36 protein-coding genes are annotated in these 40,435 nt (G+C 67.5%); 17 read left to right on the top strand and 19 right to left on the bottom strand.

Annotated features, from left to right (window positions below; all coding sequences use genetic code 11):
• Nucleotides 1-381 precede the first annotated feature (381 nt).
• On the bottom strand, nucleotides 382-1,251 hold the full coding sequence (locus tag QRN53_RS18460; protein WP_285245263.1) for a DUF1295 domain-containing protein: 870 nt from the start codon (nucleotides 1,249-1,251) through the stop codon (nucleotides 382-384).
• A gap of 223 nt (nucleotides 1,252-1,474) precedes the next feature.
• Between QRN53_RS18460 and QRN53_RS18455 the strand changes: the two genes are divergently transcribed.
• Entirely contained in the window at nucleotides 1,475-1,906 is a 432-nt protein-coding gene (locus QRN53_RS18455; RefSeq protein WP_285245262.1) for a DUF2177 family protein, read from the top strand.
• Nucleotides 1,907-2,040: 134 nt separating this feature from the next.
• On the opposite strand, the gene QRN53_RS18450 is transcribed toward QRN53_RS18455, so the two are convergent.
• Both QRN53_RS18450 and QRN53_RS18445 read right to left on the bottom strand, forming a co-directional pair.
• Nucleotides 2,041-2,184 carry an MFS transporter small subunit gene (locus QRN53_RS18450; protein ID WP_285245261.1) on the bottom strand — a complete coding sequence of 48 codons (144 nt, stop codon included), beginning with the start codon at nucleotides 2,182-2,184 and terminating at the stop codon, nucleotides 2,041-2,043.
• Nucleotide 2,185: 1 nt separating this feature from the next.
• Complete coding sequence (locus QRN53_RS18445; RefSeq protein WP_285245260.1) at nucleotides 2,186-3,571, bottom strand: OFA family MFS transporter; 1,386 nt, start codon at nucleotides 3,569-3,571, stop codon at nucleotides 2,186-2,188.
• 336 nt (nucleotides 3,572-3,907) lie between these two features.
• On the opposite strand from QRN53_RS18445, the gene QRN53_RS18440 reads away from it, so the two are divergent.
• The 5 genes from QRN53_RS18440 (at nucleotide 3,908) to QRN53_RS18420 (ending at nucleotide 8,030) form a co-directional block, all read left to right on the top strand.
• A complete protein-coding gene (locus tag QRN53_RS18440) occupies nucleotides 3,908-5,173 on the top strand; it encodes an alkaline phosphatase family protein (RefSeq protein ID WP_285245259.1) in 1,266 nt (421 codons plus the stop codon).
• Between the two features lie 2 nt (nucleotides 5,174-5,175).
• Nucleotides 5,176-6,300, top strand: coding sequence for an alkaline phosphatase family protein (locus QRN53_RS18435; protein ID WP_285245264.1), 1,125 nt, complete (start codon nucleotides 5,176-5,178; stop codon nucleotides 6,298-6,300).
• 142 nt (nucleotides 6,301-6,442) lie between these two features.
• Nucleotides 6,443-7,042: a hypothetical protein gene (locus QRN53_RS18430; RefSeq protein ID WP_285245258.1), complete on the top strand. Its 600-nt coding sequence runs from the start codon at nucleotides 6,443-6,445 to the stop codon at nucleotides 7,040-7,042.
• A gap of 180 nt (nucleotides 7,043-7,222) precedes the next feature.
• Nucleotides 7,223-7,663, top strand: coding sequence for a hypothetical protein (locus QRN53_RS18425; protein ID WP_285245257.1), 441 nt, complete (start codon nucleotides 7,223-7,225; stop codon nucleotides 7,661-7,663).
• A 100-nt stretch (nucleotides 7,664-7,763) separates the two neighbouring features.
• Complete coding sequence (locus QRN53_RS18420) at nucleotides 7,764-8,030, top strand: hypothetical protein (protein ID WP_285245256.1); 267 nt, start codon at nucleotides 7,764-7,766, stop codon at nucleotides 8,028-8,030.
• Nucleotides 8,031-8,052: 22 nt separating this feature from the next.
• Here QRN53_RS18420 and QRN53_RS18415 read toward each other — a convergent pair whose 3' ends face one another.
• Entirely contained in the window at nucleotides 8,053-8,949 is an 897-nt protein-coding gene (locus QRN53_RS18415; protein WP_285245255.1) for a diacylglycerol/lipid kinase family protein, read from the bottom strand.
• Nucleotides 8,950-9,017: 68 nt separating this feature from the next.
• The gene (locus tag QRN53_RS18410; protein ID WP_285245254.1) at nucleotides 9,018-9,941 is read right to left on the bottom strand and encodes an AraC family transcriptional regulator; all 924 of its coding nucleotides are present in this window, start codon (nucleotides 9,939-9,941) and stop codon (nucleotides 9,018-9,020) included.
• 272 nt (nucleotides 9,942-10,213) lie between these two features.
• On the opposite strand from QRN53_RS18410, the gene QRN53_RS18405 reads away from it, so the two are divergent.
• The 6 genes from QRN53_RS18405 (at nucleotide 10,214) to QRN53_RS18380 (ending at nucleotide 17,078) form a co-directional block, all read left to right on the top strand.
• Nucleotides 10,214-11,566, top strand: coding sequence for an ABC transporter substrate-binding protein (locus tag QRN53_RS18405; RefSeq protein ID WP_285245253.1), 1,353 nt, complete (start codon nucleotides 10,214-10,216; stop codon nucleotides 11,564-11,566).
• Between the two features lie 20 nt (nucleotides 11,567-11,586).
• Nucleotides 11,587-12,555 (top strand): carbohydrate ABC transporter permease, encoded by a 969-nt coding sequence (locus tag QRN53_RS18400; protein WP_285245252.1) that lies wholly within the window; start codon nucleotides 11,587-11,589, stop codon nucleotides 12,553-12,555.
• A complete protein-coding gene (locus QRN53_RS18395) occupies nucleotides 12,552-13,463 on the top strand; it encodes a carbohydrate ABC transporter permease (protein WP_285245251.1) in 912 nt (303 codons plus the stop codon). Before QRN53_RS18400 ends, QRN53_RS18395 begins: the two co-directional genes overlap by 4 nt.
• A gap of 46 nt (nucleotides 13,464-13,509) precedes the next feature.
• Nucleotides 13,510-14,565: an NAD(P)-dependent alcohol dehydrogenase gene (locus tag QRN53_RS18390; RefSeq protein WP_285245250.1), complete on the top strand. Its 1,056-nt coding sequence runs from the start codon at nucleotides 13,510-13,512 to the stop codon at nucleotides 14,563-14,565.
• A 294-nt stretch (nucleotides 14,566-14,859) separates the two neighbouring features.
• On the top strand, nucleotides 14,860-16,536 hold the full coding sequence (locus tag QRN53_RS18385; RefSeq protein WP_285245249.1) for an FAD-binding dehydrogenase: 1,677 nt from the start codon (nucleotides 14,860-14,862) through the stop codon (nucleotides 16,534-16,536).
• A 35-nt stretch (nucleotides 16,537-16,571) separates the two neighbouring features.
• Nucleotides 16,572-17,078: a DinB family protein gene (locus QRN53_RS18380; protein ID WP_285245248.1), complete on the top strand. Its 507-nt coding sequence runs from the start codon at nucleotides 16,572-16,574 to the stop codon at nucleotides 17,076-17,078.
• Nucleotides 17,079-17,118: 40 nt separating this feature from the next.
• Here the strand turns inward: QRN53_RS18380 and ppsA are convergent, their stop codons facing one another.
• The 5 genes from ppsA to QRN53_RS18355 all read right to left on the bottom strand — a co-directional run bounded on the left by ppsA (nucleotide 17,119) and on the right by QRN53_RS18355 (nucleotide 23,502).
• Nucleotides 17,119-19,533, bottom strand: coding sequence for a phosphoenolpyruvate synthase (gene ppsA / locus QRN53_RS18375; RefSeq protein ID WP_285245247.1), 2,415 nt, complete (start codon nucleotides 19,531-19,533; stop codon nucleotides 17,119-17,121).
• Between the two features lie 146 nt (nucleotides 19,534-19,679).
• A complete protein-coding gene (locus QRN53_RS18370; RefSeq protein ID WP_285245246.1) occupies nucleotides 19,680-20,513 on the bottom strand; it encodes a pyruvate, water dikinase regulatory protein in 834 nt (277 codons plus the stop codon).
• A 9-nt stretch (nucleotides 20,514-20,522) separates the two neighbouring features.
• Nucleotides 20,523-21,155 (bottom strand): LutC/YkgG family protein, encoded by a 633-nt coding sequence (locus QRN53_RS18365; protein ID WP_285245245.1) that lies wholly within the window; start codon nucleotides 21,153-21,155, stop codon nucleotides 20,523-20,525.
• Nucleotides 21,152-22,702: a LutB/LldF family L-lactate oxidation iron-sulfur protein gene (locus QRN53_RS18360; RefSeq protein WP_285245244.1), complete on the bottom strand. Its 1,551-nt coding sequence runs from the start codon at nucleotides 22,700-22,702 to the stop codon at nucleotides 21,152-21,154. The genes QRN53_RS18365 and QRN53_RS18360 overlap by 4 nt, the downstream gene beginning before the upstream one ends.
• Nucleotides 22,699-23,502, bottom strand: coding sequence for a (Fe-S)-binding protein (locus QRN53_RS18355; RefSeq protein WP_285245243.1), 804 nt, complete (start codon nucleotides 23,500-23,502; stop codon nucleotides 22,699-22,701). Before QRN53_RS18355 ends, QRN53_RS18360 begins: the two co-directional genes overlap by 4 nt.
• A gap of 191 nt (nucleotides 23,503-23,693) precedes the next feature.
• Between QRN53_RS18355 and QRN53_RS18350 the strand changes: the two genes are divergently transcribed.
• The 5 genes from QRN53_RS18350 to QRN53_RS18330 all read left to right on the top strand — a co-directional run bounded on the left by QRN53_RS18350 (nucleotide 23,694) and on the right by QRN53_RS18330 (nucleotide 29,991).
• Nucleotides 23,694-25,439, top strand: coding sequence for an L-lactate permease (locus QRN53_RS18350; RefSeq protein ID WP_285245242.1), 1,746 nt, complete (start codon nucleotides 23,694-23,696; stop codon nucleotides 25,437-25,439).
• A 67-nt stretch (nucleotides 25,440-25,506) separates the two neighbouring features.
• Nucleotides 25,507-26,253, top strand: coding sequence for a FadR/GntR family transcriptional regulator (locus QRN53_RS18345; protein ID WP_285245241.1), 747 nt, complete (start codon nucleotides 25,507-25,509; stop codon nucleotides 26,251-26,253).
• A gap of 17 nt (nucleotides 26,254-26,270) precedes the next feature.
• A complete protein-coding gene (locus tag QRN53_RS18340; RefSeq protein ID WP_285245240.1) occupies nucleotides 26,271-29,099 on the top strand; it encodes an FAD-binding and (Fe-S)-binding domain-containing protein in 2,829 nt (942 codons plus the stop codon).
• 105 nt (nucleotides 29,100-29,204) lie between these two features.
• Nucleotides 29,205-29,846, top strand: coding sequence for a hypothetical protein (locus QRN53_RS18335; protein ID WP_285245239.1), 642 nt, complete (start codon nucleotides 29,205-29,207; stop codon nucleotides 29,844-29,846).
• Nucleotides 29,839-29,991: a hypothetical protein gene (locus QRN53_RS18330; RefSeq protein ID WP_285245238.1), complete on the top strand. Its 153-nt coding sequence runs from the start codon at nucleotides 29,839-29,841 to the stop codon at nucleotides 29,989-29,991. The genes QRN53_RS18335 and QRN53_RS18330 overlap by 8 nt, the downstream gene beginning before the upstream one ends.
• 22 nt (nucleotides 29,992-30,013) lie before the next feature.
• Here QRN53_RS18330 and QRN53_RS18325 read toward each other — a convergent pair whose 3' ends face one another.
• From QRN53_RS18325 to QRN53_RS18285, 9 genes are all read right to left on the bottom strand, one after another.
• Nucleotides 30,014-30,274 (bottom strand): hypothetical protein, encoded by a 261-nt coding sequence (locus QRN53_RS18325; RefSeq protein ID WP_285245237.1) that lies wholly within the window; start codon nucleotides 30,272-30,274, stop codon nucleotides 30,014-30,016.
• A 227-nt stretch (nucleotides 30,275-30,501) separates the two neighbouring features.
• Nucleotides 30,502-31,599, bottom strand: a complete 1,098-nt coding sequence (locus tag QRN53_RS18320) for a DUF2891 family protein (protein ID WP_285245236.1) — start codon at nucleotides 31,597-31,599, stop codon at nucleotides 30,502-30,504.
• Nucleotides 31,600-31,621: 22 nt separating this feature from the next.
• Nucleotides 31,622-32,593: a DUF979 domain-containing protein gene (locus QRN53_RS18315; RefSeq protein WP_285245235.1), complete on the bottom strand. Its 972-nt coding sequence runs from the start codon at nucleotides 32,591-32,593 to the stop codon at nucleotides 31,622-31,624.
• Entirely contained in the window at nucleotides 32,590-33,303 is a 714-nt protein-coding gene (locus QRN53_RS18310; protein WP_285245234.1) for a DUF969 domain-containing protein, read from the bottom strand. Before QRN53_RS18310 ends, QRN53_RS18315 begins: the two co-directional genes overlap by 4 nt.
• Before the next feature lie 211 nt (nucleotides 33,304-33,514).
• Nucleotides 33,515-34,192: a GntR family transcriptional regulator gene (locus QRN53_RS18305; protein WP_285245233.1), complete on the bottom strand. Its 678-nt coding sequence runs from the start codon at nucleotides 34,190-34,192 to the stop codon at nucleotides 33,515-33,517.
• 60 nt (nucleotides 34,193-34,252) lie between these two features.
• Nucleotides 34,253-36,001 carry an acetyl/propionyl/methylcrotonyl-CoA carboxylase subunit alpha gene (locus QRN53_RS18300; protein WP_285245232.1) on the bottom strand — a complete coding sequence of 583 codons (1,749 nt, stop codon included), beginning with the start codon at nucleotides 35,999-36,001 and terminating at the stop codon, nucleotides 34,253-34,255.
• A complete protein-coding gene (locus QRN53_RS18295; RefSeq protein WP_285245231.1) occupies nucleotides 35,994-37,664 on the bottom strand; it encodes a 5-oxoprolinase subunit B/C family protein in 1,671 nt (556 codons plus the stop codon). The genes QRN53_RS18300 and QRN53_RS18295 overlap by 8 nt, the downstream gene beginning before the upstream one ends.
• Nucleotides 37,665-37,666: 2 nt before the next feature.
• Complete coding sequence (locus QRN53_RS18290; protein ID WP_285245230.1) at nucleotides 37,667-38,425, bottom strand: LamB/YcsF family protein; 759 nt, start codon at nucleotides 38,423-38,425, stop codon at nucleotides 37,667-37,669.
• An 87-nt stretch (nucleotides 38,426-38,512) separates the two neighbouring features.
• Nucleotides 38,513-39,958, bottom strand: coding sequence for a hypothetical protein (locus QRN53_RS18285; RefSeq protein ID WP_285245229.1), 1,446 nt, complete (start codon nucleotides 39,956-39,958; stop codon nucleotides 38,513-38,515).
• Nucleotides 39,959-40,435 lie beyond the last annotated feature (477 nt).

The following is a 40,435-nucleotide window of genomic DNA, read 5'->3' as shown; positions in this document are numbered from 1 at the left end:
TTTACTTTAAAAGGCTTCTCACCCGTCCTACGCAATAGGACTTACTCATCTAGTGGTGTGTCTTTCCGGTGGCCCCCGGCCGGAACTCTTCCAGCCCTTGGTTACGCTGCCGTGTACACGGACTGAACATCGCGCGGCCTGGACACGTCCTGCGGGCCACGCCTGGCCGGATCCCGCACCGCCCTGGCCGGTCCCGCACCGCCGTCCGGCTGCACCCGGGAACCTGGCGGTGACCGCACACAACAAAGGGCCGGGACGCACTGTCTGCGCCCCGGCCCCTGCGGGCCGGCACCCGAGCCGGGTGCCGTCGTCGTCCGCCCCGCCCTGTGTTTAGTCCTGAACTGTGTTTAGTCCTGAACTGTGCCTGATCCGGTCCTGGGCCTACTTGAGCTTCGGTATCAACACCGGCGTGTTCTTCTTGTACGCCTCATAGTCCGGCTGGCCGCCCCACTTCTTGTCCGCCTTCTTCTCCAGGGGCGGGACGCCGCTGCCCTTGGTCAGCAACAGCACCACGAACACCGGGGAGATCAGTGCGGCCCACTGCCAGCCCTGCAGCACCGGAAGCGCAATGATGGCCACACCCACCCACAGGGTGATCTCGCCGAAGTAGTTCGGGTGGCGGGACTTGGACCAAAGGCCGGTGCTGATGAAGCGGCCCTGGTTGGCGGGATCGGCCTTGAAGCGGTTCTTCTCGATATCCGCCACGGTCTCCACGGTGATGCCCGCGGCCCAGACCAGCAGGCCCACCCAGAAGAACCCGTCCAGGCCCACCTTCTTGTCCGAGGTGATGGCCACCCACGCCAGCGCCGCGGTGAGCACCACCCACAGGCCCTGGATGGTCCAGGTGTTCAGGAAACGGAAGAAGTCCGGCTTGAGCTCATCGAACCGGTCGTCCTTCCCGTGCTTGCTGATGCGGAGGAACAGGAAACTGCCCAGGCGTGCGGCCCAGAGCACCACCATGGCCGCCAGCAGCATGCCGCGCGCGTCAACACCCGGGGAGGCCAGCACCAGGAACACGGTGATGGAAATATAGGTCAGGGCACCGGTGAGGTCGTAGAACTTCTCGGTCTGCGCCTTGAAGCTGGGAATGAACACCAGCCACTGGATCACGAACGCCGCGGCAACTCCCAGCGCAAACACCGGGAGGCCGCCAATCCGCGAGCCGCCTTGGCTGCCGGCGAGGGCGATGAGCACAGCCACCACCACGGCGATGAGCGTACTGATGAGCGCCTTGCGGCTGTCCTTATTCATCCAAACCGGTCCTTTCACGGCCTGCCCGGTCCAGCGGCAGGATCCCCCATGTGCACTTTCGGGCACAACTACATCTAACAACGCAGGTGCGCCATCCACTTAGTCTTCGGCGCGGAAGCCTGGATGTATGGGCCCAAGACTGAAATTCGGCGGCCGGGCCCGTCCGCGCCCTCCCCCGGGAACGAACCGCCTGTGCAGCCGTCCCCGATCCCAGGAGCCCAGCATGAGCCCCCGCACCAAGAACTGGCTGACCGCCTACGTTGTCAGTGCCGTAATTTTCGCCGCCCTGGACGTGGTGTGGATCCTGCTGGTGGCCAACCCGCAGTACCAAAGCCAGATCGGCCACCTGCTGGCACCCAAGGCCAACCTCGGCGGAGCCGTCCTGTTCTATGTCATCTTCGTGGCCGGAATGGTGCACTATGGCGTCCGTCCCAACAGCCCGGAGGCCACACTGCGGCAGCGCGTCACGGGAGCGGCCCTGTTCGGGTTCTTCACCTACGCCACCTGGGCGCTGACCGGGTTGTCCGTGTTGAAGGATTTCCCGGCCGTGGTGGCGCTGACGGACATTCTCTGGGGAGCCGCGGCCTGCAGCATCGTCACCTGGGCCACTGCCACCTTGCTGCGGCGCCGGCTCAGCCGCCCCGCCGTGGCTTGAATCTGCGTGGCGCCCGCGTCACGGACGGCACGCTTTACACCCGGGAACGACGGCGGAACCCCGGAAAGCCGGGACCCGCCGTCGTCCACTCCTGCTAAAGCCTGCCCTGCGTGACGCGAGACCGGGCGCAGGGCTCACCCGAACAGCGCCGCCACCTGGGTCAGCGTCTGGAAGACCCCGTAGGCCAGCGGGATTCCCACCAGGACCCAGCCCAGGACCAGCCTGCCGGTGGACCGTTGGACCGGTTCCTGCCCGCTGTGAGTATGTGCAGTGGTCATCTCAGGCCTCCATGGCTGGTTCGTGCCGCGCGGTGCGGGGTTCGTGGAATCGGGCATCAACGGGTGTGACCAGCAGGTTGGCCACGAATCCGACCACCAGCAGGGCCACCATGGTCAGCAGCGCCGGCTGGTAGGACGCGCCGGTCAGCTGGCCGGGTTTCCCCTGCGCGTCCAGGATGCCGTTGACGATCAGCGGACCGGCCACCCCGGCGGCTGACCAGGCCGTCAGCAACCGGCCGTGGATGGCGCCCACCTGGAACGTCCCGAACAGGTCCCGCAGGTACGCCGGGGCGGTGGCGAAACCGCCGCCGTAGAACGAGATGATCAGGAACGCGAGCACCACGTAGAGGAACGTGGCGCTGACACCGGCCAGCGCCAGCAGGGTGTACAGGACCGCGCCGACACCCAAATACACCATGTAGATCCGCTTGCGGCCGGTGATATCCGAGGTGGCGGACCAGGCGAACCGCCCCGCCATGTTGCCGATGGAGAGCAGCCCCACGAAGCCCGCGGCGACGCCGGCACTGACCAGTGACTTGCCGTCCGCCTGCCGGAAGAAGTCCTGGATCATGGGCGCCGCCTGCTCCAGGATGCCGATCCCGGCGGTGACGTTGCAGAACAGCGCCACCCACACCAGCCAGAACTGCCGGGTCTTGATGGCGTTCTTCGCGGAGACATTTTCGGTGGTGACCAACTTGGCGGCCTTGACGTTGGCGGGGTCGAACCCGGCCGGCCGCCAGCCGTCCGCAGGGACCTTGATGGTGAAAGCGCCAAACAGCATGTACGCGAGGTAGACGACGGCGAGCGTCAGGAAGAGCTTCCCTACGGCATCGCCGCTGGCCACCCAGCCCTGCGCGCCGGAGTTGGGATCGTACGCCTTGAGCAGGGCCTGGGACACGGGGCTGGCGATCAGCGCGCCGCCGCCGAAGCCCATGATCGCCATGCCGGTGGCCAGGCCCGGACGGTCCGGGAACCATTTGATCAGGGTGGACACCGGCGAGATGTAGCCGATGCCAAGCCCAATGCCGCCCACCACGCCGTAGCCCAGGTAGACCAGCCAGAGTTGGTGCGTGAAGATGCCCAGTGAGCCGATCAGGAAGCCGCCCACCCAGAACATGGCCGAGGTGAACATCGCCTTCCGCGGACCATTCCGGTCCACCCACGTGCCCATGACGGCGGCGGAGAGGCCCAGCATCACGATCGCGATGGAGAAGATCACCCCGATCTCGGTCAGGCTGGCGCCGAAATGCTTGACCAGGGCGGTCTTGTACACGCTGGTGGCATAGGCCTGGCCGATACAGAGGTGGACGGCGAGCGCGGCCGGCGGAACAAGCCAGCGGTTGAAGCCCGGCGGGGCGATGGTTCGGTCACGGTCCAGGAAGCCCATGATGATTCCCTTGCTTGGTGGAAGACGACGGTGTCCAGAGGCGAAGGGCCCGGCCCGTTGCCTCCGGCAATCATCCTTCAGATCATCAGTAAACGTACTGTTCGCGCGCCGGCCGGTAGTGAATTTACGGCGAGCGGCGCCTGGAGGCTCGCCGCAGGCCGCCGAACGTCCGGTGAACTCTGCATGAACGGACCCCGTTTTCGCCCGGGACCGTAACCTCACCGTGATCTACTGGTCAACGCGGAATATACCGACCAGTAACTTACGGTCCGGCGATGGGCCCATTGTGGGGGCGTGCCCGCTTCGCCGTCCTCCATGACGGACAAGGAATCTGACGTGAATCTTTCGAGACGCCACTTCATCGCAGCAGGCACCGCTGCCGCCACCACGCTGGCCGCCGGCAGCACGCTGCGGGCAGCCGCGGCGGCAGCTCCGGCGCTCCCGGCTCCCGCCGACTCGGGCATCGAGCACATCATTGTGGTGATGATGGAGAACCGCTCCTTCGACCACTTCCTCGGCTGGATGCCGGGGGCGGACGGGAAGCAGTCCGGGCTGGGCTACACCGACCGCTACGGCATCCCGCACTCCACCTACCACCTTGCCGATTTTCAGGGCTGCGGCCATCCGGACCCGGACCATTCCTACGAGGGCGGCCGGATCCAATACAACAACGGCAAGAACGACGGCTGGCTCCGGGCCGGCGAAAATGACGAGTTCGCCGTTGGGTACTACGGTGCCGAAGACCTGGACTTCTGGCGCCAGGCCGGCCCCGACTGGACGGTCTGCGACCGCTACTTCGCCGCGACCATGGCCGAAACCTACCCCAACCGGTTCTACCAGCACGCCGCCGCCACGGACCGGATCCACAACTCCACCGCCACCAGCACCCTGACCACCATTTGGGACCAGCTGGCCGCTGCGGGCGTTTCCGGCAAGTACTACTACGGCGACATCCCGTTCACCGCCCTCTGGGGAACCAAGTACCAGGGCATTTCCCACCCCTACACGGAGTTCCTCGCGGACTGCTCGGCCGGGGCCCTGCCGGCAGTGTCCTTCGTGGACCCGCGGTTCACCGACGAAAGCTCCGGGACCTCAGGCGATGACCACCCGCACGCGGACGTCCGCTCCGGCGAGACGTTCCTGGCCGAGGTCTACAACGCCGTCACGTCCGGGCCGGGCTGGGCCAACACGATGCTGGTGGTCAACTATGACGAGTGGGGCGGCTTCTACGACCATGTGCCCCCGGCCACCGCCCCGGACACCAGCCCGGACACCTCCCTGCGCGGTTTCCGGGTGCCGTCCCTGGTGGTCTCGCCCCGTGCGCGGCGCCGGTACGTCGCCCACGATGTCTACGACCACACCTCGGTCCTGAAGGCGATCGAGTGGCGCTGGAACCTGCCGCCCCTCACACCCCGGGACCAGGCCGCCCGCAATATTGCCGAGGTCCTGGACTTCGGCACCCCTGCCAACCTGGCCGCCCCCGAGTACCTCGTTCCGCCGTTCGTGGCCGGCCCCGCCTGCACCCCCGTGGGCCCGCCGCCGGCCGAAGAATGGTCAGGCCTCAAAGACAAAGCACTCGCCGACGGATGGAAACTCCCGTGACAATGAAACTCCGTGCCGCCGCAGCGGCCATCGCCGTACTCGCCGCCGCCATCGTCGGCGGGGCCGCAACCCCGTCCCAGCCGGCCGCCGCCGCCCCGGCCACCGCTCCGGCGGCCCAAAGCTACCTGCCCGGGGCCAACCACGTCTTCGTCATCAACCTCGAAAACAAGGGCTACGACGAAACCTGGGGCCCGGCGTCGGCCGCTCCCTATCTCTCCCAGACCCTGCGCAGCCAAGGGGTCCTGTTGAACCAGTACTTCGGCACAGCACACAACTCCCAGCCCAACTACGTGGCGCAGATTTCCGGCCAGGGACCCAACCCGCAGATGCAGGCCGACTGCCAGACCTACACCCCGTTCGTTGGCAGCGGCACCGCCAGCCCGGGCCAGGCAGTAGGCGACGGCTGCGTGTTTCCCGCCAGCGTGCCCACCGTCGCCGGGCAACTCAAAGACGCCGGAAAGTCCTGGAAGGGGTACATGGAGGACATGGGCACCCCCTGCCGGCACCCCGCGCTGGGCGCCGTCGATGACACCCAGAAAGCCAAGGTGGGCGACCAGTACGCGGCCCGCCACAACCCGTTCGTCTACTTCGCCGGAATCACCGGCTCACCGGACTGCGCCACGAACGACGTCGACCTGTCCGCCTTGAAGACGGACCTCGCCTCCACCGCCACCACGCCCAACCTGTCCATGATCACGCCCAACCTCTGCCACGACGGACACGACTCCCCCTGCGTGGACGGACAGCCCGGCGGCCTGGCCAGCGCTGACGCCTGGCTCAAGCAATGGGTTCCGGCCATCACCAACTCCCCGGCGTTCAAGCAGGACGGCGTGCTGGTGATTACCTTCGACGAATCCGACGGACCCCAGTCGGACGCCAGCGCCTGCTGCGGCGAAGGCCCCGGCCCGAACGCGGCGCTGCCCGGCATCACGGGCATGGGCGGCGGACGCGTCGGCGCACTGGTCCTCTCCCCCTTCACGAAGGGCGGAACCTGGTCCACCACGCCGTACAACCACTACAGCCTGCTCGCCAGCATTGAGGACACCTTCGGGCTTCCGTACCTTGGGTACGCCGGGACGCCCGGGCTTAACCGGTTCGGCCTGGACGTGTACAACGCGGGCGTCTGAGCCTGCCGGGGCTGCATGCCTCCGCTCGAGTGGACCCGGCAAACGGACTGACGTGCACCGTTTGCCGGGTCCATTGCTGTTCCGCGGCCGATGCGTTATGGCGACGTTAGGAAAGGGTGACGGCGAGGCGCATAGTTAGGAGATGACAAGCCCTTACACCCGCGGCGACTCCTTCAGCAGCGAGGCTTCCCGGAAGCACATCAGGCAGGCGCTCACGGACTACGGGGCAACGGACATCCTTTTCACCCAGCGAGGGGACCGGAGCGCGGTGGCTTTCAGGGGCGCCGGACGGCAATTCCGGATTGTCATGCCGTTGCTGCAGTCCGATGGCGCCTTGGCCATTCGCGGGGACATCGCGGACAGCCGGGTCCATGAAGCCAACGCAAAGATCCTCGAACGTGCCAACCGCAAATCCTGGCACGCCCTGGCCCTGGCCATTGACGCCAAACTCGGGGCCGCGGCCGCGGGGATCGCCACCCTCGAATCGGAGTTCCTGGCCCACGTGGTGCTCCCCGGAAACCACACCGTGCTGGACGAACTCGCATCCGTGATCGATTCCGCGTACCGGTCCGGCCGGAGGCCGTCCTTTGCCGATCCGCTTCCGCATCCGGGCCCTGAAGACGCGCTGATGAGCGTAGACTCAAAGTATCTCGGGACATCGCGACAGGACATCCGTTGGCCCGAACATGAGCCCGATTCCCGGCTGTCCTCCAAGGCGGCCGGCGTGCGCCGTACCGAGTAGCCTCGACACCGGCGCAGCAGGGAATCGGTACGACGAGGGGCCACACCGCAACACCGACCGGAACGGCATCCCACCGTTCACCTCCACTGCAGCCGATCCGGACCCGGATCCCCTGCCCCAGTCACTCCGCCCCGCGTCCTGGGCTCCGGCAGTGCACCCTTCAGAACGCTGGTAGACACCATGACCACCATCCAAGACTCTGTTGTACGCGCCGACTCGGCGCTATCGCTCAGCGGAGTCCTCGCATCCGGGTTGCCGCATGACCTGGGCACGGCCCAGGGCCCCACGCGGTACACCGTGCCGGCTGTCTTTTCGCGCCGGCCCGAGCCCCGGGAAGTCGAGCTGCTGCACGGGGAGGCTATGAAAAAGCGCCTGGCCGACGCCGGGTACAGCGATGTGGAACTCCAGATCTCAGACCGCCGCCTCCTGATCACCAACACCAACCTGGTGGACCTCAAAGCGGGCCTGGCCCACCTGGTGGGCGTGATCCTGCGCGACATTTCAGCCCAGGCGGCCCAGGAACGGACCCACCGCAACGACGAGCTCGAAGCGTTGGGCCTTGTGGAAGAAGAACGCCTCGAGTCCCTGCGCAAGGCCGCCGCAGACATCCACTTCGATTAATCTCCTTGCCTCATCGTGTGCCGGCTGCGTGGACCGCGGCCGGCACCGGCGCATCCCGGGCTTGGGGGCGTCCTTGCATCATTACCGAAAGGCACACCCCATGACTGACATCAGTATTCGAGACCAGTGGAACCGGCTCCCCGCCCCGGTCACCCAATGGCTGCTGGCAAACCCCGGCTGCATGATCCTGCCGCGGACCATCTCCGCAGAGATCAGCGCCGCCACCGGCCAAGGCACCAACGGCGATCCCCACGGCGAGACCACGCTTTCCCAAGAGGACGTGGATTTCATCCGGATGAAATCCCATGAGGCCGAGCCGGGCCAGGCGGACCCGGATTATAAATTCTTCGACTCAGTGCAGCCCTAGGCCTGCCCAGCTGCTCACCACGTCAGAGGGTGGCCAGGGCTCCCCTGGCACTCTCCACGAGGACATGGGTTCCGGCCTCGACGTAGACCACCTCACCGTCTATCTGGCAGGGAACGGCGTCGCGGGTGGAGAAGGCGTAGCTGCTGACGCTCGGTTGATGCCCCAGCCCCAGGGTGACCGCGCGGAGCGTCATCAGGGCCATCTTCATCAGGCCGGCGTGGGGCAGCGTCACCACTTCGAACCGCCCATCGTCCGGGTAATGCGACTCGCTCACGGTGCCGTACTTGGCCATGCGTGAGACGTTGGCCAGGATCAGGCTGTCGAACCGGGCGGTGGCCCCGTCATCCCGGACAAGCTCGAAGGGCTTCAGCCTTGAGAGCGTGCGGGCCACGGAGACGAGCTCCAGGACCTTACCCTTGCCGCCCTGTTCAATGCCGATGGCCATCAGCGAGGTCAGCCCGAACCCCACATAGGAATGCGCGTACAGGACCCGTTCCTGCGTTCCGGTCCGGAGCGTGATCCGCAGCAGGTCAATGCGCCGGCCCACACCGGCCGACACGGCCTCCGCGAAGGTCCGCACCAGCAGGCTCCGGTAGTGGTCGTTGGCATTGCCGGCAGGAATGACAGCGCAGACGGCCTTGCTGCCGGGCACGTCCATCACGCCGTTGACCACCTCGTTGTACCCGCCGTCCCCGCTGACGGAAAGGATGAGCGGCGCGCCCCGGCCCGCCTCTCCGCGGGCAAGTTCGCGGGCGTGGCCGGCAAATTCCGTGGGCAACAGGTCAACGGGCAGGCCCGGCAGGTCGGTGGCCAGGTCCCGCTGCAACGCCTCGATCCGCTGGCCCATCCCGGGCCGGCCCGGATTGAAGATCAGGACTGCACGGTCAAAAGGTGCTGCAGGTGCTCCGTCATCAGCCATGGCGTACGTGTTCTCCAGGTTCCTGGGGCGGGAGGCTCCAGCCTAACCCGCGGCGACGGCCCGCCCAGTTATCCCTGCAGCCGCTGCCGGTAATTCCGGGGCGTCTCACCCGCGTCGTTGAGGAAGTGCCGGTTGAAGTTGGACAGGTTGGAGAAGCCCACCTCGTAGCAGATCTCGGACACAGGCTTGTCGCTGCGCTCCAGCAGGCGCCGCGCGTGCGCCAGGCGCAGCTTGCGGACCAAGTCGCTGAAGTTCTGCCCCGTGGCCCGTTTGAAATACTTCGAAAAGGTGGGCTCCGGCATGCCCACCAGCGCTGCAGCCTCGGACATCCGCACACTGCCGGAGTGGTTGCTGAACACATACTCCAGGACAAGGTCGACGACGGCGGCACCCTGGCCGTCCAGTTGCGGCCTGAACCATGCCTCGGCCAGGTAGCGGCGGTCGCCTTCCGGCGCCCGGGCAAGGAGAGCGAACAACTCAAACAGGTGCTGCAGTCGCTCCAGGCCCGTTGTTTGGCCCATGCTTTCGATGGCCGCTGCCGCCGCCACGGCGGTGTGGCCAAGGAATTCGATGCCCCGCGCCGACTGTTCCAGGAGCGGACGGACCTCCGCGAGCTCGGGGACCAGGGCTGAGGCCTGCTCCACCCATTTTCCGTCGAACTGGATGACGGCGTCCCGGTCCTCCAGTACCTCCCCCGGTTCCAGGTCGCTCACCCAGTCGTGCGGCAGGCCCGAACCAACGATCGACACATGGCCGGCCTCGAAGGTGCCGATGTGGTCCCCCACGATGAACTTTCCGGTGCCTTTCCGAATGAGGTGGATCTCGTATTCCGGATGGTAGTTCCACCGTGCCACCGGACTGGGGTAGCTGTGCTGGTGCCACCGGACCGAGTGGTTGGGATCCGGCGGGATCACCTCCCGGTTGGCCCGCATGCCCAGCAGCCGCTCAGCCAGCCGAGCGGTGGCTTCCTCGGCACTGTCCACTGTGGGCATGACCTCCGCGCATCCGCTGGTTATGAATTCCGGACAGCCCCCTGGCCGCCTTGTCCAGAGTAGCGGGTGAACCGCCGTCGCGGTACGGAAAATAAGTATCAGAAATTCGCAACCAGGGCGCTAGTTGTGACCTGTGCCGCACCCCTAACCTTGAGGAACACCAGCACGGCGCACCGGGACTCCGGTGGCGGGCCGCGCCTCAACCGGGAACCCCGACGCAGCAGTCGACGGGCACCGGTCCTGCATCTTCCTGAAGAACAAAGGAGTCCTTAATGCGCCCGAAAACGCGCGCTGCCGTCCTGTCCGCCGGGGCACTCTGCATCGCACTGAGCGCCACGGCATGCGCGGGCGCCGGCGGGGGCAATTCCGCCGGCAACCCGAACAGCATCAACGTCCTGATGGTGAACAACCCCCAGATGGAGGACCTGCAAAAGCTCACCGCAGACAACTTCACCAAGGAAACCGGCATCAACGTGAACTTCACGATCCTGCCGGAGAACGATGTCCGGGCCAAGATCAGCCAGGAGTTTTCCAGCCAGGCCGGCCAGTACGACGTCGCCTCGCTGTCCAACTACGAGATCCCGTTCTATTCCGCCAACGGCTGGCTGGCTCCGCTGGACAGCGTGGCACAGGACCCCGGTTTTGACCAGTCGGACATCCTCCCCGCGTACACGGCATCCCTGACCGGTACCGACGGCAAGCTCTATGGCGAACCGTTCTACGGCGAATCGTCCTTTCTGATGTACCGCAAGGACATCCTGGCGGCCAAGGGCCTTACCATGCCGGACAAACCCACTTGGGATCAGGTGGCAGACATCGCGGCCAAGGTGGACGGCGCCAGCCCCGGCATGAAGGGCATCTGCCTGCGCGGCCAGCCAGGCTGGGGACAGGTCTTCGCCCCTTTGACCACGGTGGTGAACACGTTCGGCGGCACCTGGTTCGACAAGGACTGGAACGCCCAGGTCAACAGCCCCGAATTTACGGCCGCCACCGAGTTCTATACCACCCTGGTCCGCCAGCACGGTGAAGCAGGCGCTGCCCAGGCCGGCTTCACCGAGTGCCTGAACAACATGAGCCAAAGCAAGGTTGCCATGTGGTACGACGCAACCTCCGCCGCCGGTGCGCTCGAAGCCGACGCTTCCCCCGTCAAGGGCAAGATCGGCTACGCCCAGGCCCCGGTGAAGGAGACCAAGTCCTCCGGCTGGCTCTGGACGTGGTCCTGGGCCATGCAGGCGGCGTCCAGGAAGCAGGACGCTGCCGGGAAGTTCATCGCCTGGGCCAGCTCCAAGGACTACGAGCAACTCGTGGCCTCGAAGCTCGGCTGGGCCAAGGTCCCCTCGGGCAAACGCGTCTCCACGTACGAGAATGCCGAGTTCCAGAAGGCTGCCCCGTTCTTCACCGCGGAACGCTTTGCCATCGAGAACGCTGACCCCAAGAACCCCGGCACCCAGCCGCGCCCCGCCGTCGGCATCCAATTCGTGGGCATCCCCGAGTTCGCGGCGCTGGGCACCAATGTCTCGCAAGGCGTCAGCTCGGCGATCGCCGGCCAAGGCACCGTGGCCGACGCCCTGGCGAGGGGCCAGGAAGCCGCCCAAAAAATCGGCAACAAGTACAAGCAGCCCTAACCGAACCGCAGGAGAATCCCATGACTACCGCAACGGCGCGTATCTCCCGACCGGGACACACCGCAGCCAAACCTGCACGAACTGCCAAATCGCGTGAACGCGCCCTGGCCTGGGCCCGGCGTGCCCCGCTGCTCCCCGCCCTGCTCTTCCTCATCGTCGTCACCCAGCTTCCGTTCGTGGTAACGCTGATCATCTCGTTCCTGAACTGGAACAGCCTGAGCCCAACCAAGACAGCTTTCGCGGGCCTGGAGAACTACGTCACGGTCCTCACCGACCCAGACCTCCGCCAGGCCATCGTCACCACCATCGTCCTCACCGTCTCCGTGGTCCTGGCCAGCCTGCTCATCGGGTTGGGCCTTGCGCTGCTGCTGGACAAGAAGTTCATCGGCCGCGGACTGGCACGCACCCTGCTGATCGCGCCGTTCCTCGTGGTCCCCGTGGCCGCCGCCCTGATCTGGAAGCATGCCCTCCTGAACCCCGCCTACGGGCTGGTCAACGGGATCCTCACGTGGATCTGGTCCCTCTTCGGCAGCAGCACCCCGCCCCAACTGGATCTCTTGTCGCAGGCGCCCCTTGCCGCCGTCGTCGTCTCGCTCGTGTGGCAGTGGACGCCGTTCATGATGCTCATCCTGCTCGCCGGCCTCCAGTCACGGCCCATGGACACTGTGGAAGCCGCCCAGATGGACGGGGCAACCCCCTGGGCGATCTTCCGGCACCTGACCCTCCCGCACCTGCGCCAGTACCTGGAACTCGGCGGCCTGCTGGGGGCCATCTACATCGTGCAGAACTTCGACTCCGTCTTCACCCTCACCGCCGGCGGCCTGGGCACCGCCAACCTGCCCTACGCCATTTACCAGACCTTCTACTACGCCAACGAATACGGCCTGGCCTCAGCGGCCGGCGTCGTGGTGGTCATCGGCACCATCGTCGTGGCCACGTTCGCACTCCGCACCGTTTTTTCGCTCTTCAAGAAGGAGGCAGCACGATGAGCACCCTCACTCCCGCAGCGCCCCAAAGCATCCCCCAGGCCAGCCCGGGCAGCATGCGGGCCCGCCGCGGCAAGTCCAGGATGGACCCCACCCGCAACAACACCGCTGCCGGACTTGCGGCCTGGCTCCTGGCGCTGCTGTTCGCGTCCCCGGTGGTGTGGATGATCCTGACTTCCTTCCACTCCGAGACGGACGCGGCCACCAACCCGCCGTCGGTGGCCGCGACCCTGACCCTGGACGCATACCGGGAATTCTTCGGCGAAACTTCCGGGGTCAGCCCCTGGCCGTCCCTGATCAACTCCGCCACCTCCTCCATCCTGTCCACGGCACTGGTGCTGGTCCTGGCCATCCCGGCGGCGTACGCACTGTCCATCCGGCCCGTGAAGAAGTGGACGGACGTGATGTTCTTCTTCCTGTCCACCAAGATGATGCCCGTGGTGGCGGCGATCCTGCCGCTCTACTTGTTCGCCCGCACCGTCGGCGCCCTGGACAACATCTGGTTCCTGATCCTGATGTACACCTCCATGAACCTGCCCATCGCGGTGTGGATGATGCGGTCCTTCCTCGCCGAAGTCCCGGAGGAAATGCTGGAGGCGGCCCAGATCGACGGCGCCAACCTCCTACTTATCCTCCGCAAGGTCATCGCCCCGGTGGCCATGCCCGGGATCGCCGCCACCGCGCTGATCTGCTTCATCTTTAGCTGGAACGAACTGCTCCTGGCCCGAGTCCTCACCGGAGTGGTGGCAGGGACGGCCCCAGTCTTCCTTACCGGCTTCGTCTCCGGCCAGGGCCTCTTCCTCGCCAAAGTCTGCGCGGCCGCCGTCGTCATCTCCCTGCCGGTGCTGTTCGCCGGCTTCGCCGCGCAGGACAAACTCGTGCAGGGCCTCTCCCTGGGCGCAGTGAAGTAGCCGGCGCACCAGCCAATTACCCTCGATTTCAGCAAAGGACCCCGCTATGACCACCACCGCCCAGTCCCCCTCCCCAACCGCCGGCCTGCCGGCCACAATGCGCGCCGCCGTCCTGAAGAGCCAGGGCGACATGGCCATGGAATCCCTCCCCCTCCCGCAGCTGGACGCGGATCAGGTCCTGGTGCAAGTTGCTGCCGTCGGCATCTGCGGCAGCGACGTCCACTACTACGTGCACGGGCGGATCGGCCCCTACGTGGTGGACCACCCGCTGATCCTGGGCCACGAACTCTCGGGCCGGATCGCCGCCGTCGGCAGTTCCGTTGACCCGGCCCGGATCGGCAGCCGCGTTGCCGTGGAACCGCAGCGGCCCTGCCGCACCTGCAAGCAGTGCAAAGCCGGCCGGTACAACCTCTGCCCGGACATCGAGTTCTACGCCACCCCGCCCGTGGACGGCGCATTCGCCGAATACGTCACCATCCAGTCCGACTTCGCCTACGACATTCCAGACAGCGTCAGCGATGAGGCCGCCGCCCTGATTGAACCGCTGTCCGTGGGCCTGTGGGCCTGCGAGCGCGCGGAAATCCGGCCCGGCAGCAGGGTGCTGATCGCCGGCGCGGGCCCCATCGGCATCATCGCCGCCCAGGCCGCGCGGGCCTTCGGCGCAACGGAGATCTACATCAGTGACATCGCCGAGGACCGGCTGGCCTTTGCCCTGGAGCACGGGGCCACCCACGTTCTCAGCGCGAAGACGGACAGCGTGGAGGGGCTCGACGTCGACGCCTTCATTGATGCCTCCGGAGCCCCGCAGGCGGTCCGTTCCGGAATCAAGGCCGTCGCCCCCGCCGGCAGGGTCATCCTCGTGGGGTTGGGGGCCGACGACGTCGAGCTCCCCGTTTCCTATATCCAGAGCCGGGAAATCTGGCTCTCCGGGGTCTTCCGGTACACCAACACCTGGCCCTTGGCCATCCAGCTGATCGCCGACGGAAAGGTGGATCTGGACATCCTGGTCACCGGAAGATTCCCCCTCGCCGAATCCGAAGCGGCGCTGAAGGCGGGAAAGCAGCCCGGCCAGCTCAAAGCCGTGGTTTATCCGGGCCGTTGACCACATCACCACATCCCGCCCACCCGCAAGGAAGCAGCCATCCCAACAGCCCAGAACATGCCGGAGGCCGTGAGCGCCTGTCCCGCGTGACGTCAGGCGCTCAGAATGGCCCAGTTTTACCCGCAAAACCTCGGACATCCGCAGATCCCCCCGCCGTTCCCCGCTGAAAACCGGGCCAGTGTGACACGCGGCAAGCGGCGGCTGCGCCGCGGACACGAAGAACCGGGGCGTGGGCCGCAATGTGCGATAGCTTGGCCAGTAATCACAGCAGCTTTCGAACCCGGGCAGGAACGCATGGACGCGGACGTCATCATCATCGGCGGCGGGCTGGCCGGGCTGGTAGCGGGCAACGAACTGGTCCGGGCCGGACGGCGCGTGGCCATCGTGGACCAGGAGAACCAGGCCAACCTGGGCGGCCAGGCCTTCTGGTCGCTGGGCGGCTTGTTCCTGGTGGATACCCCCATGCAGCGCCGGCTGGGCGTGAAGGATTCGTTGGAGCTGGCGTGGCAGGACTGGCAGGGTTCGGCGCAGTGGGACCGGCTCACGGGCCCGCACCCGGAAGACGAGTGGGCGCAGCAATGGGGCCGCGCGTACGTGGAGTTCGCCGCCGGGGAGAAGCGCTCCTGGCTGCACGATCAGGGCATCCGCTTCACGCCGCTGGTGGGGTGGGCCGAACGCGGCGACGGCAGGGCCGGCGGCCACGGCAACTCGGTGCCCCGCTTCCACGTCCCCTGGGGCACCGGCATCGGGATTTCCGAACCGTTCGCGGACAAGGCCCGGGAGGCGGCCGCAGCCGGCAGCCTCAGGTTCCATTTCCGGCACCGGGTTGACGGTTTAATGTACGACGGCGGCACAGTCACCGGGGTGCGGGGCGCCGTGCTGGCACCGGATGCGTCGCCGCGCGGCGTTTCCTCCAACCGCGAGGTTGTTGGTGAATTCGAACTGCGCGCACAGGCCGTGGTGATCGCGTCCGGCGGGATTGGCGGCAACCACGGGCAGGTGCGGCGCTGGTGGCCGGAGCGGCTGGGGACGCCGCCGCGGAAGGTGGTCACCGGCGTGCCGGAGCACGTGGACGGGCGGATGCTGGACATCGCAGACCAGTCCGGGGTCCGTTTGGTGAACCGGGACAGGATGTGGCACTACACCGAGGGCATCCAGAACTGGGACCCCATCTGGCCGGACCACGCCATCCGCATCCTGCCGGGACCGTCGTCGCTGTGGTTCGATGCGCTGGGCCGGCGGCTCCCCTCCCCCGGCCTGCCCGGGTACGACACCCTGGGCACGCTGCGGCTGCTGCGGACCACGCCGGACATCCAGCTGTACAGCCACTCCTGGTTCATCCTGAACCAGCGGATCATTGAAAAGGAGTTCGCCCTCTCCGGCTCCGAGCAGAACCCGGACATCACCAACCGTGACCTCAAGCTTCTTTTGAAGACCCGGCTGGGCCGCGGCGCCTCCGGCCCCATCGAGGCGTTCAAGGAACATGGCGCGGACTTCGTGGTGGCGGACAACCTCCCGGACCTGGTCCGCGGGATGAACGGGCTCACGGACCAGCCGCTGCTGGACGGTGCGCTGCTGCGGCGGCAGATCGAAGAGCGCGACGCCGAGATCCGGAACGCCTACTCCAAGGACGCCCAGGTGGCCGGCATCCGCAACAGCCGCCGGTACCTCGGTGACAGGCTGTTCCGGACCGTGAAGCCGCACCGGATCCTGGACCCGGCGGCCGGCCCGCTGATCGCCGTGCGGCTGCATGTGGTCACGCGCAAAACGCTCGGCGGCATCCAGACCAATTTGTCCGGCCAGGCGCTCGGGCAGGGTGGGGTGCCGGTGCCCGGGCTGTACGCCGCCGGCGAGGCAGCAGGGTTCGGCGGCGGGGGCGCCCACGGCTATAACGCGCTTGAGGGTACGTTCCTGGGCGGTTGCATCTTCACCGGCAGGACGGCAGGGCGTTCCCTGGCCCAGGCGCTGTAACCGTTCGGGCGGTTCCGGGTTGGTAGGGTCGGCGTATGGCCAGCCACCCGCATTCCATGGATGACGTGATTTCCGAGCCGCTGCGTGCCCAGTTCGAGTTTTTCCTGGACGAGCACCGGGCTGCGTTGAACGGTTGCCTGGACGGCCTGACCGAAGAACAGGCCCGGCGGCGCCTGGTGCCGTCCCGGACCACGCTGCTGGGGCTGGTGAAGCACGCCACGTTCGTGGAAAAGGTCTGGTTCGATGAGGCCGTCACGGGCCGCAGCCGCGCCGAGATCGGCATCCCGGCCACGCCGGACGAGACCTTCATCCTGGACGATGGCGACACGATCGCCTCCGTCCAGGCAGCCCACCGCGAAGCGTGCAACGCGTCCAGGACTGCCGCGGCCAGGCTGGGCCTGGACGATACCCTCACCGGAAACCGGCGCGGTCCGCTCCCGCTGCGCTGGGTCTACCTGCACATGCTGCGCGAACTCGCCCAGCACTGCGGCCACGCGGACATCCTGCGGGAACAGATCCTGGCGGTTCCGTCCCAGCGTTGACGCCAGGACGGAACCACCAATGGACCTTTCGGCGGCCTGGTCAGGCTCCGGCGGCGGTCACAGCTTCGGCGGAAGTTTCGCCGGCTGCCCCGGCGAGCCGCAGCCACGTGTCAACCACCGTGTCCGGGTTCAGGGAGACGGAATTGACGCCTTCCTGCACCAGCCATTCAGCGAAGTCCGGGTGGTCGCTGGGGCCCTGGCCGCAGATGCCCACGTACTTGCCATGCGCCCGGCAGGCTTTGATGGCCATGCTGAGCAGCTTCTTCACGGCCGCGTCCCGCTCATCGAAGCTGTTGGCCACGATCGCCGAGTCCCGGTCCAGGCCCAGGGTCAGCTGGGTCATGTCGTTGGAGCCGATGGAGAAGCCGTCGAAGTACTCCAGGAAGTCGTCGGCGAGCAGTGCGTTGGAGGGCAGTTCGCACATCATGATCACTTCGAGGCCGTTTTCGCCGCGGCGCAGGCCGTTCTCGGCGAGCAGGTCGATGACGCCCCGCGCCTCGTCCAGGGTCCGCACGAACGGGATCATCAGCTTGACGTTGGTCAGGCCCATCTCGTTGCGGACAAAGGACAGGGCCTCGCACTCAAGGTCAAAGCAGTCGCGGAAGGACGGTTCCAGGTAGCGGGACGCGCCGCGGAACCCGATCATCGGGTTTTCCTCGTGCGGTTCGTACGCCGGGCCGCCGATCAGGTTGGCGTATTCGTTGGACTTGAAGTCGGACATGCGGACGATCACCGGTTCCGGTGCGAATGCGGCAGCGATGGTCGCAACGCCCTCGGCGAGGCGCTTGATGTAGTAGTCGCGGGGGCTGCTGTAGGCGGCGATCCGCGCGCGGATCTCAGTGGCCACGTCCTCCGGCTGGCTGTCCAGGTTCAGCAGTGCCTTGGGGTGGATGCCGATCTGCCGGTTGATGATGAACTCCAGCCGGGCCAGGCCCACCCCATGGTTGGGCAGCTGCGCGAAAGTGAAGGCCTGTTCCGGCGTGCCCACGTTCATCATGACCTTCACGGGCGCCTCGGGCAGCTGGGTGACTCCGGTTTCCTCCACGCTGAAGTCCAGCAGGCCTTCGTAGATGGTGCCGGTCTCGCCATCGGCGCAGGACACGGTGACTTCCTGGCCGTCGGCCAGCGAGTCCGTGGCGTTGCCGGTGCCCACGACGGCGGGGATCCCCAGTTCACGGGCGATGATGGCGGCGTGGCAAGTGCGTCCGCCGCGGTTGGTGACGATCGCGGAGGCACGCTTCATGATCGGTTCCCAGTCGGGGTCGGTCATGTCCGCCACCAGGACGTCGCCGGTCTGGAACGAGGCCATCTGGTCGATCGCGGTGAGGATCCGGACCTTTCCGGCGCCAATCCTCTGGCCGATCGCACGGCCTTCCACCAGCACCGGGCCGGTCGCATTCAGGCGGAACCTGCTCATGCTGCCCGGGGCCCGGCGGGACTGCACGGTTTCGGGGCGCGCCTGCAGGATGTACAGGCCGCCGTCGATGCCGTCCTTGCCCCACTCAATGTCCATGGGGCGGCCGTAATGCTTCTCAATGGCGACGGCGTGGCGCGCGAGCTGCTCGACGTCGTCGTCCGTGAGGCTGAAGCGTGAACGCAGGGACTCCTCCACCGGCACGAAGTCGATGGTGCGGCCGATCTCGCTGTTGGTGGTGTACGTCATCTGGAGGGCCTTCTCGCCCAGTCCCCGCTTGAGGATCGCCGGCCGGCCGGCTTCCAAGGCGGGCTTGTACACGTAGAACTCGTCAGGGTTCACGGCGCCTTGCACCACCGCTTCGCCCAACCCGTAGGAAGAGGTGACGAACACGGCGTCCTGGAAACCGGATTCGGTGTCCATGGTGAACATGACGCCGGACGCGCCGACGTCGGAACGCACCATGCGCTGGATGCCCGCCGAGAGTGCCACCTCGGCGTGCTCGAACTTGTGGTGCACCCGGTAGGCGATGGCACGGTCGTTGTAGAGCGAGGCGAAGACATCCTTGATGGCCTGCAGGATGTTGTCGATGCCCCGGACGTTCAGGAAGGTTTCCTGCTGCCCGGCGAAGGAGGCGTCGGGAAGGTCCTCCGCCGTGGCGCTGGAGCGCACCGCCCAGGACAGGTCCGGCGAGCCGGCGTGCTTGTCCACCAGCTGCTGGTACGCCTCGCGGACCTGCGACTCGAAATCGGCCAGGAACGGGGTTTCGCGGACCAGGGTGCGGATCTCCTGGCCGGCAGCTGCCAGCGCCGTCACGTCATCGGTGTCCAGGCCCACGAGCCGGTCGGCGATCTTCTGGTCCAGGCCGGAATCGGACAGGAACCGGCGGTACGCGTCCGCGGTGGTGGCGAATCCATCGGGAACCTGGACGCCGGCAGAGGTCAGGTTCTGCACCATCTCGCCCAGGGAGGCGTTCTTGCCGCCCACCTTGTCCAGGTCCTTGAGTCCGAGTTCAGAGAACCACAGAACGTCTGTCGTCATATTTACTGCTCCTTTGCAGAGGGTGGCGTAGGCATCGCCGGCCGGGCACGGTAGTGCCCGGCCGGAAGAAAGATCCAGCTAACAGTTTCAGGTCTTGGGCGGACTTTCCACATGATGTGCGCTACGCCACGTTTGTGAAATTTTGGCTAGTGCTTCAGGTTCATCCGCTGCAGGATGGTGGCCGCCATCTCCTCCACGGAGACGGTGGCCGAGTTCAGGTAAGGGATCCGGTGGGATACATACAGTTGTTCGGCGCTGCGCAGCTCAAAGCCGCACTGCCGCAGCGAGGCGTACGCCGAGCTGGGCCGCCGCTCGGTCCGGATCTGGCTCAGGCGCAGCGGGTTGGAGGAGAGCCCGAAACACTTCGACACGAAAGGCCGCAGCGGCTTGGGCAGCCCGTCCCGCTGGAAGTCTTCATCAACCAGGGGGAAGTTGGCGGCGAAGATCCCGTGCTGCAGGGCCAGGTACATGGTGGTGGGGGTCTTCCCGCACCGCGACGGTGCCACCAGGATCACCTGCGCCTTCTCCAGGGCACGCAGGCTCTGGCCGTCGTCGTGCTCCATGGCGTACTCAACGGCGGCCATCCGCGACTGGTAGCGGGCAGCATTTCCCAGCCCGTGCGCCCGGCCCGGCTCCCCGCTGGCCGGTGCGCCCAGCGCCTGCTCCAGGACGCCCACATGGGTGCCGATCAAATCGACAATGACGCCGTTGCAGCCTGCCAGGATCTGCCGTATCTCGCTGCTGACGGCCGTGGAGAAGACCAGCGGCTGGGGCCCGGTGGCGGCAAGCCCGTCGATGGTGCGCACCACCGCCCGGGCCTGCTCGGCCGTGGTGATGAAGGGGATGGTGATGCGGTCGAAGTCGGCCACCGGGAACTGGGTCAGCAACGTGTTTCCGAGCGTCTCCGCGGTGATGCCGGTACTGTCCGAAAGAAAGTAGACAGGCCGCAGGGCAGGAGTGTTCTGAGCAGCAGTGGTCATGGCAGAACTCTAGCGGGCAATGATGACGTCCAGCCTGCGCGGTCCGTGGACGCCCTCCACGCGTTCAAGTTCAATGTCGCTGGTGGCGCTGGGGCCGCTGATCATGGTGATTGGCCGGGTCCCGTCGATCCGCCGCAGCGCCTCGGGCAGGATCCCGGCGATGTCCGCGGCCTTGACCACGCAGATGTGGTGGTCCGGGACCAGGCTGATGGCGCGCCGGCCCTGGTTGGCGCTGCCGTCCAGGATGATGGTTCCGGTTTCGGCCACGGCCACGGCACTGCCGGTCACCACCGCATCGATGCCATCAAGCTCGGCAACGCTGAGCGGTTCCGCCGGGGAGTCCAGCCGACGGCGGGAAGCGCCGCCGCCGTCCGCCCCTGCCAGCCACCCGGCGTCGAGCCCTTCGGGCACCACGAACGACTTCGCGCCCTCCAGGAGCGACGCGATCCGGGCGGGCACGTCACTTTCCGGCACAACTGCCACCTGCGCCTTGTAGTCCACCAGCCGGTCCACCAGCAGCTCAATCAGTTCGTCGGCGCCCATCCCCGAGGCTGCCCGGTATTCGCGCGGAACCTGCGGCGCCTCGGGGCTGTCCTGAAGGGCGGCCCTGATCCGGGTAAGGATGTCTTCGCGTGCGGTCATTGCTGGGCTTCCTTTGTCTCTGGTGACGGCGTGGAGGACGGTCCGCCGTCGGGCGTGCCGGGCGAACCGCCGGCGTCGCGGTGTTCCTTGGCCCACCAGTCCCGGAAGGACTGTGCCGGAGGCGCCGGGATGTCCCGGCTTTGGGTCCAGCCGCCGGCAATGCCGGGAAGCTTCTTGATCTTCTTGTCCCGTCCGGCGGCCAGGCGGCCGAGCGGGAGCCCCTTCTCCACCAGGCCAAGGTTCCTGCCGGATGACAGTGCCCAGGAGGCGGCCTTCATGCCGAGGTCCATCTGGCTGGGGACTTTTTTCGTCCCGCGCTTGCTGTCCACGTCCACGCTGCGCAGGTGCACCAGGATATCCGGGATGTTGATCTTGACCGGGCAGGCGTCGTAGCAGGCGCCGCAGAGCGAGGAGGCGTACGGCAGGGAATTGTTTTCCTCGGCCTGGATGCCGGTGAGCAGGGGCGAGAGGATGGCGCCGATGGGTCCCGGGTACGTGGAGCCGTAGGCGTGGCCGCCGGTCCGCTCGTACACCGGGCAGACGTTCATGCACGCACTGCAGCGGATGCAGTGCAGGGCGGAACGGCCCATTTCATCGGCCAGCGCGGCGCTGCGGCCGTTGTCCAGGAGCACCAGGTGAACGTTCTGCGGGCCGTCCCCCTCGGTGACCCCGGTCCACAGCGAGGTGTACGGGTTCATCCGCTCCCCCGTGGACGAGCGCGGCAGCAGCTGCATGAACACTTCGAGGTCCTGCCAGGTGGGCAGCAGCTTCTCGATGCCCATCACCGTGATCAGCGTTTCCGGAAGGGTGAGGCACATCCGGCCGTTGCCTTCGGATTCCACCACCGCCAGGGTGCCGGAATCGGCGAGGGCAAAGTTGGCCCCGGACACGGCCACCTTGGCGGTGAGGAACTTCCGGCGCAGGTGCTCGCGGGCAGCCATGGCCAGGACGGGGGGATCGTCGGTGAGGGCAGGGTCCGCGCCGGGCATTTCGCGCAGGAAGATGTCCCGGATTTCTGTGCGGTTCTTGTGGATGGCGGGAACCAGGATGTGGCTGGGCTTGTCGTGGTCCAGCTGGACGATGAGCTCGGCCAGGTCCGTTTCGAAGGCCTCGATTCCCTGTTCCTCGAGGTACTCGTTGAGTCCGATTTCCTGGGTGGCCATCGACTTGACCTTGACCACCTCGGTTTCGCCGGTCTCACGGACCAGGCCGGCCACGATTTCGTTGGCCTCCCGGGCGTCGCGGGCCCAGTGAATCACGCCGCCGCGGGCGGTGAAGTTCGCCTCGAACTCTTCGAGGAGTTCGGGCAGCCTGGCCATCACCGACTCCTTGATGGCGGATCCGGCATCGCGCAGCTGTTCCCAGTCCGGCAGTTCGGACACCACGGCCTGGCGCTTGTCCCGGATGGTGTGGGTGGCATGGCCAAGGTTGGCTCGCAGCTGGGCATTGCCCAGTTCGCGGTGCGCCGCCTTGGGGAAGGACTCCCCGGCGAACAGGTTGCCTGAGCCGAACGCGGGCAGGGCGGGCATTCCCAGGAAGGTGGTCATCGGCGGGCCTTTCCGGTGGAGACGAGGACTTCGCCGGTGACGGAGGCCGGTTCTTCCATGGTGCTGGCGAGGATCTCGGCCAGGTGGAGGGTGGTGGTGGAGCTGCCCTGGCGGGACAGGCCGCCGCCGATGTGCATCAGGCACGAGGCATCCCCGCCCGTGCACAGCTCGGCGCCGGTGGACTCGATGTTGGCCGCCTTGTCCTGGAGCATGGCCGAGGAAACATCGGCGTTCTTCATGGAAAACGTGCCGCCGAAGCCGCAGCACTGGTCCGCTTCCGGCAGGTCGGCCAGGTCGATTCCCTGCACGGTCCGCAGCAGCCTGGACTGCCGGTCTCCCAGCCGCAGCAGCCGCATGCCGTGGCAGCTCGGGTGGTAGGTCACCCGGTGCGGGAAGTAGGAGCCCAGCTGCGCGCCGGCGTCGGTTACGCCCAGCACGTCCACCAGCAGTTCGGAGAGCTCGTAGGTTTTGGCCCCGACGGCGGTGGCGCGGGCTTCGAGCGCGGCGTCGCCGCAGGAGCGGGCCACCATGGGGTGCTGGTGCTTGACCGAGGCGACGCAGGAACCGGAGGGGGCGACGGCGACGTCGTAGTCCGCGGTATCGAAGGCGGCCACATGGTTGGCCACCACGGGGACGGCTTCCTTGAGGTAGCCGCTGTTGACGTGCATCTGGCCGCAGCAGGCCTGGCCGGAAGGAAACACCACTTCGTGTCCCAGCCGCTCCAGGATCCTGACGGTGGCCTTCGCCGTCGCCGGGTACATCGCGTCCACGATGCAGGTGGCGAACAAGGCAATTCTCATGACGGCCTTCCGGAATGGGATTGAGCGTATGGTCTGACCACAGTAGACCACGTGATGGCTGCCACTTTCAACCCCCACGCCAAATGGTGAACCGGCTCACACCGGCGACAGATTGTGGGCTACACTTCCGTGGTCGGACCATAGTGGTCTGACCAAAGACATCCCCATCGCCCTCATCGTGGAGGAACTCCGTGGACCACTTCACCCCCAGCACCGATCCGGTGCTGAACAGCGTCGCCTGGTCGGCCATCGTCGCCCTGCTGCCGCTGCTGACCTTCTTTCTCCTTCTCGCCGTTGCAAAGACCAAAGCCCACGTGGCCGGCGGGTTCGCCCTTCTGGTGGCCCTGGTTGTCGGCATCCTGGCCTTCAAGATGCCGGCCGGCCTGGCACTCCTGTCCGCAACCCAAGGCGGCGTTTTCGGCGCCTTCCCCGTGCTCTGGATCGTGGTCATGGCCGTCTGGCTCTACCAGGTGACGGTACTCAGCGGCCGCTTTGAAGACCTCCGCCGGGTCTTCGATGTGATCGGCGGAGGTGACGTCCGCCTGCAGGGAGTCCTGATCGCGTTCTGCTTCGGCGGCCTGCTCGAGGCCCTTGCCGGCTTCGGCGCGCCGGTGGCCATCACCGCCACCATGCTGCTGGCCCTGGGCCTTCCTCCGCTCCGGGCCGCCGCCGCCGTGCTGGTGGCCAACACCGCTCCCGTGGCTTTCGGCGCCATGGCCATCCCGATCACCACGGCCGCCGGGCTCACCGGCCTGCACGCGACGGACATCGGCGCCATGGTGGGCCGCCAGGCCCCGCTGCTGGCCACCTTCGTTCCGCTGATCCTGCTCTTCATCCTGGACGGCCGCAAGGGTTTGAAGGACTGCTGGCCCGCGGCTCTGGTCGTCGGATTCTCCTTCGCCGTAGCGCAGTTCCTCTGCTCCAACTTCTTCTCCTATGAACTCACCGACATCATGGCCTCGCTGGTGGGCCTCGGTGCGGCTGTCCTGTTCTTCCGCTTCTGGAAGCCCAGGGGCACCGCGGCCGCGCGTGACCGGCTGGGCGCAGCCGTAGCGGCCACTGCCGGCGGCACCACGTCGAAGAACCAGGCTCCGGGAAGCACCGGCGCAGGCAGCGTCGCCACCCTTCCGGCGGCCGGGCGCGAAGGCCTCACCCCCGCACGCACCTGGCTCGCACTGTTCCCCTACTTCCTCGTCATTGTGGTGTTCGGCATCGCCAAACTATGGAAGCTCGGCGTCGACCTTCCCGCCGCCCTCGCCGCCACCGACGTCAAGATCCCGTGGCCCGTCCTCCACGACGCCCTGGTAGGCGCCGACGGCAAGCCGCTGTCCTCCACTACCTACGTCTTCCAGTGGCTGTCCAGCCCCGGAACGCTCCTGCTGATCACGGGCCTGATTGTCGCCGTGGTCTATGCCCGCTTCGATGACCACGGCCGCTTCTCCATGACCGCAGGCAACGCCGTGGCCGAAATTGGCCGGACCATCTTCAAGATGCGCTGGGCCGGGCTCACCATCATCACCGTGCTGGCCCTGGCCTACGTCATGAACAACTCCGGCCAGACGGTCTCGATCGGCGTCTGGCTGGCCGGCACCGGCAGTTTCTTCGCGTTCCTCTCCCCCGTGCTCGGGTGGCTGGGCACGGCCGTGACGGGTTCGGATACTTCTGCGAACGCCCTGTTTGCCAAGCTGCAGCAGACCGCCGGCGTGAATGCCGGCATCGATCCGAACCTGCTCGTGGCCGGCAACACGGCCGGCGGCGTGGTGGGCAAACTCATCAGCCCGCAGAACCTCGCCATTGCCGCCACCGCCGTCAACCTTGACGGCCAGGAGTCGGTCCTTCTGCGTAAGGTAGTCGGATGGAGCGTGGGGCTGCTCCTGGTGCTGTGCACCGTCGTCTACCTGCAGTCCACCCCTGTCCTGGGCTGGATGCTTCCGTAGCCCTCCCACCCGCGCACAACCGGAGTGCGGGCCGCCGGCCCGCACTCCCCCACTCAAAGGATGGCCCGTGACAACCGCCGCAGCCGGAGCAGCACCCCGCCCCCGAACCCACGATGCGCTCCTGAAGGACATTGAAGCGGACCTTCGGGACGGCAAAATCAAGGTGGGCGACCGGCTCCCCGGCGAGCGCACCCTGGCCGAAAACTACGGCATCTCCAGGGCGTCCGTGCGCGAAGCCATCCGCATCCTGGACGCCATGGGCGTGGTCCGCAGCTCGGTGGGCTCCGGTCCCACCTCCGGCGCCATCGTGGTCTCCGATCCCTCCGCCGGCCTCTCCTCCGCCCTCCGGCTGCATGTTGCCAGTAACCGGCTGCCGGTCCAGGACATCGTCCAGACCCGTATCCTCCTGGAGACCTGGACTGCCCGTGCCGGCGCGGCGCGCGACGGCGGGGACGCGGAGCGGAAAGAGGCGGCCCAACTGCTTGACGCCATGGACCAGCCGGAGCTGGACCGGGCAACCTTCCACGAGCTGGACGCCCGGTTCCACGTGGCGCTGAGCTCCCTCGCGGGCAACGAGGTAATGGCCACCATCATGGAATCCCTCAGCGGTTCGATCGTGGGCTACGTGAAGGGCGCAATGGATGCCATGGAGGACTGGCCGGCCGTCCTGGCAGTCCTGCGTACCCAACACCATGGAATCTTCGATGCCATCCAGTCCCGGGACGGCGAGCTCGCCGCGCGCCTGCTGCGTGAGCACATCGAATGGTTCTACCAGCGGGCCGGGGACGCCACCCCGCCGCGCACCATCACCTGATTTTTCTTGGAGCACGCATGAGAACCACAGCGGCAGGAGCCGAATCCCCCATCCGGCAGCTGGGCCTGGAGACCGTCAGCACGCGGGACCTGGAGCGCCATGCCATGGCCCACGATGCCTCGCACTACCTCTTGGTCCCACAAGGCGTAGCCACCCCACGCAACGCCGCCGACGTCGGCGCCCTCTTGCGGCGCAGCCGCGAACTGGGGCTTCCCGCCACCTTCCGGTCGGGCGGCACCAGCCTCTCCGGCCAGGCCCTGAGCGACAGCCTGCTGATCAACACCCGCCAGCATTTCCGCGGCATCGAGGTGCTCGACGGCGGTGCCAGGGTCCGCGTCCAGCCCGGTGCCACGGTGCGCAGCGTCAACGCCCGGCTGGCCGCCTTTGGACGCAAGCTCGGCCCGGATCCTGCCAGCGAGATCGCCTGCACCGTGGGCGGTGTCATCGCGAACAACTCCTCCGGGATGGCGTGCGGCACCGAGTTCAACACCTACCGGACACTGGAATCGATGGTGCTGGTGCTGCCCTCAGGAACCGTGATCGACACCGCGGACGCCGACGCCGACCGGCGGTTGCACGCGCTGGAACCGGAGCTCCACGAGGGACTGCTGAGGCTGCGCCGCCGGGTGGTGGGCAACGATGAGTCCGTCCGGATCATCCGTTCGCTGTTTTCGATGAAGAACACCATGGGCTATGGCGTGAACTCCTTCCTGGACTACGAGCGTCCCGTGGACATCCTGATGCACCTGATGATCGGCAGCGAGGGAACCCTGGGCTTCGTGGCCGAGGCCGTCTTCCGGACCGTCGAGGTCAAGCCGGCAGCCGCCACCGGGCTGCTGGTCTTCAACACCCTGGACGCGGCGATGGGTGCCCTGCCGGACCTGGTGTCCAGCGGCCTGGCCACCATCGAGCTCATGGACGCGGCAGCGTTGAAGGTGGCGCAGGCAGCCGCCGACGCCCCGGCTGCCATTCGGACGCTGCCGGTCCAAGGACACGCCGCGCTGCTGGTGGAACACCAGGGCTCGGACGCCGCCGAACTGTCAGGCAAGCGCGCAGGCTCGCAGCAGCTGTTCGACTCGCTGGACCTGGCCACGCCCTTCTCGTTAACCTCTGACCCCAAGGACCGAGCCGCCCTCTGGCATGTGCGCAAGGGCCTGTACACGGCTGTGGCCGGTGCCCGCCCCTCGGGAACCAACGCGTTGCTGGAAGACATTGTGGTGCCGGTCCCCGCCCTCGCGGACACCTGCGGGGAGCTGACGCGGCTTTTCCGCGAGCACCGCTACGAGGAATCGGTGATCTTTGGGCACGCGAAGGACGGGAACGTCCACTTCATGCTCAACGAGCGTTTTGACGACCCCACCCAGCTGCTGCGCTACCAGGCCTTCACCGACGAGATGGTGGACCTGGTGCTCGGCTCCGGCGGCTCGCTCAAGGCCGAGCATGGCACCGGGCGCATCATGGCGCCGTTCGTCCGCCGCCAGTACGGCGACGAGCTCTACGGCGTCATGCAGGAGATCAAGCGGCTGATCGACCCGCCCAACCTCCTGAACCCGGGCGTGCTGCTCGCCGACGAGCCGCTCTCCTACATCGAGAACCTCAAGGTGGCGCCGACGGTGGAGGAGGAAGTGGACCGCTGCGTCGAGTGCGGCTACTGCGAACCGGTCTGCCCCAGTAAGGACATCACGCTGACGCCCCGCCAACGCATTGTGCTTCGGCGCGACATTGCTGCCGCTGAGCAGCGCGGGGACCACGGCCTCGCCGCCAGCCTGCGCAAGGACTATGACTACGACGGCGTGCAGACCTGCGCTGCGGACGGCATGTGCGTCACTGCCTGCCCGGTGCTGATCAACACCGGCGACCTGGTACGGCGGCTGCGCAAGGAAAACGCGAACACCCTCGCCGCGGCCGGCTGGAACAAGGCCGCCGAAAACTGGGGCGCCGTGACCGCCGGCGGTGGGCTGGCCCTGACTGTAGCCAAAGCACTGCCGGCGCCGCTGCCCAAGGCCGCGACCGCCGTCGGCCGTGCCCTGCTAGGGTCCGAAGCGGTGCCCGACTACCACTCCGTGCTGCCCGGCGGCGGTTCCCGGCGCCGGGCACGCCGGGATCCGGACAGCATCGCCGTGTTCTTCCCCGCCTGCATCGGCACCATGTTCGGCCCGGGCGATGCGCCTGAAGGCGCGGCGAAGGGATCGGCCCAGGCCTTCCTGGACCTCTGCGAACGCGCAGGCGTGGGGGTTACCGTTCCGGACGGCATCGACAGCCTGTGCTGCGGCACCCCCTGGAAGTCGAAGGGCTTCGCCCAGGGCTACGAGGCCATGACGGATAAGGTCCTGGACCGGCTGTACGAGGCCAGCGGACGGGGCGTGCTGCCGGTGGTGTGCGATGCCGCCTCCTGCACGGAAGGTTTGGACACCATGAAGCGGCTCGCGGCTGCGGGCGAGGAACGGTACGCCGGGCTGCGTTTTGTTGACTCGGTGGAGTTCGTGCACCAGCACGTCCTGGACCGGCTCACGGTGACTGCACCGCTGGGTTCGATCGCCCTGCACCCCACGTGCTCATCCACCCAGCTGGGGAGCAACCCGGCCCTGATGGAGATCGCCCGGGCTGTGACGGACGATGTGTTCGTGCCGCCGAGCTGGGGCTGCTGCGCGTTCGCGGGCGACCGCGGCCTGCTCCACCCGGAACTGACGGACTCCGCCACAGGCCTGCAGGCCCGCGAGATCAACGAGCGGGAGTTCGACGCCTACGCCTCCACCAACCGCACGTGCGAGCTGGGGATGTCCAAGGCCACCGGCCGCTCCTACCGCCATCTGCTGGAAATCCTGGAGGAGGCCACCCGGCCCTGAGGCATGCCGCTAGACTGGCCGGGCAAGGACGGATTGGGGGATCCAGGGCGGCGCTGCCGCTGTTTCCGCTGGTCGGTCGCAAGCCAGCGGACCCAAGGACCATTCATGACCTTCTTCCAGGACTTTCCCGTCCCGCCCCTGCCGCCCCGGCCGCGGTCCCAACGCCATGTCCCGCCGCCGTGGGTGGCCGCTCCCGCTTACGAGCTGCCGGCCGCCGTCCACCTTGGCAAGTTCGTGAGCCGGACGCCCCACATGGTGGTGGCGGTCGAAAGCGCGGACGTGTTCTCTACCGGGTGCGTGTTCAACCTGTCCTGGGTCCTCCGCCGTGGCGAGCAGTCCGACGAAGACTGGGCCGATCTGCAGGACTTGTTCTTCCACTCCGGCAGGGGCATCCGCCGCGGCAGTGGCCGGCAGACCGGGCTGATGTTCGGCGTCGAATTCCCCGACGGCTCGAAGGCCAGCACCGGCGTCCAAATTCCCTACGGGTTGATGGAACAGGGCACCGACCCAAAACCGCCGGCCGTCGCACTGAACGGCGGAGGTGGCGGCGGCGGGGACGACGAATTCTCCGGCACCGGGACCCTCTGGCTGTGGCCGCTGCCGCCTGCCGGGGACCTCAGGCTGGTGGCCCAGTGGACCGACTTCGGCCTGCAGGAAACGTCCCTCATGCTCGACGGCGGGACCTTGCGGCAGGCTGCGGCGTCTGTTCAGCCGTACTGGCCGGAGGAGGGGCGCACGGATGGGTGACTTGACCGGGCTTGTCCTGTTTGTGCTCTTCGGGGCGATCTTCTTCTACGTCCTGTACGGCGTGATCCGCGCCGCGGTCCGCGATGGCATCCTCCAGGCCGACGAGCGGCGGGCAAGGCGTTCCGGGGAGCTCGACAGAAGGTAGGCCCCCGGGCCTGCCCGCGGACCTAGAGCGCGGTGACGATGCTTCCGTAGCCCTGCAGGAACATGCGCCGGCCCTGGCCTTCGTCGGTCCACACCCAGATAACGGAGTAGTCGGAGGTCACGGCGTCCACCATGCCGGTTCCGGACAGGGTTCCCTCGGCGAAGCGTACCCGGTCCCCCACGGCGAGCCGGGGGTGCCTGGTTCGTTTCCGCCGGGGTTTGAGCGTTGCGGTTTCACCGGCCACTGCAGGGTCTGACAAGCAGGTGCTGACGTGCTGGCGCATGGGCTTCCTCTGGGCTCGCGGGCGGACAGTCAGCTCATTACAACCCTGCCCGCTGCTCCCAGGTCACGCATTCCAGCGTGGTGCAGCAAGACTAACCCGCCGTGGCCCGGCGTGCATGGTCGCGGGGCTACGAACGGAGTGTGACTGCGCCGCCGGTGAGCGGCCGGCCTTTGCAGCGTCTCCCGCCAGCCCAGCTCCCGCCAGCGCAGCCTCAGTCCACAGCAGCCTCAGTCCAGCGCCGCCACGGAGCCCAGAGCGTCCCAGGCGAAGCTGGCCAGCCAGTGCGTGGACATGAAGTCGCCACTCTCCAGCCCGGAGAGCCCGGCCTTCAACAGCGGATCGAGTGCCTCGCTGAGCACTGCCGCGGCCGCGGACGCCTCAGGATGGGAGGAGCCGCGGAGCGTGGCGATGACCCGGGCCACCTGTCCGGCGCGGGTCAGGTTCAGCCCGTGGAGGTGCACCAGGTAGCCGTCGGTCTCGTCCGTGACGCTGACAGGCTGCAGGATCCGGGACTCCGCGGAAAGTCCGGGGAGGAACGCCGCGAACCAGGCGGCAAACTCGCCGGCGGGCAGGACGCGGCGCATCAGGTCCGCCTCGCTGAGCCCGGCGGAGAGGAAGTCCTGGCCGCTGAGCTCCCAGTCGCCCGGCCAGCCGCGGTCGTTCGCGAACCAGGTGCGGGCCGCTTCCTCGCAGGCCGCAGCAGCCTCATCCCGGCCCAGTGACCGGAAAGCATCCAGCATGTAGCCGACGCCGAACGCCGCGTTGGTGTGCAGTCCGTGCCGGACGGGGTACTGGGCCTTGGCCATCCATGCCACGCTGAGCTCCGCCACCGCGTCCACGAGTGGCTCCAGCGCGGAGCCCCATTCCCGAAGCTGTGCATCGGAGGATGAGGAACAGGTGGCGGCCAGCCGCATCAGCCATGCCCAGCCATACGGACGCTCCCAGGAGGGGTTGGCCAGCAGGTAATCCCGCTCCACCGCCAGCTTGACCGGTGTCAGGTTGGCGCCCAGCGCTTTCCGGAGCGACGCCGCCGTGGAGCTGTCCACCCAAGCTGCCGTGCCGCCGTCGGACGCCCCCTCCGGGGCTGCCCCGGCGGCAGACGGCTCGGAGGCAGACCCCAGCAGGCTGGCCCCCAGCCAGTGCATGTGGACGCAGGAGTGCCAGTCGAAGGAGGTGTAGAACGCGGGGTGGATCTGCTCCGGGGTGGGCCGGTCCGCGGCGGAAACCTGGGTGTGGTGCGCGGAGTGCGGGAAGGGTTCGGAAAGGTTGTTCAGCACCACGGCCGCGTAGCCGGGTGCCTGCTGTGCGCGAAGATCGTTGTCCATGGTGCTCCTTTGCGGGAAGGGCCTAGTGGAAGGCCAGGAAGTACATCAGTGCGATGTTGACCGCCAGCAGCGGGATGGCCGTGCCCACCTGCGCCGTGATGACGCCGTACTTGTTCTTCATTTCCAGCAGCGCGGACGGCACCAGGTTGAAGTTGGCGGCCATGGGGGTGCAGAGCGTGCCGCAGAAACCGGCGAGCATGCCGATCGCGAAGATGATGGCCGGGTCGCCGTGGAATCCCTGCACCAGCACGGGCCAGCCGATCGCGGCCGTCATGATGGGGAACGCCGCGAAGCCGTTGCCCATCAGCACGGTGAAGAGGAACATGCCGATGCAGTACACCAGCACGCCCGCGATCAGCGAGCCCTTGGGCAGCAGCCCTGATGCCAGGGTGCCCACCGCGGTGCCCACCCCTGCCTTGGTGAAGAGGATGCCCAGCGTGGTGAGCATCTGCGGCAGCAGCGCGGCCCAGCCGATGGATTCGAGGATGCGGCGGCTTTCGAACAGCGGCGTGGCAGGGTTCTTGGGTTTCAGGATCAGGAGGGCGACGACGACGGCGGCCACGGCACCGATGGCCAGCGCCACCAGCGTGGTGTTCTTGGGATCGAGCAGCGGTGTGCCGCCGATGGACAGCACCGGTGCGGCGAGCACCAGGATCACGGTGACCAGGGGCAGGGTCAGGGCCGGGATGAACAGCTTGTTGCCGAAGCGCTTTGCGTAGGACTCGCGTTCCGGCCCGGTGGAGGTGCGGTGCTTGCCGTGGCCCAGCAGGCCGGTGGATGCCAGTACCACCAGGACCAGGACGGCGACGCCCAGGATCCAGGCGGGCGCGGTTCCTGCCTGGACCCAGGTGCTGTAGAAAAAGCACAGTCCCAGCAGGCCCCAGAAAGCAGCGCTGCCCCAGCGGCGCGGGTGGTTGGTGTCCGCGGCGATCAGTGATGCCCACGCGACGAACAGGATGCCCACCAGCCAGTAAACGGCTTCAACGTTGATCATTTGGCTTCTCCTGCGGTTTCCAGTGCGGCGGTGAGCTCAAACTCGCGGTATTCCTTGTCCAGCTGCTTGTCCAGGCGCAGCAGCCTGAAGCCGTGGATCAGGAAAGCGGCGATGGCGCTGGGGATGGCCCAGAGCGCCAGTTGGAGCGGTTCCAGGTGCAGGTGGTAGGTGGTGTCCACGAACGTGGTGATCAGCAGGATGGAGCCAACGGCCACGAACACGTCCTCGCCAAAGAAGACACCCACGTTATCGGCGCCGGCCGCATGGCCCTTGATCTTCTCGCTGATCTTTTCCGGCACGTGGCCGTAGCGGCGCAGCGCTGCCCCTTCAGCCATCGGGAACACCAGCGGGCGGACGGTCTGGGCGTGGCCGCCGATGCTGGTCAGGCCCACGGCTGCGGTGATCTGGCGGACGGCCAGGTAGCCGATCAGGACGCGCCCGGCGGTCAGTTTGGCGAGCCGGCCGATGAGGGTTTTGGCTTGCTCCTGCAGACCGAAGAACTCGATGATGCCCACCACCGGCAGCACCGCCACGAAGATGGTGACCGAGCGGCTGCTGGCGAAGCCGGTGCCGAACGAATCGAGGATCTGCGCGGGGTTCATGCCGCCCAGCAGCGCGGTGACGATGCCCGCGACGGTGACGACAATCAGGGGGTTCAGGCGGATGGCGAAGCCAACGACCACCAGCAGCACCCCGATGAGTACAAGCATGATTATCCCTTCCCAGGGGACCCTTGATGGGTCTGCGAAAGTGGGGCCGGCGCGTCTGTGCCCCTGGTTTTTTCGGTGGGGCGGCGCCGAGGGGCGGGAGCCCCGGTCACGTCAGGGCTGCAGGATTGTGGGTGCTGCAGGCCAACGGTGTGATCCACAGCATAGCGTTTTGTTCAACAATCCTGCAACCCCGCCTGCGGAAGGGATCAGGTCAGTGGCCGACGGCGGCGAGCAGCTGGGCTTCAGCGCGCTCCAGGTAATTGGCCAGGAAGTCCGCTGCCGCGGCCAGATCCCCGTTCTCCAGGAGCTCCACGATCTTGGCGTTGTCCTCCACGTAGGGTTCGTGGAAGGCGGGATTGGCGGCCATCGAGTGGAACACCAGCCGCATTTCGGCCAGCACCTGGTCCATGAGGCTGTTCAGGCGTTCACTGCCGGCGCGGTCCACGATGGCACGGTGGAAGTCCTGGTTGGCCCCTGCCATGCCGGGGATGTCGCCGTCCGCGGCGGCAGCCCTGGCCGCTTTGACGATCGCTGCCAGCGGTTCCGGGGAGACCGCGCCGGACCACAGTACCGCCGAGGGCTCCAGGAAGCGGCGGACACGGTAGATTTCGCGGATGTCGTCCGCCGTGGGGTGCGCGACGAACACGCCGCGGTTGGGAATGCGGGTGACGATATGTTCCGAGTGCAGGGCGGCGAACGCTTCCCGGAGGGTATTCCGGGACACGCCCAAGGCCTCGCGGAGGGCTTCCTCGGCGAGCTTGGATCCGGGCTTGAGTTGGCCGGCTTCGATGCGGCTGCGGAGCTGCGCGGCCACCCAGAGCCCGGTTTCGGCGTGCTTTGTGGTCCTGGCCTGGGCCTGGAGATCGGCCAGCACCTCGTCAAACGTCATGGCACCACGATATCGGCCCGGGCCCGCGCCAAGGCACAGGGCCCGTCACGCGGGCTCGGCTCAGCCGATAGTGGCCAGCACCTGTCCCGGTGCTACGGCGTCGCCCGCGGCGGCGAACTGCTCCCCCAGCGTGCCGGCGCGGTGGGCGGCCACGGCCGTCTCCATCTTCATGGCCTCGAGCACCAGCACGGTGTCTCCTTCCGCCACACTGGTCCCGGGCTCGGCCAGCCACTTGACCACCGTGCCGGCCATGGTGGCCAGGAGGTCGCCGTCGTTCTTCTCCGCCGGAGCAGCCGCGCTCCGCTCCGGGGCCTCGGCACCACGCCGGCCGCCGCCGTCGAGCAGCGCGTCCAGCAGCGCCGCGGGAAGTCCCAGCTCCATCCGCTTGCCATCCACCTCGATGCCGATGGTGCGGCGCGGTTCCTCCGGGGCGGCGGGGCTGAAGGCGGGATCCGCGTCCAGGTCGGCGGCGAATTCGCTCTCGATCCACGTTGTGTAGACGCCCAGGGCGTCCGCGCCGGTGAAGTCCGGGGCGTCCACCACCGCCCGGTGGAACGGCAGCACGGTGGCCAGCCCGCCGATGCGGAACTCGCCCAGGGCGCGCCGGGCGCGGCGGAGGGCCTGTTGCCGGTCCGCGCCGGTCACCACGAGCTTGGCGAGCAGGGAATCGAACTGCCCCGGCACCGTTGACCCCGCACGGACACCGGTATCCAGCCGGATCCCAGGCCCGGTGGGCGCCTCGAAGGAGTCCACGGTGCCCGGGGATGGCAGGAAGCCACGGCCGGGATCCTCGGCGTTGATCCGGAACTCAAAGGCGTGCCCCCGCGGTTCCGGATCTTCGAGGATGGGAAGCTTCTCCCCCGCTGCGATGGCCAACTGGGCCGCGACGAGGTCCACACCCGAGGTCTCCTCGGTGATGGGGTGCTCCACCTGCAGGCGGGTGTTGACCTCAAGGAAGCTGAGGAAACCGCTGCCGTCCAGCAGGTACTCCACGGTGCCTGCGCCGACATATCCGGCTTCGCGGCAGATGGCCTTCGCCGAGGCATGGATTTCGGCTCGCTGTTCGGGGGTGAGGAACGGGGCTGGCGCTTCCTCAACGAGTTTCTGGTGGCGGCGCTGCAGCGAGCAGTCACGGGTGCCCACCACCACCACGTTGCCGTGCGTGTCCGCGATGACCTGGGCCTCCACGTGCCGGGGCCGGTCCAGGAACTTCTCCACGTAGCATTCGCTGCGGCCGAAGGCGGCCAGGGATTCGCGCACTGCGGAGTCGAAGCTTTCCTCGATGTCGGCCAGGTTCCGGACCACCTTGAGGCCGCGTCCGCCGCCGCCGAAGGCAGCCTTGATGGCCACGGGCAGGCCAACCTGCTCGGCGAAGGCACGGACCTCTTCGGCACTGGCCACCGGGCCGTCGCTGCCGGGTGCCAGCGGGGCACCGGCGCGGACAGCCACCTCACGGGCACTGACCTTGTCGCCCAAAAGCCGGATGGTGTCCGGCGAGGGCCCGATCCAGGTCAGGCCGGCGTCGATCACGGCCTGGGCAAAGCCGGCGTTCTCGGACAGGAAGCCGTACCCCGGGTGGACGGCGTCGGCACCGCTTTTGGCGGCGACCGCCAGGATCTTCTCGATGTCCAGGTAGGTTTCCTGCGGCCGGGAGCCGGCCAGCGAGTAGGCTTCGGTGGCCGCGGAGACGTGCAGCGCGCCGGCATCGGGATCGGCGTAGACGGCCACGCTGTCCAGCCCTGCGTCGTCGCAGGCCCGGGCGATCCGGACGGCAATTTCGCCGCGGTTGGCAATGAGGACTTTACGCATGGAAGCTTTCCTTCGGTGTTTCGGGCTGTTCTGCCGGGGATGCTGGGGTGAACCGCACGGTGGCACCCGGCGGAAGTTGGGCGGCTTTGTCCAGGTCAGCGTGGACGACGACGGCAATCACCGGGTACCCGCCGGTCACCGGATGATCGGAGAGGAAGAGGACCGGCTGCCCTTCCGGTGGCACCTGTACGGCGCCGCGGACAGTGCCTTCGCTGGCGAGTTCGCCATCGGTGCTGCGGGTCAGTGCTTCTCCGTCGAGGCGCAGGCCGATCCGGTTGGACTTGGGCGTAACGGTCCATTCCTGTTCGAGGAAGGCCGCCAGGGTCTCCTCGCTGAACCAGTCCTGGCGTGGTCCGGGCACCACGCGGAGCACTGTGGCGCGGCTTTGGTCCGGGAGGGGTGAAATTTCAGCGTTGCCCACGACACTGCCTGGTGTGGGGGTACCCACGGGCAGGGTGCTTCCCGCCTGGAGGGGGTCAGGACCCAGCCCGGACATGGTGTCGGTGGAGCGGCTTCCCAGGGCGGTTGGCCCAGTGACCCCGCCGCGGACCCCCAGGTAGGAGCGGAGTCCTGCGGTGGGTGCGCCCACGGTGAGCCGCTCCCCTGCCAGCAGCGCGAAGGGGGCGTCGCAGGCCGGCTGCCGCACCGCCGTCGGCCGCTGCTTGGCGTCCCCTGACGGGGTGACCTCAAGCGGCACGCTGGCGCCGGTGACGGCCAGGACTTGGTCGGTCAGGGCTTCGATTTCCAGGCCGCCGAAGAGCATTTCGACTCCCGCGGCGTCCTCCGGGTTGCCCACCAGGCGGTTGGCGCGGCGCAGGGCGCCCCGATCCATGGCACCGGAGCTGCTGACACCCAGGGATGCGTAGCCCGGCCGGCCCAGATCCTGGATGGTGGCCTGGAGGCCCGGCTTGCGCACGGCAAGGCCCGCGGTGGCATGTTCCCCATGGGGCGCCTGGCGGGCAGCGGCATCGGCCGGTTCCGGCCGCCGGGTCATGGTGGCCTGGGCCCGGACCGCGGCGAAACGGACGGTATCACCGGGGCGGATGAGCGCCGGGTTGTCGCGCCCGAGGTCCCAGAGCGTGGCGTCGGTCCGTCCGATCAGCTGCCAGCCGCCCGGTGATTGCCGGGGGTAGATGGCCGAGTAGGGTCCACCGAGGGCCACGGCCCCGGCGGGTACGGCTGTTCGCGGGGAACGTCGGCGCGGTACGTCAAGGGTGGAGTTCTCGCCGGTGAGGTAGGCGAAGCCCGGGGCGAATCCGGCGAAGGCAGCAGTCCACAGTTGGTCCGTGTGGGCTGCCACGACACCGTCGCGGCCAAGGCCGGTGAGCGCCGCGGCCTCGTCCAGGTCGTCGCCGTCGTACACCACCTCAATGGTGACCAGCGTGCTGTCAGCCTCCGCGGGCGCTTCAAGGTCAAGGCTGCGGACGTGGGCGGCCAGCGCCCGCAGGGCGTGGGGCGAATCCGCGGTGATCAGCACGGTTCCGGCGGCGGCAATGACGTCGATCTGGCCCGGCCGGGGGTGCGCCGTCAGTTGCGCCTGGAGGCTGAGCACAGTATCCAGGGAGGACAGTTCCACCAGGATGGCCCGGTCTCCGGCGGGCCTGACCGCGGTGAGGGCCGCCGCCGGGGCCATCGTGGCCGGCTGCTGTTGTGTGGCGGCCATGGCTAGGCGAAGCTCTGGACGGTGATGCCGGCGTCCGCCAGGGCGGCGCGGACGGCGGCGGCCATTGCCACGGCGCCGGCCGTGTCGCCGTGCAGGCAGATGCTTTCCGCTGCGACCGGGACCAGTGATCCGTCCACAGCACGGACCACGCCATCGGTGGCCAGGCGCAGGACATGTTCGACGACGTACTTCACCTCGTGGAGAACGGCGCCGGGTTCGCGCCGGGAGACCAGGGTGCCGTCAGGGTTGTAGGCGCGGTCGGCGAAGGCCTCCGGGACCGTTCGCAGTCCGGCGGCGTCGGCTTGGCGCTGGATCTCGGAGTTGGGCAGGACCATGAGGGGAAGGGTGGGGTCAACGGCGAGGATGGCGGCCACCACGGCGCCTGCTTGCCGGGGGTGGTTGACGATCGTGTTGTAGAGGGCGCCGTGGGGTTTGACGTAGCGGACTGCGGTTCCGGCGGCGAGGGCCACGGCCTGGACGGCGCCGATCTGGTAGACCACGTCAGCGGTCAGTTCCGCCGGGGTCATGTCCACGAAACGGCGTCCGAATCCGGCCAGGTCCCGGTACCCGGGATGGGCGCCCACGGTGACGCCGGCCTTCGCGGCGGCCAGGCAGGTGGCCATGATGCCCACAGGATCACCCGCGTGGAAGCCGCAGGCCACGTTGGCGCTGGAAACACTCTCGAAAATGGCGGCGTCATCGCCGAAGGACCAGTTTCCAAACGATTCGCCGACGTCGCTGTTCAGGTCGATGCTGGGCATGTGATCTCCGTCTCGGATTGGTGGTTCACCAAGAATGCCCTAAAAAACCGGATTGTTCAACAATTCATTTCTATTCTGGCCGGTGAACTAGCCACCCGTCCTGGGCGCGAGGAGGATCTGTACGGCCTCGATCCGTTTGCCCATGCCCGAGGTGCCCGCCATTCCACCGTCGGCCACCCACTGTTGCCAGCCGAAATCCTGTACGTGGGCGCGGTAGTAGATGCTGTAATGGTTCGCCATCTCGCCAGTGAGCCTGATTTCAAACGCTTCCAAACGCAGCCCCTGCCCGATTGTGCCGATGGGATTGGCCGACGTGGTCCAGGGCTGCCAGCCGATGTTTTGCACATGCCCCCGCCACTCGATATCACCGGTATAGGCCGTGCTGGATACGTTGAGCCGCAACGCCTCGACCCGGAGGGCCAAGCCTGTAGTCCCGGCGACGGTTCCGTCCGAAACGTTCGCCATCCAGCCGAGGTTCTGGACGTGGGCGGCGTAGACAGCGGTGAATGCCGGCGCGACCTTCGGAACCAGTTCGATCGACACAGCCTCCATCCGGAGGCCCCGCCCAACGGTGCCAGCCGTGGCTCCGTCCATCACGTACGGCTGCCAGCCGACGTTCTCGACGTGCGCGCGGTACCTGATGCTGTAATGCGAGGCCAGGTCACCGGTCAGCCGCAACTCGAAAGCCTCGAGCCGCAGGCCGAGGCCGGTCGTCCCAATCGGGGACGCCGACGTCGTCCAGGGCTGCCAGCCAATGTCCTGCACCTGCCCCCGCCACAGAATGTCGCCTGACAGCCGGTCCCCTGCCACGGACAGGCGCAGCGCCTCCAGCGGCAGTGCCCGGCCGGTAGTCCCCGCGGTAGCGCCATCAGAGACGCTCGACTGCCACCCGATCGTGGTGACGTGGGCCTGGTAGACCCCGATGCACGTCATGTCGTAGTCGTAGGTCCCATCGGTCCATTGCGCCATATGAACAGTGCCCCCGGAGAAGCTGCGGTTCACGCAGAGGTCGGACGCTTCGCTGGCGAAGTCGAGGCGCCCTGCCGGTGACCAGATCGGCACGTCGGCAAGCTGCCACGAACCGGTGATGGATTCCCAAGCACTGGAATAGGAGTAGATCCCGTGCGGGTAGCCGGCGTCAGCCAGTGCAGCCAGGAGCCCTGAGATGACGTACCGGTTATCCTGCCGCTCACTTGCTGTCGAGCTGGGCCACGGCTGTTGCGGGCGGGGCTCGACGTCGACCCAGACCCGCTCCGGCCGCCAACCCACCTTATTGAGGGAGGAGATGGCTGCGCGCCCTTCGGCGTAGCCAACATTGCGCAACCGGTCCTGCCGGGTGCTGATGGAGTAGGGGCCGTCGTCGCTGTAGGTCTCGTACTGCGCCGCGGTAGGAAACGTGGCCATGGTGTACGCCTGGGCCCTGACGCCATGATCGAGCACCCACTGGAATTGGCTGCCCAGGCACGGGTTTTCGGTGAAGGCGAGTCCGTGCGTCAGGCCCACAACCACGAATTCCGTATCTCCAGGGGGCATCGGGAGGCCTCCCGGGCACTGCGGCCAGGACACGTCATGTCCGTAGTCCACTGCATGGGCGGGTGGAGCGAACAGCAGGCCGATCGCAAGCACGAGTAAAACCGCCAGGAGCCTGGGCATGGATGCCCGGGAGCGGCGGCCAGGTAAAAGAGCTCCCAAGCCGGCCATAATGGCCCCCTAATCGAAGGAAGATCAACATTGTCCCACCGTGACACTGTCACCGCCAGACACGGGCAGCGGCTCCTCCCCCACCGGTCCCCCTCGACGCCCCATCACCTCCTGCCGCTCCCCATCGACGCCCCATCAGGTTCTGCCGGTTCCCCCTCGACGCCCCATCACCTCCCGCCGGTTCCCTCCGGACGCGTCATCAGGTGGTGTCGGGTGATCTGAGGGAGCGCGGCGGGTGGTGATGGGGGGTTACCGGCTCTTCACGGTTTGTGGGGAAATGGATCTCGGGGATGAGCGTCATGCCGCCGT

The organism is Pseudarthrobacter sp. fls2-241-R2A-127 (assembly GCF_030209355.1).
GTDB lineage: Bacteria > Actinomycetota > Actinomycetes > Actinomycetales > Micrococcaceae > Arthrobacter.
Note: the sequence above shows the minus strand (reverse complement) of the source record. Positions and strands in the feature narration are given on the sequence as shown.

Bases quoted from the DNA above. Each gene is read 5' to 3' on its own strand.
- QRN53_RS18400 (WP_285245252.1), top strand. From the start codon at position 11,587: ATGACTACCGCAACGGCGCGTATCTCCCGACCGGGACACACCGCAGCC.
- QRN53_RS18370 (WP_285245246.1), bottom strand. From the start codon at position 20,513: ATGACCACTGCTGCTCAGAACACTCCTGCCCTGCGGCCTGTCTACTTT.
- QRN53_RS18330 (WP_285245238.1), top strand. From the start codon at position 29,839: ATGGGTGACTTGACCGGGCTTGTCCTGTTTGTGCTCTTCGGGGCGATC.
- QRN53_RS18415 (WP_285245255.1), bottom strand. From the start codon at position 8,949: ATGGCTGATGACGGAGCACCTGCAGCACCTTTTGACCGTGCAGTCCTG.
- QRN53_RS18425 (WP_285245257.1), top strand. From the start codon at position 7,223: ATGACCACCATCCAAGACTCTGTTGTACGCGCCGACTCGGCGCTATCG.
- QRN53_RS18305 (WP_285245233.1), bottom strand. From the start codon at position 34,192: ATGACGTTTGACGAGGTGCTGGCCGATCTCCAGGCCCAGGCCAGGACC.
- QRN53_RS18430 (WP_285245258.1), top strand. From the start codon at position 6,443: ATGACAAGCCCTTACACCCGCGGCGACTCCTTCAGCAGCGAGGCTTCC.
- QRN53_RS18450 (WP_285245261.1), bottom strand. From the start codon at position 2,184: ATGACCACTGCACATACTCACAGCGGGCAGGAACCGGTCCAACGGTCC.
- QRN53_RS18355 (WP_285245243.1), bottom strand. From the start codon at position 23,502: ATGAGAATTGCCTTGTTCGCCACCTGCATCGTGGACGCGATGTACCCG.
- QRN53_RS18410 (WP_285245254.1), bottom strand. From the start codon at position 9,941: ATGCCCACAGTGGACAGTGCCGAGGAAGCCACCGCTCGGCTGGCTGAG.
- QRN53_RS18395 (WP_285245251.1), top strand. From the start codon at position 12,552: ATGAGCACCCTCACTCCCGCAGCGCCCCAAAGCATCCCCCAGGCCAGC.
- QRN53_RS18295 (WP_285245231.1), bottom strand. From the start codon at position 37,664: ATGGCCGCCACACAACAGCAGCCGGCCACGATGGCCCCGGCGGCGGCC.
- QRN53_RS18290 (WP_285245230.1), bottom strand. From the start codon at position 38,425: ATGCCCAGCATCGACCTGAACAGCGACGTCGGCGAATCGTTTGGAAAC.
- QRN53_RS18335 (WP_285245239.1), top strand. From the start codon at position 29,205: ATGACCTTCTTCCAGGACTTTCCCGTCCCGCCCCTGCCGCCCCGGCCG.
- QRN53_RS18315 (WP_285245235.1), bottom strand. From the start codon at position 32,593: ATGATCAACGTTGAAGCCGTTTACTGGCTGGTGGGCATCCTGTTCGTC.
- QRN53_RS18310 (WP_285245234.1), bottom strand. From the start codon at position 33,303: ATGCTTGTACTCATCGGGGTGCTGCTGGTGGTCGTTGGCTTCGCCATC.
- QRN53_RS18460 (WP_285245263.1), bottom strand. From the start codon at position 1,251: ATGAATAAGGACAGCCGCAAGGCGCTCATCAGTACGCTCATCGCCGTG.
- QRN53_RS18360 (WP_285245244.1), bottom strand. From the start codon at position 22,702: ATGACCACCTTCCTGGGAATGCCCGCCCTGCCCGCGTTCGGCTCAGGC.
- QRN53_RS18390 (WP_285245250.1), top strand. From the start codon at position 13,510: ATGACCACCACCGCCCAGTCCCCCTCCCCAACCGCCGGCCTGCCGGCC.
- QRN53_RS18445 (WP_285245260.1), bottom strand. From the start codon at position 3,571: ATGGGCTTCCTGGACCGTGACCGAACCATCGCCCCGCCGGGCTTCAAC.
- QRN53_RS18285 (WP_285245229.1), bottom strand. From the start codon at position 39,958: ATGCCCCCTGGAGATACGGAATTCGTGGTTGTGGGCCTGACGCACGGA.
- QRN53_RS18380 (WP_285245248.1), top strand. From the start codon at position 16,572: ATGGCCAGCCACCCGCATTCCATGGATGACGTGATTTCCGAGCCGCTG.
- QRN53_RS18435 (WP_285245264.1), top strand. From the start codon at position 5,176: ATGAAACTCCGTGCCGCCGCAGCGGCCATCGCCGTACTCGCCGCCGCC.
- QRN53_RS18320 (WP_285245236.1), bottom strand. From the start codon at position 31,599: ATGGACAACGATCTTCGCGCACAGCAGGCACCCGGCTACGCGGCCGTG.
- QRN53_RS18405 (WP_285245253.1), top strand. From the start codon at position 10,214: ATGCGCCCGAAAACGCGCGCTGCCGTCCTGTCCGCCGGGGCACTCTGC.
- QRN53_RS18340 (WP_285245240.1), top strand. From the start codon at position 26,271: ATGAGAACCACAGCGGCAGGAGCCGAATCCCCCATCCGGCAGCTGGGC.
- QRN53_RS18300 (WP_285245232.1), bottom strand. From the start codon at position 36,001: ATGCGTAAAGTCCTCATTGCCAACCGCGGCGAAATTGCCGTCCGGATC.
- QRN53_RS18420 (WP_285245256.1), top strand. From the start codon at position 7,764: ATGACTGACATCAGTATTCGAGACCAGTGGAACCGGCTCCCCGCCCCG.
- ppsA (WP_285245247.1), bottom strand. From the start codon at position 19,533: ATGACGACAGACGTTCTGTGGTTCTCTGAACTCGGACTCAAGGACCTG.
- QRN53_RS18365 (WP_285245245.1), bottom strand. From the start codon at position 21,155: ATGACCGCACGCGAAGACATCCTTACCCGGATCAGGGCCGCCCTTCAG.
- QRN53_RS18455 (WP_285245262.1), top strand. From the start codon at position 1,475: ATGAGCCCCCGCACCAAGAACTGGCTGACCGCCTACGTTGTCAGTGCC.
- QRN53_RS18385 (WP_285245249.1), top strand. From the start codon at position 14,860: ATGGACGCGGACGTCATCATCATCGGCGGCGGGCTGGCCGGGCTGGTA.
- QRN53_RS18325 (WP_285245237.1), bottom strand. From the start codon at position 30,274: ATGCGCCAGCACGTCAGCACCTGCTTGTCAGACCCTGCAGTGGCCGGT.